The sequence below is a fragment of the Pseudomonas crudilactis genome (assembly GCF_013433315.1).
In the GTDB taxonomy this organism is placed as follows: Bacteria; Pseudomonadota; Gammaproteobacteria; order Pseudomonadales; family Pseudomonadaceae; genus Aquipseudomonas; species Aquipseudomonas crudilactis.
Map to the genome: position 1 here is coordinate 398854 of NZ_WXVV01000002.1, position 55238 is coordinate 454091.

Sequence of the window (55238 nt, forward strand, 5' to 3'; positions counted from 1 at the left end):
AAGCGCAAGACTGATCGTGGCCTCGACTGGATGCTGGAGGAGGGCAACGAGTTGCTCTCGCACCTGAGCGATGAACCGCGCGCGTTGCTGCAAAAGGCGCTGGATGAAATCACCGAGCGCAAAGAGAAGATTCTCGCGCTGCCTCGGGCCAACATTCATGCCGACCTGTTTCGCGATAACGCGATGTTCGAAGGTACGCACCTGACCGGGCTGATCGACTTCTACAACGCCTGCTCGGGGCCGATGCTGTATGACGTGGCGATTGCGTTGAACGACTGGTGTTCGGACGAGGACGGTCTGATCGATGGGCCGCGAGCCCGCGCATTCCTTGGTGCCTATGCGGCGCTGCGACCGTTTACGGCGGCGGAGGCCGAGTTGTGGCCGACCATGCTGCGCGTGGCCTGCGTGCGGTTCTGGCTGTCGCGGTTGATCGCGGCGGAGCAGTTCGCCGGGCAGGACGTGTTGATTCACGATCCGAAAGAGTTTGAGCAGCGTTTGGCGCAGCGGCAGCAGGTACACGCACCGCTACCTTTCGCCCTTTAAGATCAAAAGATCGCAGCCTTCGGCAGCTCCTACAGGGTGTACATCAATCCCATGTAGGAGCTGCCGAAGGCTGCGATCTTTTTCTATGGGGCTACAGAGATTCCAGGCATCCCGCCAAATCATTGCCCAACTTTTCCAGCACCTGCTCATACCCCTGAGCCGTCGCCGGGGTGTACCCGCCCAGCGCATCCAGCTCCGCCAGTTTCACTGGCAAACCCGCCACCAGCGTCTCCGCCAGACGCGGACGCAATGGCGGCTCACTGAACACACACGTCTTGCCCACTTCCTGCAAACGCTTGCGCATCGCCGCGACATGTTGCGCGCCCGGCTGCACTTCGGCGGCCACGCTGAACACCCCGGTATGCTTCAGGCCATAAGCCTCTTCAAAGTAATCAAAGGCCTCATGAAAGACAAAGTAGGGCTTGCCTTCAACGCTGGTCAAACGCTTCTTCAAACGCTGATCCAGTGCATCGAGACGCTCGTCGAATGCTTTGGCATTGCTCTGATAGCGCTCGGCATTCGCCGGGTCAGCGGCGCTGAGGTCAGCCGCCATCTTGTCGGCAATCACCCGCGCGTTGACCGGCGATAGCCACAAATGCGCATCCAGCGTGCCCGGACGATGATCGTGATCATGCTCGTCGGCCTCTTCGGCGTGGGAGTGGCTGTCTTCAGCGAAACGGCGCAGCTTCATCCCCGGCAGATCCTGCACGGCGACGCTCGGCAGCGTACGACCATTCAGCACGCGCGGCAGGAAACCCTCCATGTCCGGACCGATCCAGTACAGCAGATCCACCGATTGCACCTTCCGTACGTCGGATGGTCGCAGCGCGTAATTGTGTGGCGAAGCACCCGGCGGCAGCAGCACTTCGGGAATCGCCACGCCGTCCTGCACGGCCGCGGCAATCAGCTGCAACGGTTTGATGCTGGTGAGGACTTTGACCTCGGCCTGGGCCGAACCGATCAGCAGAAAACTGGCGACAAAAGCCACAAAAACAGAAAAAAGTCGGGACACGATGACCACTCAAGGAGGCGAGAACGGGTAACATAATAACGTCTCTATCAAAACTCGTCGCCGCCCATGCCTATTACACCGATTGCCAGCCGTCCCCACGACCACTCACATTGCGTGCACAGCGCTTTGTCCGAGGCCGATACCTTGTGCGCCCAGAAAGGCTTGCGCCTGACCGCGTTGCGCCGCCGGGTGCTGGAATTGGTGTGGCAGAGCCACAAGCCGCTGGGCGCCTACGACATTCTCGCCGTGCTCAGCGAGCAGGACGGCCGCCGCGCCGCGCCGCCGACCGTGTACCGCGCGCTGGATTTCCTGCTGGAAAACGGCCTGGTGCACCGCATCTCCTCGCTCAACGCCTTCGTTGGCTGCGTACACCCGGAACACGCGCATCAGGGCCAGTTCCTGATCTGCCGCGATTGCCACGCTGCCATCGAACTTGAGCAAAAAGTGATCAGCGACGCGATCATCAACAGCGCCAAAGACGTCGGTTTCATCGTCGAAGCGCAGACCGTCGAAGTCGTCGGCCTGTGCTCAGGTTGCCAGGGGGCTTGATGAGCAATGCGCTGATCCGTCTGGAACAGGTCGCCGTCACGTTTGCCGGGCAGGCTGTGCTGGACAACATCGAGCTGAGCGTCGAGCCGGGGCAGATTGTCACCCTGATCGGTCCTAACGGCGCCGGCAAAACCACGCTGGTGCGCGCCGTGCTCGGGCTGTTGAAACCGGACAGCGGCAGCGTCTGGCGCAAGCCGAAACTGCGCGTCGGCTACATGCCGCAAAAACTCCACGTCGATCCAACCTTGCCGCTTTCAGTGCTGCGCTTTCTGCGTCTGGTGCCGGGCGTTGACCGTCCGCGAGCGTTGGCCGCGTTGAAAGAAGTCGGCGCCGAGCATGTCATCGACAGCCCGGTGCAAAGCGTTTCCGGCGGTGAAATGCAGCGTGTGCTGCTGGCGCGAGCGTTGCTGCGCGAGCCGGAACTGCTGGTGCTCGACGAGCCGGTGCAAGGCGTCGACGTCGCCGGCCAGGCCGAGTTGTACAGCCTGATCACCCGTCTGCGCGACCGCCATGGCTGCGGCGTGTTGATGGTGTCCCACGATTTGCATCTGGTGATGAGCACCACCGACCAAGTGGTCTGCCTCAACCGTCATGTCTGCTGTTCCGGGCATCCCGAGCAGGTCAGCGGCGATCCTGCGTTCGTCGAGCTGTTCGGCAAGAACGCGCAGAGCCTGGCGGTTTATCACCACCATCACGACCACGCTCACGACCTGCACGGTTCGGTGGTCAAAGGGCCGGTTACTGGCCAACCCCACGTTCACGGAGACAACTGCAAGCATGGCTGATTTTCTGTTGTATGCCCTGCTTGCAGGTCTGGCGCTGGCGCTGGTGGCCGGGCCGCTCGGTTCCTTCGTGGTCTGGCGGCGCATGGCCTATTTCGGCGATACCCTGTCCCACGCCGCGCTGCTCGGCGTGGCTTTGGGCTTTTTGCTGGATGTCAGCCCGACCGTCGCAGTCACTGTAGGCTGTCTGTTGCTGGCGGTGCTGCTGGTCACGTTGCAACAGCGCCAACCGCTGGCGTCCGACACGCTTTTGGGAATTCTCGCACCGAGCACGCTCTCTCTCGGCCTGGTGGTACTAAGCTTCATGCATGAAGTGCGGATCGACCTGATGGCCTATCTGTTCGGCGACCTGCTGGCGATCAGCCCGACCGATCTAGCGTGGATTCTCGGCGGAAGCGCGGCGGTGCTGGTGTTGCTGGTGACGCTGTGGCGGCCATTGCTGGCGATCACCGTGCACGAAGAGCTGGCCAAAGTTGAAGGCCTGCCAGTCGCTGGCCTGCGCATGGCGCTGATGTTGTTGATTGCGGTGGTGATCGCGGTGGCGATGAAAATCGTCGGGGTGCTGCTGATTACCTCGCTGTTGATCATCCCGGCGGCTGCGGCACAGCGTCACGCCCGTTCGCCGGAGCAGATGGCACTGGGCGCAAGCCTGCTAGGCATGCTCGCGGTGTGTGGCGGGCTGGCGTTGTCGTGGTTCAAGGACACCCCGGCGGGGCCGTCAATCGTTGTGACGGCGGCCGCACTGTTTCTGCTGAGTTTTGTTCTGCCCCGTCGTGGGGTGTAGACTTGGCCGCTTTTTGCGCAAATAGAGAGTCGCAGGAATGAAGCCGTTCGCCTCCCGTTATCTGCTCCTTGTCGCATTTTCAGTGCTGCTGGGCGCCTGCCAAAGCACGCCGCCGGTGGCCGAAGTCCCCGATGCGCGGGCTACGGCCATCGCACAGCTGGAGCAAAGTCTGGCCAGCAGCGAACTGGCCACTGCCGAAGATCAATTGGCTGCTTTGCAGAAAGACACCCCAAACGATCAGTCCCTTGAGCAATACCAGCGGCAGCTTGCCGAAGCGTATCTGCGCCGCAGCCAGATCGTGCTGCAGAAGGGGGATGTGAATGCAGCGGCTACGGCGTTGAGCCGTGCTCGCGCGTTGATGCCGAAAGCACCGGCGCTGACCGGTGGCGTGAATGGCGCCATCACCGAAGCGCGCAAGGCTGAGCTGGAAAAGGCTGAGGCTGCATTGCTGGCCGCCGAGGCCAAGCCGAAAGCTAAAGTGATTGATCCGACCGCTGAGAGCACTACGGTTGCGCTGAACATCACCGATAGCCGCAAACTTCGTCGTCAACTCGACGCGATCGCCGCTGATGTGGTGAATTACGAGTGTGGGGTGACGATTCAGGCGCCACGGACGAATGATTATCCATGGTTGGCGACGTTGCTGACCAAACGGGTCAAGAAACTGAATCCGGATTTTGAACTGAAAATTGAGAAGCAGATTGTGCGCACCGTACCGGCGCAGATGGTTTTGAGCCCGCGTAAACCCTAAAAGGCTTCGCGAGCAAGCTCGCTCCAACATTGGGATTTTTTGTGAACACAAATCTTGTGATCGACAAAAATCCACTGTGGGAGCGAGCTTGCTCGCGAAAGCGTCCTTTCAGCAAACGAAGATCTTAAGCCGGAATGGCTTTCGCCTTAGGCTCCCGCTCCCAAACCCGATGCTGCCCGATCGCCGCAAAGAATGGTTTGGTCAACGCCGGCACATCCTTGCCCTGCAGCAATCCAGCATCCACCTCCAGCTTCAGCAAATCCTGCAACTGCTTAGCCTCGCCGTGCAACGCAATCGCCTTCAAATGCTTGTACGCCTCCAGCAGGTAATGCAAGGCCACGCCATCGCCGCTCAGTGCTTTGACCGACGCCGCGCCACCCGGCACGAACACCGCATCGAAAATCACTGACGGCATGCCTTCCATCGAGGCATCCACTGGCAACGTTTTGCCGTCAGCGGTCTTCACCGGCGCTGAAGTTGGGCCGAGCAACTTGGCATGCGCACCTTCAGCGGCCAATGCCTTCTTCATTGCATCAATCGCCGCACCATCGACGCCGTTGGCAGCAAGAATCGCCACTTTTCGGGTTTTGATGTTTTCTGGCAGCAAATTAGCCTGACTCAATGACGGCGAGTGATCGAAAGACACCTTGCGCGTATCCACCGTGCCTTTGGTAGGCGCAGGCAGACCCAGATTAGCCGCCACACGCTTGGCCAATTCCAGATCGATGTTGGCCAGAATCTCGTTCACTTCCCGCGCACGGATGAACTCACGCTCAACCTTGCCCAGCTCGAAGCTGTAAGCGGCAATGATGTGCTCCTTCTCGTGATCGCTCATGCTGTTGAAGAACAACGTCGCCTGGGAGAAGTGATCGCTGAACGACTCGCTGCGCTGGCGGATCTTGTTGGCATCGATTCGTTCCGGATAGCTCTCGAAACCACCGTCCTGCGCGGCCGGCGGAGTTTCTTTGGGCCAGCCACCATCAATCGAGTTCGGCTCATACGAGGCGCGGCCCTTGTCGATCACCGTGCGGTGCTGCGCATCGCGCTGGCCATTGTGGAACGGCGCGACCGGGCGGTTGATCGGCAGCTCATGAAAATTCGGCCCGCCGAGTCGGCTGATTTGCGTATCGGTGTAGGAAAACAGCCGGCCTTGCAGCAGCGGGTCATTGGAGAAGTCGATGCCCGGCACGATGTGGCCAGGGCAGAACGCGACCTGCTCGGTCTCGGCAAAGAAGTTGTCCGGGTTGCGGTTCAGGGTCATCTTGCCCAGCGGCGTGATCGGCACGATTTCTTCGGGGATCAGCTTGGTCGGGTCGAGGATATCGAAATCGAAGTCGTGCTCGTTTTCCTCCTCAATAATCTGTACGCCGAGTTCCCATTCCGGGTAATCGCCCATCTCGATCGCTTCCCAGAGGTCGCGACGGTGGTAGTCGGTGTCTTTACCGGCGAGCTTCTGCGCCTCGTCCCAGACCAGCGAGCACGTGCCGGCAGTAGGGCGCCAGTGGAATTTGACGAAGCGCGATTTGCCCTCGGCGTTGATCAGGCGGAAGGTGTGCACGCCGAAGCCCTGCATGCTGCGCAGGCTTTTCGGGATCGCCCGGTCGGACATTGCCCAGATGACCATGTGTGCCGATTCCGGCACCAAGGACACAAAGTCCCAGAACGTATCGTGCGCCGAGCCACCGGTAGGAATTTCATTGTGCGGCTCGGGCTTCACCGCGTGGACGAAGTCGGGAAACTTGATCGCGTCCTGAATGAAAAACACCGGCATGTTGTTGCCGACCAGATCGAAGTTGCCTTCATCGGTGAAGAATTTCACCGCGAAACCGCGTACGTCACGCACGGTGTCGCCGGAACCACGCGGCCCCTGCACCGTGGAAAAGCGCACGAATACCGGCGTCTTTTTCCCCGGATCCTGTAGGAAGCCGGCCTTGGTCAGTGTCGAGTGGTTCTCGTAAGCCTGAAAGAAACCATGCGCGCCGGTTCCGCGTGCGTGAACGATGCGCTCCGGGATCCGCTCATGGTCAAAATGCGTGATCTTTTCCCGCATGATGAAGTCTTCAAGCAGCGACGGCCCGCGCGGGCCGGCCTTGAGGGTGTTCTGGTTGTCGGCGATCTTCACGCCTTGGTTGGTGCGCAGCGCCTGGCCGGTGGCATCGGAGCGGAATTTTTCCAGGCTATCGAGTTTGGCGTTGGTGTTGGCACGATCCGGGGCATCGGTTCCGGCCATCTGGCTTTTATCGGACGTAGGCTTCTTGCTCATCAGTCGTAAACTCCTCGGTTGACCCCGATCCTGGCCGGGGACTCTTGAGTGGTTCCCGGGCACGGCACCCAGGGTTTTCAAGTCGCTTACTTAGTGACTGATGGGCTGCTTTGGACGTTCCTTTTTTATGACCTTTGATCTTGTTATTGCCAAATCGAAGGTTAATTGCGAAATAAATGCTAAGAACCTCTATACGGACAGGCTAAAATGCGCGCCCGGCTAACCGCTGATCCTTTTCTAACGCGCCCCACAAGGTTCGCTACGTGATCGAGTTTCAAAACGTCCATAAGACTTACCGCGTCGCCGGTAAGGATATTCCCGCGCTGCACCCGACCAGTCTCTCTATCGAGAACGGGCAAGTGTTCGGCTTGATCGGTCATTCCGGCGCGGGCAAAAGTACCCTGCTGCGTCTGATCAATCGCCTGGAGAACTCCAGCGGCGGCAAGATCATCGTCGACGGCGAAGAAGTCACCGCGCTGGACGCCAACGGCCTGCGCCGTTTCCGTCAGCAAGTCGGGATGATCTTCCAGCACTTCAACCTGCTCGCCTCCAAGACCGTGGCCGACAACGTTGCGTTGCCGCTGACCCTGGCCGGCGAACTGTCGGGCAGCGAGATCGACAAGCGTGTCGCCGAGTTGCTGGCGCGGGTCGGTCTGTCCGACCACGCCAAGAAGTATCCGGCGCAATTGTCCGGCGGCCAGAAGCAGCGCGTCGGCATCGCCCGCGCCCTGGCAACCAAGCCGAAGATTCTGCTGTGCGACGAGGCCACCAGTGCCCTCGACCCGCAGACCACCGCGTCGGTTCTGCAACTGCTGGCCGAGATCAACCGCGAACTGAAACTGACCATCGTCCTGATCACTCACGAAATGGATGTCATCCGTCGCGTCTGCGATCAAGTGGCGGTGATGGACGCCGGCGTGATCGTCGAGCAAGGTTCGGTGGCCGATGTGTTCCTGCATCCCAAGCACCCGACCACCAAGCGTTTTGTTCAGGAAAGCGAGCAGATCGACGAAAGCGAGCAGCGTGATGACTTCGCTCACGTGCCGGGCCGCATCGTACGTCTGACTTTCCAGGGCGAAGCGACCTATGCGCCGCTGCTCGGTACCGTCGCCCGGGAGACCGGCGTCGACTACAGCATTCTTGCCGGTCGTATCGACCGCATCAAAGACATTCCGTACGGGCAATTGACCCTCGCCGTCACCGGTGGCGACATGGAAGCGGCCTTCGCCCGCTTCACCGCCGCTGACGTTCACATGGAGGTATTGCGCTAATGGAAGACCTGATCAGTTTCTTCACCAACATCGACTGGTACGAAATCTGGCTGGCCACCGGCGACACCATGCTGATGCTCGGCGGTTCGCTGCTGTTCACTGTGTTGCTCGGCCTGCCGCTGGGCGTGTTGCTGTTCCTCTGCAGCCCGCGTCAGTTGCTGGAAAACCGTGGCCTCTATGCGTTCATGTCGCTGGCGGTGAACATCCTGCGTTCGCTGCCGTTCATTATTCTGTTGATCGTGATGATCCCGTTCACCGTGCTGATTACCGGTACGTCGCTGGGCGTGGCCGGTGCGATTCCGCCGTTGGTAGTCGGTGCGACACCGTTCTTCGCGCGTCTGGTGGAAACCGCGCTGCGTGAAGTCGATCGCGGCATCATCGAAGCGACCCAGTCGATGGGCGCGACCACGCGGCAGATCATCATGAACGCCCTGCTGCCGGAGGCCCGTCCGGGCATCTTCGCGGCGATTACGGTGACGGCGATTACACTGGTGTCCTACACGGCGATGGCCGGTGTGGTCGGCGCCGGTGGTCTGGGTGACCTGGCGATCCGTTTCGGTTACCAGCGTTTCCAGACCGACGTGATGATCGTCACCGTGGTGTTGCTGCTGATTCTGGTGCAAGTGCTGCAGATGGTCGGTGATCGACTGGTCGTGCATTTTTCGCGCAAATAACCGGTTTTGTAATCAAGAGATGAGCCGGCCATTCGCTGGCAGGCGCCAGACGGGCGCTTTGAAAAGGAGTTAGCTGAATGAAAAAACTGATCGCTGCTTTTGCTGCCGTTGCAGCATTCTCGGCCCACGCCGAAACCCTGACCGTGGCCGCCACCCCGGTGCCACACGCAGAAATCCTCGAGTTCGTGAAACCAGCCTTGGCCAAAGAAGGCGTGGAGCTGAAGGTCAAGGTCTTCACCGACTACATTCAGCCGAACGTACAGGTCGCGGAAAAGCGTCTGGACGCCAACTTCTTCCAGCACCAGCCGTACCTCGATGAGTTCAACAAGGCCAAGGGCACCAGTCTGGTTGCCGTGACCGGTGTACACCTGGAGCCGCTGGGCGCTTATTCGAGCAAGCTCAAGGATCTGAAGGATCTGCCAAGCGGTGCCAACGTGGTGATCCCGAACGACGCTACCAACGGTGGCCGTGCGCTGTTGCTGCTGGCCAAGGCTGGCGTGATCACGCTGAAGGATCCGACCAACATCCTGTCGACCGTCAAAGACATCGCGCAAAACCCGAAAGACCTGAAGATCCGTGAACTGGAAGCCGCGACCATCCCGCGCGTGCTGACCCAGGTCGATCTGGCGCTGATCAACACCAACTACGCGCTGGAAGCCAAGCTCGATCCGTCCAAGGATGCGCTGGTGATCGAAGGTAACGACTCGCCGTACGTGAACATCCTCGTGTCCCGCGCGGACAACAAGGATAGCGATGCGATGCAGAAACTCGCTGCTGCGCTGCACAGCCCGGAAGTGAAGAAATTCATTACCGAGAAGTACAAAGGCGCGGTATTGCCGGCGTTCTGATTCAGGAATGCTGCAACGAAAAGGGGACGCCATGCGCGTCCCCTTTTTTGTGTCTTGTGTTTGGCTTGCGACCTGCTGTGAAGCTTCCCCTCACCCCAGCCCTCTCCCAGAGGGAGAGGGGGCCGACCGAGGTATCTGGCGTCATACATCGACCTGAAAGATCGAGTCGATTATGGATTCGGCACAGCACATCGACCTGACCGATCTTGGCGATTATGGATTCAAAGCATCACGTTCAATTCGGTGCAGCTCCCCCATATTCCCCAATCAGTCCCCTCTCCCTTTGGGAGAGGGCTAGGGTGAGGGGCTCTTGGCTTTTAAACTGTCACTTACGGTTAAGCATCACCGGCAGCTGCGCCACCAGTTTGGTGTTATTCAGCGGCGCCCGAATAAACCCACGCTGCGTCCCGTCCGGCCCGATCACCGCCAGATTGCCGCTATGGTCAACGGTGTAATTCGGCTTGCTCGTATCCGCCGGAATAAACGGAATACTCACCGCATTCGCCACCTTCTGCAGCTCTTCAATCGAGGTCGGCGTCAGGCCAACAAACTGCGGATCAAAGTAGCCCAGATACTGCTTCAACTGCTTCGGGTTATCGCGGTTCGGGTCAACGCTGACCAGCACGATCTGCAACTTGTCCACAGCGTCCTTCGGCAGTTCACTCTTGATCTGCCGCAGCTGCGCCAGCGTGGTCGGGCAAATGTCCGGGCAGAAGGTGTAGCCGAAGAACAACAGACTCCACTTACCTTTGAGCTCATTGATCGCCACCGGTTTGCCGTCCTGATCGGTCATCGTCACGTCCGGCAAATTACGGCTTTGCGGCAGCAGAATGATGCCGGCGTCGATCAGCGCAGTCGGGTCGCCCTGGCCCTTGCCGCTCAGCACTTTGTTGACGGTAAGTCCCAGGATCAGCGCGATCACGGCGACGAGGATGAAGACGGTTTTCTGGGTTCGAGTCATAGGTTCAACAGTAAGTAGTGGTCTACGAGCAGGGCGATGAACAGTAGAAACAAGTACCAAATAGAGTACTTGAAGGTGTTGATCGCCGCGTGCGGCCGAGTGCCACGGTACAGCACCACGGCCCATTGCAGAAACCTTGCGCCCAGACCGAGGGCGCAAATCAGGTAGAGCACACCGCTCATGTGGATCACGTACGGCAACAGACTCACCGCCAGCAGCGCGAAGGTGTACAGCAGAATGTGCACCTTGGTGTAGTGCTCGCCGTGGGTGACCGGCAGCATCGGGATGTCGGCCTTGGCGTATTCCTCTTTGCGATGGATCGCCAACGCCCAGAAGTGCGGCGGCGTCCAGGCGAAGATGATCAGCACCAGCAACAACGGTTCGGCGCTGACATGGCCGGTGGCGGCGGTCCAGCCCAGCAGCGGCGGTGCGGCGCCGGCGAGGCCACCGATGACGATATTCTGCGGCGTCGCGCGTTTGAGGAAACCGGTGTAGATCACCGCATAACCGAGCAGCGAAGCGAGGGTCAGCCAAGCGGTCAGCGGATTGGTGAAGGTCAGCAACATGGCCTGACCAAGTAGCGCCAGCACCAGCGCAAACGTCAGTGCCGCCGCCGGCGAAACCCGTCCTTCAGCGAGTGGTCGTTTGTGCGTACGCGCCATCACCGCATCGATGCGCCGATCGACCACATGATTGACCGCCGCCGCGCCGCCGGCACACAACGCAATACCCAGATTGCCGAACACCAGCACCGTCCACGGCACCCCGGCGCGGGTCGCGAGGAACATGCCGACCAGCGAGGTGATCAGCATCAGCACCACGACTTTCGGTTTGGTCAGTTCCAGATAATCACGCCAGATCGCCTGATGCGGACGTTCGCCAATCAGAATCGCCACGGCGTTTCTCCTTTTATGGTGATGGGCGCGGCTGCGTGTTTACGCGGGCTCAGGCGCCAACGCGCGAGCACCGGTTGTTTGACCCGGACCAGGCTGGTGCGCGCGTGGTAATTGACCAGCACCATGGTCAGCAACAACGCGGCACCGCCAGCGTTGTGCGCGACAGCGACCGGCAGCGGCAGATGGAACAGCACGTTGCTGATGCCGAGGGTGATTTGTGCGGCGAGGGCGACGAGGACCAATCCGGCCAGCCGCGTCATGCCGACCACTTTCAATTGCCACGCCAGACCGAGCAAAACCAAGGTCACCAACAACGCGCCGATGCGATGAGTCAGGTGAATCGCCGTACGCGCATCGCTGTCGAGTTGTCCGCCCAGGTAATTCGGGCCGATGTGTTGAGTCAGGTGAAAGCCATTGGCGAAATCCGCTGGCGGCAACCATTGCCCGTGGCAGGTCGGAAAATCGATGCACGCCACCGCCGCGTAGTTGGAACTGACCCAGCCACCCAGTGCGATCTGACCAATCACCAGCAACAGTCCCGCCGTCGCCCAATACTGCAAACGCTTGGGCACGGTCAGCGCCGGCAGCACGCCGGACAGTCGCAAGGTCAGCAAAAACAACAGACTCAAGGTCGCAAAACCACCGAGCAAATGCCCGGTGACCACTTGCGGCCAGAGTTTGAGCGTCACCGTCCACATGCCGAACGCCGCTTGTGCGAACACCACCGCGAGCAGAAACAACGGCAGCTTCAACGGCTGCCCCGGATGACGCCGGTTGACCCACGCCCGCCCGGCCAGAATCGAAATCAGCAGGCCGAGGGTGCCGGCGAAGTAGCGGTGGATCATCTCGTTCCAGCCCTTGTGCGCTTCCACTGGCGAATCGGGATAATGCAGTTCGGCATGGGCCAGTTGGGCTTCGCTTTTCGGCACGCTGATAAAACCGTAGCAGCCCGGCCAGTCCGGACAGCCGAGGCCGGCGTGGGTCAGGCGCGTATAGGCGCCGAGCAGCACCACAATCAGTGCCAGCAGGGTGGCAAACAGCGCGAGGCGAAATCCAGGTTTGGCCATGACGATGCCCTTATCCGATGTTCGACAGTTTCAGCAGATGACGCAGGTCGTTGAGCAGATCCTTGCCTTTCACATTCGGCTCGTAGCGCAGCACAAGGTTGCCGTGCGGGTCGATAATCCACAGTTGCGGCGTGGCCTTGTCGCCCGTGGTTTTACTGAACGTTGTAGCGTCCAGCGGATATCGTTGCAGCTGCGGATATTCGCGGGTCAGCTTGGCTTCGTAATCGGCGCTCAGCGGTTGCGCAGCGGCGAGAGCGTGGCTGGCGCGGCCGGCATCGCGACCGAGGCCGATCTGGATCTGCCGCGCCAGATACACCAGTTGCTGGCAATCCACCGCGCAATCCTTCGGCGCGGTGACCAGCATCTGCCAGCGCTCTTCATCCGCCTGCACGCCAAGGTCGGCGCGGGTCTGGCCGTTGCCGATCAGTTCGCCGTGATAGCTGCGACCTTCCGGTACCCAGAACTGCAATTTGTACATGCCGGTGGCGAGCACCATCGGGCCGATCACGCCGAGCAATATCAGCAGCAGCTGAATGCGCCCGCGACGACGGGTGGCGGCAGGCTTCGCCTCAGACATGCTGGGTGGATTCATGGCCGTTCCCATGGTGTTTCTCCTTTGCGTTGTGCAAGCCCAAATAGACGTAGAGGCCGAGCAGGGCGGTGGCCATGGCGAACCACTGCACGGCGTAACCGAGGTGTTTTTCCGGGCCCATCGCAACCACCGGCCAATCGGCCTCGTAGCTGGCCGGGCCGGGTTCGGCGCGTAATTCGTAGGCGAAGCCGTCACGCTCGAGGGTTTTCCACAGCTTGGCCGGCTCGACGGCGGTGATGGTTTGCGGCCAGGTGTTGCTGACCGGATCGGCGTGCAACTGGAAAGTCGCGCCGGGAGCGACGTAGACCCAGGCATCGACATTCAACGCCTCTGTGGGCGTGGTGAATTGCGGTGGCACGCGGCGATCCGGCCACGGTAACCAGCCGCGATTGACCAGCAGCCATTGGCCGGTGCGTTGATCCTGAAACGGTTGCAGCAACTCGACGCCGACCTTGCCGTTACGTTGGCGGTTATCCAGCAACAAACTGTGCGCAGCATCGAACTGACCGTGCAGATGCACGCGGCGATAGGCCGGATCGGCACTGCTCAACAACTCGCTGCTGGCCATCGGTTCGGCCGCGCGGCGTTCGGCGTAACTGGCGAGCAGGGCGCTTTTCTCGGCGCCCCGGCTCAGTTGCCAGAAGCCCAGCGACACCAGCAGCGGCAGCAACAACGCCACCACTACGGTCGGTATCACGCCCGGGCGAAAGCGCTTCATGGCTGTGCCACAAAGTCAGTCGTTGCGATCGCTATACTCAATTGCATCGCCTGTCCCCCGGAGTTCTTCCCATGCTCAAAACAGCGATCGTCCTGATGCTGATTGCCACGGTGATCAGCCTGTTCAGCGGCCTGTTTTTCCTGGTCAAGGACGACAGCAGTTCCAATCGCCTGGTCATCGCCTTGAGTGTTCGGGTGGCATTGGCCGCCGCCACCGTCGGCTTGATCGCCTGGGGCTTTTATAGCGGCCAACTGGTGTCGCATGCGCCTTGGTAGTGGTGATCCTCAGAGTACGTAGACGAAGATAAACAGACCGATCCAGACCACGTCGACGAAGTGCCAATACCAGCTCGCCGCTTCGAAGCCGAACTGGTGCTCGTTGTCGAAGTGGCCCTTCATGATCCGCATCAACATCACAAACAGAATGATCGTGCCGATGGTCACGTGGGCACCGTGGAAACCGGTGAGCATGAAGAACGTCGCGCCATAAATACCCGAACCGAGGGTCAGGCCCAGTTCGTGGTAGGCGTGCATGTATTCCTCAGCCTGGAAGCCGAGAAATGCGCAGCCGAGCAGCACGGTGATCGCCAGCCAGATTTTCAGTGCGCCGCGATGGCCCTTCTTCAAGGCATGGTGGGCGATGGTGATGGTCACGCTGGAGCTGACCAGCAGGATCGTGTTGATCAGCGGCAGGCCCCAAGGGCTGATGACTTCTTTCGGCGGCGGGAACAGTTTCGGATCCGGCGTGTGCAGCAGCGGCCAGGTGAACTGGAAGTTCGGCCAGAGCATGTGCGCGATGCCTTTGGTGCCTTCACCGCCGAGCGCCGGCCCGGAGACGTGGCGTACGTAAAACAGCGCACCGAAGAAGGCGATGAAGAACATCACTTCGGAGAAGATGAACCAACTCATGCCCCAGCGGAACGAGCGATCCAGCTGCGCGCTGTAGAGTCCCGCGCGGCTTTCCTTGATCACCGTACCGAACCAGCCGAACAGCATGTACGCCAGCAACAGGCCACCGACGAAAAAGATGTACGGCCCGTGGGATTCCGGGCGCGCCGCCTTCAGATCGTTGAACCAGACAGCCAGGCCGTAGACAGTAATGGCCATGCCGAAGGTCGCGATGATTGGCCATTTGCTCTGGGCCGGTACGTAATAGTGCTCATGAGTTGCCATTTATTGTTCTCCTTATCGGGCACGCTCAACCGCCAGTGTTTACAGCCACCGGCGGATGTCGGGCGGTGATATCGAACAGCGTGTAGGACAGCGTCAGGTGCTTCACATCCTTGGGCATGTCACGGTCAACAATGAAGCGCACTGGCATCTCGATCTGTTGACCGGGCTGCAGCACCTGCTGGGTAAAGCAAAAGCATTCGGTCTTGTGGAAATACGCCGCCGCATTGCTTGGCGCGATACTCGGCACGGCTTGCGCACTCATCGGTTTGTCGGTGGGATTGCGCGCGATGAAGATCATCTCGTTGACCGCGCCGGGATTGGCGGTGAGCTCATCGTGCTTAGGGTAGAAGTCCCATGGCATATCCGCGGTGTTGGTCGACAGAAACTGCACACGGACCTGACGCGAAGTGTCGACCACCTGCTCACCCTCGTACTGCCCGGCGGTCTTGCCGTTGATGCCGAAGGCTTTGCACATCACGTCGTAGATCGGCACCAGGGCAAAGCCGAAAACAAACATCGCCACCACCACCCCGAGCAGGCGGGTGACGAGTTTTTTCATCGATACCGAGTCAGCCATGATTTTCAGCCTCCACATGAATCTCTGTGGGAGCGAGCTTGCTCGCGAAGCAGGCGCTCCGGTTTCTCAGTGAAACCGAGTTATCGTTCTTCGCGAGCAAGCTCGCTCCCACAGTCATTTCACTTCCGGCGGTGTGGTGAAGGTGTGATACGGCGCCGGTGACGGCACGCTCCACTCCAGACCTTCCGCCCCATCCCACGGTTTGGCCGGTGCTGGCGGGCCGCCGCGAATGGTCTTGATCACAATGAACAGGAAGAAGATCTGCGTGGCACCGAACATGAACGCGCCAATCGACGAAACCATGTTGAAGTCGGCGAACTGCAGGTTGTAGTCCGGAATCCGTCGCGGCATCCCCGCCAGTCCCACGAAGTGCATCGGGAAGAAGGTCAGGTTCATGCCGACAAACGACAGCCAGAAATGCAGTTTGCCGAGGGTTTCGTCGTACATGTGGCCGGTCCATTTCGGCAGCCAGTAGTAGGTCGAGGCGAAGATCCCGAAGATCGCCCCCGGCACCAGCACGTAGTGGAAATGCGCGACCACAAAATAGGTGTCCTGATACTGGAAGTCCGCCGGGGCGATGGCCAGCATCAATCCGGAGAAACCGCCGATGGAGAACAGGATCACGAACGCCACGGCAAACAGCATCGGCGTCTCGAAGGTCAGCGAGCCTTGCCACATGGTGCTGGCCCAGTTGAACACCTTCACCCCGGTCGGCACCGCGATCAGCAGCGTGGCGTACATGAAGAACAGCTCGCCCACCAGCGGAATGCCGACCACGAACATGTGGTGCGCCCAGACAATGAAGGAAAGGAAGGCGATGCTCGCCGTCGCGTAGACCATCGAGGTGTAGCCGAACAGCGGTTTGCGCGAGAAGGTCGGGATGATTGAGCTGACCGCGCCGAAGGCCGGCAGGATCATGATGTATACCTCCGGGTGCCCGAAGAACCAGAACACATGCTGGAACAGCACCGGGTCACCACCACCGGCAGCACTGAAGAAACTGGTGCCGAAGTGGATGTCCATCAGCATCATCGTCACGCACCCGGCCAGTACCGGCATCACCGCGATCAGCAGGAATGCGGTGATCAGCCAGGTCCAGACGAACAGCGGCATTTTCATCAGCGTCATGCCGGGCGCGCGCAGATTGAGAATGGTCGCGATCACGTTGATCGCGCCCATGATCGAACTGATGCCCATCAAGTGGATGGCGAAGATGAAGAAGGTCACGCTTTCCGGCGCGTAGGTCGTCGACAGCGGCGCATAGAACGTCCAGCCGAAGTTCGGCCCGCCACCGGGAGTGAACAGGGTCGACACGAGGATGAGGAACGCCGCCGGCAACAGCCAGAAGCTGAAGTTGTTCATCCGGGGCAGGGCCATGTCCGGCGCGCCGATCATCAACGGGATCATCCAGTTGGCGAGACCGACGAAGGCCGGCATCACCGCACCGAAGACCATCACCAGACCGTGCATGGTGGTCATCTGGTTGAAGAACGCCGGCTCGACGATTTGCAGCCCCGGCTGGAACAGTTCGGCGCGAATCACCATCGCGAACGTACCGCCGAGCAGGAACATGCAGAACGCAAACCACAGGTACAGCGTGCCGATGTCCTTGTGGTTGGTGGTCAGCACCCAGCGCATCAGGCCTTTGGCGGGACCGTGGGCGTGGTCGGCATGACCGTGGTCATCGATGACAGCGCTCATGGCCGGTCTCCTTTACGTGAGTGAGTGGGGCAGGCCGGGGCGCAGTGCCCCGACCGGTTCACGAGGTACGCGATAGACCGGCTCATTTGCTTTCCGCCTGTTTCAGCTCCAGCACTTCTTTTGGCGTGACCATGTCGCCCTTGTTGTTGCCCCAGGCGTTGCGTTCGTAGGTCACGACCGCTGCGATATCGACTTCCGACAACTGTTTGCCGAACGCCGCCATGGCGGTGCCGGGCTTGCCGTGGAAGACAATGCTCAGATGGCCTTCTTTCGGTCCGGTGGCGATTTTCGAGCCCTTGAGCGCCGGGAACATTGGCGGCAGGCCCTGACCTTCGGCCTGGTGACAGGCGACGCAGGTGGTGTGATAGATCTTGTCGCCACGTTCCTTGAGTTCGTCGAGGGTCCATTCCTTGCTGGTCAGCTCTTTAAGCTGCGCGGCTTCGGCTTTGCGATCGGCGAGCCACTTGTCGTAGTCGGCCTTGTCCTTGACCTCGACCACGATCGGCATGAAGCCGTGATCCTTGCCGCACAGTTCGGCGCACTGGCCACGGTAGATGCCGGGCTTGTCGATGCGCGTCCACGCCTCGTTGACGAACCCCGGGATCGCATCGCGTTTCACCGCGAAGGCCGGCACCCACCAGGAGTGGATAACGTCGGCGGACGTTACGAGGAAGCGCACTTTGGCCCCGGTCGGCAGCACCAACGGCTTGTCGACCTCGAGCAAGTAGTGCTCGCCCTTGGTTTCCTTGTTGTGGATCTGCTCGGCGGGGGTGGCCAGGTTGCTGAAGAACTCGACGTCCTGGCCCAGGTATTTGTAGTGCCACTTCCACTGATAACCGGTGATCTGGATATCGATATCCGGCTCACTGGTGTCGTACATCTTGATCAGGGTGGCGGTCGCCGGCACGGCCATTGCCACCAGAATCAGGAACGGTACGACGGTCCAGAGAATTTCGACGGTGGTGCTTTCGTGGAATTTTGCGGCGACCTGCCCGGTAGACCGGCGGTGCACCATCATCGACCAGAACATGGCGCCGAAGACGATGATCCCGATCACCACACAGATCCAGAAAATGGTCATGTGCAGGTCGAATACTGCGTGACTGATTTCAGTCGCTCCAGGCGCCATATTCACAGTCCAGGCGGCGTGCGCCGGACTGAAAATCGACCACAACAGGAGGCCCATCCAGACGTGTGGATGTCGCATCATTGCGGGTTCCCCTTATCGTTCTTGTTATCCCGCCGGCTTTCGCCTGCGGCAAGGGAGCGGCTGCATCAGACTACGAACTTGAATCGCCGGGCCTTGCTGCGGGTGCAGTCGGGCGTCATCAGCTAACTCCATTCACTGGCGAGTATAGACAGCGACGGGAAATTGCAATGTGCACACGTAAATCAAGTGAAACAGCTGCCACTTGCGTTCAAGGGCACGAATGGAGAAGGATGCAGACGAGTGGTGGCAAATCGATATAACGCAGGTGCATCAAGGATGAAATAATTATGACAAATGCGTCTTAGCATTTTTCGTAAGCCAGCTAAGTTATGTCTTCCCTATTTCATTGCCTTGTTTCCTGGAGTTTTCATGAACACCGCCGCATTGCGCGAGCAGATTAAAAAAGCCCGACAACACGAAAACGAAACCGGACGGCTGACCCGTCAGCTGGAAGAACAACTGCCTCATCTACACCCGTCAATCCAATTGCCGGAGACCGATGCCAAGGCTGTATTGACGCGTTTTGTCGAAGCCTACATCGATGAAGTACCTGACCTGCTGGACGCAGCCAATGAAGTTGCCAGGGAAGCGGGAATCGAGTCACAGATCAAACCGGTGCTGAAAATTGCCGAGCAGTATTTCCTCCAGCCTCCGGTTGGCCTGGAACATCTGCTGGACGAGGCCTATCTGGCGCACCGCTTTGTCGAAGAGGTCAACGACCTGTACATCAAGCATTTCGGCCAGCCACTGATCCCCTTGGACATGACGGTCGCCAATCTGATTGCTCACCAGTTGCTCGGTGAGAAATTTGCCAACGAACTGGATGAAGTCGTCCACCACGCGGTGGACAGCATGCTCGACGATGACAGCTTTGCACTGGAATCGGTGGAAGCCTACCGCGAAAAACTCAGCAGCCCGGACACCGGCGCCGCGTGGAAACGCTGGCCGTGCATGGGCCGTCGACTGGGTGTGGGCCTGGAACTGGATCAGCCCGCTGCCTGAGTTCACACGATCCAATGTAGGAGTGAGCCTGCTCGCGATGGCGATAGATCAATCAACATCTTTGTTGACTGACCCACCGCCATCGCGAGCAGGCTCACTCCTACAGGGGTTGAGTTCAACCAGCAGATTTAGCCGGCCGCACCGATACCGGTGGTGGTTCGAATCCGTCCCTCAAGCCTGCGCTTCAACCCGCGCGACTCAATCAACAGCTTCGAGCCCTTCGCCGCATTCGCCCGGCCCCATTCTTCCAGCAACTCCAGACACGAATGGTCGATGTAGCTCAGGTTATTGAGCGGCACATGCACCGTCGTGCCCTGCGGAATACTGCCCAGCACTTGCGTCAGCGCCGGCACCTTGAGGAATGTCGCCGCACCGACCAGACGCAACTCCATTTCGCCGTCCTGCGGCAGATCGATCAGGCTGATCTTCAGGCGCGAAGCCTTGAACGCCAGCTTCAACATCGTCAGACCGAAACCGATCAACACCCCGGTCAGCAGGTCAGTGAAGATGATCGCCAGGGCCGTCGCCGCGTAGGTGAACATCGGCATCCGCCCATAACGACCCAGACCTCGAAATGCCTTGAGATCGACCAGTTTGAACCCGGTGTACACCAGCACCCCCGCCAGACTCGCCACCGGAATGCTTTGCAGCACACTCGACAGCAACAACACGAATGCCAGCAGCCACAGGCCATGGAAGATCGTCGAGTAACGCGTGGTCGCGCCGGCCTGGACGTTGGCCGAACTGCGCACGATCACCCCGGTCATCGGCAGCGCGCCGAGCAGACCGCAGAGCATGTTGCCGACACCTTGCGCCGACAGTTCACGGTCGAAGTCCGATCGCACGCCGCTGTGCATGCGATCCACCGCTGCGGCGGACAGCAAAGTTTCGGCGCTGGCGATAAACGCCACGGCGAACGCGGCGATCAGCAGCGTCGGATCGGCCAGGCTGAGCAAGTCCGCCGGTTTCAGCCAATCGATGGCTTCGGCCAGATTCGCCGGCACTTCAACGCGTTTCACCTGCAACGCCAGCAGCAGACTTGCGCCTGTCGCCAGCCCGACACCGAGCAATGCCCCGGGCACGAAGCGCAACGAATGTGGGCGGAATTTTTCCCACAGCCACATCACCGCAATCGTCGACAGCCCCAACAGCCCGGCCTGCCAGCCAAACGACGGCAAGGCCTGCGCCACAGCCGCCGGGAATGCCGTGAGGTTATCCAGCCCTGAAGGTTTCGGTGACGCATCGAGCATCACGTGTACCTGTGACAGCACGATCAACACGCCAATCCCCGCCAGCATTCCGTACACCACCGCTGGCGCCGTGACCCGAAACCAGCAGCCCAGTTTCAATCGGCCGGCGACCAGTTGCAGAAAACCGGCGAGCAACAGAATCGGCCCGAGCATCTCGATGCCGTGCTGGCGCACCAGTTCAAACACCAACACCGCCAGACCCGCCGCCGGCCCGCTGACCTGCAACGGTGAGCCCGCCAGCCAACCGACCACCAGACCACCGATGATCCCGGTGATCAGGCCTTTGGCCGGTGGCAACCCTGACGCAATTGCGATACCCATGCACAGCGGCAACGCGACCAGAAACACAACCACTGAAGCAAGCAGCTCCCGTGGCAACACCGCTTTCAATTGAGCCGCACGCATGGCGATTCTCCCGAAGTTTTCTTCAGGCATGGCGAGGCCGGGTCGCTGAATCAGCGACCGGCGTCAAACCACACAGATGTTTAGGAGGATTTAGAAGCGCGCTTTAGGCGTCGCCACCGGAATCGGATGGCTGCCGTCGAGCGGCAGGAAACGTCCCTGATCCGCGTCGTAAGCTTTGATTTCGCTGGTTTCGATGTCGTAGACCCAGCCATGGATGAACAAATGACCGTTCGCCATGCGCGAGGCTACCGAAGGATGGGTACGCAAGTGCTGCAATTGGGCAATGACGTTTTCCTCGGTGAGGATCGGCATGCTTTCTTTTTCGTCGGCGCAGTTACAATTTTCATGCACCATGGTTTTCGCGACTTCAGCGTGGCGCAGCCAGGCTTTGACTGTCGGCATTTTTTCCAGGCTGTCCGGATTGAGCACTGCACGCATGGCGCCGCAATCGGAGTGGCCGCAGATGATGATGTGCTGTACGCCGAGCGCCAGTACCGCGTATTCGATTGCGGTGGAAACGCCGCCGTTCATCTGCCCGTAAGGCGGCACGACGTTGCCGACGTTACGGGTCACGAACAGATCGCCGGGCGAGCTGTGAGTAATCAGCTCGGGGACGATGCGCGAGTCGGCGCAAGTGATGAACATCGCTTTGGGCGCCTGGGCCGTGGCGAGTTTCTTGAAGAGTTCTTCCTGCTGTGGGAAGACCTCATGATGAAAATGCAAAAAGCCGTCTACGATCTGTCGCAGCGCTGCATCGGCGGATTCCGCTTCAGGGGTTTGCGCCGACGCAGCCAACGGCTGTTTATCCTTGTCACTCATGATTCATCCTCTTTGGCGGATTAGGGGAGTCATTCCCATGTATTCCGGTATGAAGCCAGTGGCTGTTTAAAACATCCGGGTCATCCCGACCCGTCAGTCACTCGATGAACAAGGTAGCCGCCGAAACTTAACTCAAACTGAATCAAACGCTCTAGAGCGTGTGTTCCAGGTCACAAAAAACGTGACTGGGTGATTTCGGCGGAAGGATTCCAACCCCTCAACCATAGGCCAATTGTCGCTAAATCAAAGACATCTGGCGACCCGGCGGACAGAAGGCGGATTAACAATCCCTGCGTGCGCGTGCGTATGCCCTTCCGTTCGGTGGAGGTATGGCCCGATCTGTTCAAGACGTCAGGCAACAAGCCTCCTTGCGATACATATTTTACGAAACAGATGTCCGATGGTTTTTTGGCAATCGGCTCGTATTATGAGGGCTGCCATGATGGCAAATCAGATAAAAATGGAGTTTTAAATGACAAGTATTGCGCGTGGAAAAAGTATTCGAGGCATCTTCCTCGATCGCACAGTGATTGAGGGTTTACACGCTAACGGTTCAAGATCTGACATTTTGATTACGATGCAATTGGCGACCAAACAAGAGCATCGCGACCCGCTCACTAATGAAGTGACGGAGACGCTGGTAGATTCCAGGATAGTAGGGGCCATCTCACGTAATCGCGGTAGAACGTTTAACGTTGCACCTGTCGCAAGCGACATCGACGGCGACGGCGATATTGATTCTCAAGACACAGCGAAACTGGCAGCCCTGGCCAAGGCGTATAACAGTATTATCAAGCCCTGAGTCATCGCCGAGGTCAGCGTGAACTTTCATGTTGGCCTCGGCTTTCAAGTATTTCATTCGTTCATTTCGATTGGTTGCGTTGACTCAGCGCTTAGCCAGTTGCTCTTAGATCAATGCCATCTGGCGACCCGGCGGACAGAAGGCCGTGCAATCGAGGTTGTAGCCTTCGCGATGATTCATGCCAAGACGCTTTATGGCTTTGGCAAATCGCTGCGCGAGCAGGTCGGCGAATACCCCTTCACCTCGCATCCGCGCACCGAAACGGCTGTCGTACAGCTCGCCGCCACGGCTCTGGCGGATCAGGCTCAGCACATGCGCAGCACGTTGCGGATAGTGCGCTGCCAGCCATTCTTCGAACAGTGGCGCCACTTCCAGCGGCAGACGCAACATCATGTAGGCAGCGCTTTGCGCACCGGCGGCGTGGGCTTCGGTGAGCAGGTTTTCGATTTCGCTGTCGTTGATCATCGGAATCATCGGCGAACACAGCACGCCCACCGGAATGCCGGCCTCGCGCATCACCCGAATGGCTCGCAACCGCGCTTTGGGTGCGGCGGCACGCGGTTCCAGGATGCGTTTGAGCTCGTCATCCAGCGTGGTCAGGCTGATCATCACGGCTACCAGCCGTTGCTCTGCCAACCGAGTGAGCAGGTCGAGGTCGCGCAGGATCAGCGAACCCTTGGTGACGATGGTCACTGGGTGCCGATAGCGCAAGAGCACCTCAAGGGTCTGCCGGGTGATCTTGTATTCGCGTTCGATCGGCTGATACGGGTCGGTATTGGAGCCGAGATTGATCGGCGCGCATTGATAGCCTTTTTTCCCGAGCTGTTCTTCCAGCACTTGGGCGGCGTTGGTCTTGGCGATCAGTTTCGTTTCGAAATCCAGCCCCGGTGACATGTCCCAATAGGCGTGGCTGGGCCGCGCATAGCAATAGATGCAGCCGTGTTCGCAGCCTCGATAGGGATTGATCGAACGATCGAAGGGCAGATCCGGTGAAGTGTTGCGGGTAATGATGGTTTTCGCGGTTTCGATCATCACCTCGGTGCCTTGGGTCAACGGCACTTCCTGATACCAGCCGTCATCCTCCGCCACTGAACGGTTTGGCGCGAAGCGGTTGTGCGGGTTGCTGGCGGTACCGCGACCGCGAGGTGGCAATGGAGTAGACATGAAAACGCCCCGATACTGTATATACACACAGTATCGGGGCGTTGCGCGTCTGGCTAGTGCCGTCGGGCGACTGGTCAGTTGTGTTGCGTCACCTGACCGAGGTCATCGCTGGAGGTGTGTTTCATATCTTCCTTGCGCAGTTCGGCGACATCGGCGGCCTTCACCGGCGCGCCTTTGTTGCCCCAACTGCCACGGATGAAACTCACGACGTCCGCCACTTCCTGATCCGACAGGCGCCAGGCGAAACCCGGCATGGTGAAGGTCGACGGTGCCGTGTGCGTCGCCGGCAACGTACCGCCCTTGAGCACGATGTGGATCAGCGAAGTCGGGTCTTCCGATTGCAATACAGGATTGCCCGCCAGCGCCGGGAACACGCGGGTGTAGCCGTGGCCGTCGGTGCGATGGCACGCCGCGCAGTTGTCGATGTACACGGCCGCTCCGCGCTGGCTGTCGTCGCCATTCCACAGGGCTTTGGCGGCTTTCTCATCGTACTGATGCGGTTGATCGTTCGGATCAGTGGCCGGCAGCGATTTGAGGTAGCGGGCAATCGCTGTCAGGTCGGCATCGGTCAGGTATTGCATGCTGTGGGTGACCACATCGCTCATGCCGCCGAACACCGCGCTGCGGTCGCTGCGCCCGGTCTTGAGGAACTGCACCAGTTGCTCCTCGCTCCAACTGCCCAGACCGTCCTTGTGATCACCGCGCAGGCTTTTGGCGATCCAGCCTTCCAGCGGCGCACTGCCTGCCAGAAAGTTACTGCCATCGGCCGCGCTCAAGGATTTTTCCTGCATGGTCAGCGCACGCGGTGTGTGACAGGCACCGCAATGGCCAAGGCCTTCGACCAGATAGGCGCCACGGTTGATGACGTCATCGTCACCGGTCGCCTTATAGTCCTGGACCTTCGGCGCAAACATCCAGCGCCAGCCCATCAGCGGCCAGCGCATGCTCAACGGCCACGGTATGTCGCTGGCCTTGTTCTCCTGCGCGACCGGTGCGACACCGTGCATGAAGTACGCGTACAGCGCTTGCATGTCGGTTTCGCTGACACGGGCATAGGACGGATACGGCATCGCCGGGTACAAGGTACTACCGTTTTTGGCGACGCCATGGCGCACGGCCTGGTCGAAGTCTTCGAAGCTGTAATCACCGACGCCGGTTTTATCCGGAGTGATGTTAGTCGAGTAGATCGTGCCGATCGGCGTTTCCATTGGCAGGCCACCGGCGAACGGTTTGCCGTTCTTTGCGGTGTGGCAAGCCACGCAGTCACCGGCGCGGGCAAGGTATTCGCCTTGTTTGATCAAAGCTTGATCAACGTCAGCTGCATGGATCGACGCACTGCCGAGCAGCGCCAAAGTCGCGATAACGAGATTTTTCATGGTCGTCGCTCCTTAAGCCTGAACCAGCGGGCCGGGGTTTTTCAGGTATTGCTCGCGGATCGCCTTCGCCGACCAATAGGTCAGCGCAGCAACCAGCCCGGTCGGGTTGTAGCCAAGGCCCTGCGGGAATGCCGAGGCGCCAGGGACGAAGACGTTGTGCACGTCCCAGCTCTGCAAGTAGCGGTTCAGCGCGCTCTTCTTCGGATCGGTGCCCATGATTGCGCCACCGTTAAGGTGGGTGGTCTGGTAAGAGGCGGTGTTGAAGTGATCGCCGACCTTCTTGCCGATCACTGCAATCGCTTTCGGCCCCATTGCTTCAGCGACCTTGCCCATTTTCTCGACCATGAAGCGGTTCATCTTGATGTCGTTTTCCTGCCAGTCGAAGGTCATGCGCAGCAGCGGCAAACCGTAGGCATCGCGGTACACCGGATCGAGATCAAGGTAGTTGCCACGGTAGGACTGATGCGCACCGTGGGCGTCCATCGACACCTGGTGGGTGTAGTAATCGGCGGTCGCGCGTTTCCAAGCGCTGCCCCAGGCCGGAGTGCCCGGCGGGTTCGAGGTGCCGGCAATCGGCCGACTGCCGGCTTGGTTGACCCACATCGGCGAGCCACCGACGAAGCCGTGCGGGCCGTGGTCGAAGTTGTCGGCGTTGAAATCGTCCAGCGCCACGCCGTTGCCGCCGGCGCCGATGAAGTTGTTGGTGTGGGTGTCCTTGTCGAAGAACGCCTTGATGGTCGCCATGTTCTGGTAGGCGAAGTTACGCCCGACCACGCCTTCGCCGCTGATCGGGTCGTACGGTTTGCCGATGCCGGACAGCAGCATCAGACGCACGTTGTGCAACTGGAACGCGCCGAGGATCACCAGATCCGCCGGTTGCTCGATCTCGCGACCCTGACCGTCGATGTAGGTCACGCCGGTGGCTTTGGATTTCGTGCTGTCGAGATTGACCCGTAGTACGTGCGAGTTAGGCCGCAGCTCGAAATTCGGCAGCGGTTTTAGCGCCGGCAGAATATTCACGTTCGGCGAAGCCTTGGAATACATGTAGCACACGTAACCACTGCAGAAACCGCAGAAGTTGCACGGCCCCATCTGCGCGCCGTAGGGATTGGTGTACGGCCCGGAAGTATTCGCGGACGGCAGGTTGTAGGGTTTGTAACCGACTTCTGTCGCCGCTTTGCCGAACAGCTGTGCGGACACCGTATTCTTCTGTGCCTCCAGCGGGAACGGGTTGGAGCGATCCGGCGCGTACGGGTTGCCACCCTTGCCCTGACCGACCAGTTGGCCTTTCACCGTCCAGGCCTGGCCGGAGGTGCCGAAGACTTTTTCAGCAAAGTCGAAGAACGGTTCCAGTTCTTCATAGCTGACGCCGAAGTCCTGGATGGTCATGTCTTTGGGGATAAAGCTTTTGCCGTAGCGCTCTTCGTAGTGGCTGCGCATGCGCAACTCGATCGGATCGACGCGGAAGTGCACGCCCGACCAATGCAGGCCGGCGCCGCCAACACCATTGCCCGGCAGAAACGCGCCCAACTGGCGGTTCGGCAGGGCGATGTCGTTGACGCTGTGGCGAATGGTGACGGTTTCTTTCGAGATGTCCTGAAAGAGTTTTTTGCGCACGCTGTAGGTGAGTTCGTCGATCACCTGGGGATAGTTGCCGTCGGGGTAGGTGTCCTGCATCGGCCCGCGCTCCAGCGCCAGCACGTTGAGACCCGCTTCGGTCAGTTCCTTGGCCATGATCGCGCCGGTCCAGCCGAAACCGACGATGACTGCGTCAACCTTCTTCATTACCGTTGCCATGCTTACGCCCTCTCGCCGCGAATCGAAACTGCCGGGAAGGGGTATTGCTCGTTGCGTTCCACCCAATCCATGAAATCGGCGCGGGCGCCGGGAAAGCCGATCATGGTCCAGCCGACCATGCCTTTATTGCCGCCGTGGATCGGGTCGCAGAAGAACCCTTCTTTGGTGTTTTGCAGCAGCAGGTTGAAGAAAATCTTTGCTGGAACCGCATCGAATTGCGGCTTGCCGGCTTCGAGTTGTTTGAGCAAATCGTCTCGGGTAGCGCTGTCTTGCTCGGCAAATACTTTACCGTTGAGGGATTTTGCCCACTGATCCGAGGCGGCGATGCCGAGGCGATAGATCTCTTTGGGCACCAGTTTGCTCTGCCAGCCCATTTCCGGCGCGGCGTCGGCATTGAACGGGCCCTGCATGTACCAAAGGGCGCCGGCGGCGTACGGCGTGTTCATCTGACGGTCGATGTACTCCGGCACACCGGCTTCGAGCGCGCCCGGGCCTTGGGCATCGCTGGGGATCAATTGCGCGACGGCGGCATTGATAAACGCCCATTCCTCAGCGGTGAAATAGCTCGGTTGGTAAGCGCTGGCATCAGTGCGAGCCGATTGCGGTGCGGGCGCAGCAGGTGCCACTTCAGGTGCCGCTTGCAGGACGCTGCTGCCCAGACCGGTACCGGCCAAAGTGACCACCGGAATCAGGGTCAGGGATTTGCGCAAAAACTCGCGCCGCGGGTTGTCTCGATCTTCATCAGACATGGGGGGTGCACCTCATCAGGCATTAGAGGACAGCCGCTTCTGCGAGCGGCTTGAGGAATTTTCGTCGAGACGGATCCGGTCTGACCCGGAGAAAGGGGACGCGTCTGCAACATGATGTGACAAATGGTAGCAGGCTAAGCTTCCGGATAAACCGATTCAGCGGAAAAAACACCGGTTTTCTTTACGGCAGTGCTGGAAAGCGTGCGGATTCACGTTTCTTTGACAGGCGCCTCACAGGGCTTTGACCGCCCGACGCCGAAGCTGTGTTTCTCCTCATCGATGAATCCCGACACGGTCACCCCAGCATGTCCCGAGTGCGTTTTCTCCCTGCTTTGTGTTTATCATTTTTAGCGCTGTTGCCCTCGATAGCGGTCCAGGCGCAGACGGCATCGACGGTTCGCCCGACTGAGTGGGCACAACCGGTCGAAGTGCAATACAACCTGTTCCAGATGTCGCCGACGCTCTATCGCAGCGCATTGCCGGATGACGGCGCGGTGCCGTTGCTGAAAAATCTCAAGGTCGCCACGGTGATCAACTTTCTACCGGAAGCAGACAGCAACTGGTTGTCCGACTCCGGCATCAATCAAGTGCAGTTGCCCTACCGCACCAATCACGTTGACGATGCCGATGTACTCAAGACCCTGCGTGCGATTCAGACTGCAGAGGCCAGCGGCCCGGTGCTGATGCATTGCAAGCACGGTTCTGACCGCACCGGGTTGATGGCGGCGATGTATCGCGTTGTGGTGCAGGGCTGGAGCAAAGAAGACGCCTTGAGCGAGATGACCCAGGGCGGCTTTGGTGAAAGCGGGCATTTTCGCGAGAGCGTGCGTTATATGATGCAGGTCGATGTCGACAAATTGCGCACCGCGCTGGCTAATGGCGATTGCAGCACCAGCGCGTTCGCGACCTGCTCGATGAAGAGCTGGTTTCAGACGGTCAATCTGAAGTAAGTGCAGGTGTCGCGGCTGCAAACAGTTGAGCATTGACCGGCTCGCCAAGAAACGCATGTGCCGAGTTCAGCAATGAGCGGGAATCGCCGGGGGAGAAGAACGCCTCGCGAAAATCCCGTCCCGTCTGGGGGGCGAACAGGCCTTCGCGTCGAAACCGTTTGAACACTTCGCTAGCCAGTACGCCTGACCATTTGTAGGCATAGACCGATGCCTCGTAGCCGGTCGCCAGGTAGTCAAATCCATAGGCGAAGCGGTAATAGCCCGACATTTGCAGGTGTGGGTTCTCGCGTTGCACGTCCTCGAATATTTGCTCAATGCTGCGACCATCGCCATGGCTGCGATGTAACTGCAGATCAAATAATGCCGACATCAACAGCATGGCGGTTGTCCGGCTGGTGTGAGCACCAATGGCCGTCAGGGCTGTGTTGACTCGCGCCAACGTCAACCGCTCGCCGCTCTGATAATGAGCTCCCAGCCACACCAGAAACTCGGGTGACAGACACCAGTGTTCGAACAGCTGCCCGGCGAACTCGGCCGTATCGCGGCCCAACTGGGATATGCCCGACAGGTTGCGATGGGGCGAGCGCGTCAGAACATGTTGTAAGCAGTGACCGAACTCGTGGAACAGCACCCGCAGATTTTCGTGGGAGAGCAGGCACGGATGCTCGTCTGTGGCGGCAGGAAAGTTGCTGTAAAGGCGGGCAATCGGCAGTGATGGACGCCCTTCGGCATTGACCCGGCGGATGCGCAAGGCGCTGGTGAATGCGTAGTCGGCGGCATCTTCGCGGTGATAAGGGTCGATGTAGATATACCCGATCACTTGCCCGTGTTCGCGCACCTCCAATAGCCGAATGCTTTCATGCCAGTGCTCGGCAGACGTCTGTTCGATGATATCAACACCGAACATACGCTCGCTGAACCGACAGAGCCGGCGCAACGTACCCTCGAGCGGAAAATACTGACGCAGGCCCTTGAGTGCACCGTTCAATTGCTGGAGGCGTAACTGCTCGGCGAGAAAGTCTTCATCCCATGCCTGTACCGGCGCAATCCCCTGTGTCAGCGCGAATGCGTTCAGGGCCTGGGCGTCGCGCAGCAAGGCCGGCGTATTCAATGCGGCTTGCTGTCGGACAAAGGTGCCGACTTGCTCGGGCGAGGTGGCCATGCGGTTTTCAAGGCGAAACTGGACGAAATTCTCGTACCCCAGCAATCTGGCTTTCTCGTGACGCAAGGCGACCAGCAACGTCAGCACCGGATCATTGTCGGCTTTGTCCGGCTGCCGGCCGCGATCGGATGCCCGGGTGAACCACGCAGTGAAATACTCTTCCCGCAGTGCCCTGTTTTGCCCATGAGTCATGATCTGCCGATAGGTGTTCTGATCCAGCGTGAGTAGCCAGCCGTCGTGTCCTGCCTCTTTGGCATTGAGCGCCAGCCGCGCTTTCACCGCAGCAGACAAACCGTCGAGCTGCGTGACGTCGTCGATGCGTTTGTGCCATGCGGCGCTGGCCTGCTCCAGATTGCTCAGGAACAGTTGTTCCAGACGCCGGATATCGCGGTTCAGGCGGGCAAGGTTTTGCTGTTGCGCAGTTGGCAGTTCAATCCCGGACAAGCGGAACTTGCGCAGAATCTTCGCCAGCGAGGCTTGGCGCTGACCATCGAAACTTGCTGCAATCGAGCTGGTGGCCAGCCGTTGGTAAGTACGATACAACGCCAGATTGGCGGTCTTTTCGGCCTTGTATCGGGCCGCGGTGAGGCTGCACAAGGCGCTTTCCCTGAGCCAATCGATGTCGTCGACTTTGACCGTCGAGAGTATCTCGATGACGCCCATGGCTTCATCCAGACGAGCATCGGCTTCATCGACGGCCACCACCAGATCGTCCCAGCCCGGATGTTCGGTCTGGCTGGCGATCACTTGGGCAATGATCCGGCGGTTATCGGCAGCGATCACGTTGATTGCCGGCGCCAGATGCTCGGCGCGTATCGCCGACCACGGAGGCAGGGTCCAGTGTTGTAACAGCGGATTGGTGTCAGGCATGGCGTCTTCCTTGAGGCGTGACTGAAAGTGCCAGCCTAGGGAGAAAACGCAGGGGAAGGGCGGTACATAGTTACCACCTTCCACCAGCAAGTGGTGGAAGGTGGCAGTGACTCAGTGTTGTTCGTCAGGCTTTTTTTTCAATTTCGGATTGGGGAAGAACTGCACCGCCTGGACGGTCTTGTCCGCCGTCGGCTTGAGCGCGCTGGTGTTAACTCGCGTGCCCAACTCTTTGGGAACCGACAGGCCTTGTTCGTTCAGCGTATCCGAATATCCGCAGGCCACACATTCACGGTGCGGCACGCTGTCTTCGTTCCACATCATCAACTTGTCCGGCTCGCTGCACGCCGGGCAGACTGCCCCGGCGATAAAGCGTTTCTTGGTAATCACAGGTCCCTCACTCATGCTGCCGCGTCCTCACTCAGGCCGCTGTGGCGCAACAGTGCGTCAATCGACGGCTCACGGCCACGGAAGTCGACGAACAGCACCATCGGTGCCTGCGAACCGCCGCGCGCCAGAATCGCTTCACGGAAGGCGCGACCTGTTTCTGCGTTGAGCACGCCGTCTTCTTCAAACTTCGAGAAGGCATCCGCCGACAGCACTTCCGCCCACTTGTAGCTGTAGTAACCCGCCGCGTAACCACCGGCGAAGATGTGCGCGAAGCTGTTCGGGAAGCGGTTGTAGGCTGGCGGACGCATCACCGACACCTCGTCACGCACGCCCTCGAGCACTTGCAGCGGACTGCGGCCGTCACCGTGGGTGGCGTGCAATTCGAAGTCGAACAGCGAGAACTCCAGCTGACGGACCATCATCAGGCCGGACTGGAAATTTTTCGCCGCAAGCATTTTTTCCAGCAGGTCCTGTGGCAGCGGCTCGCCGCTTTCGTAATGACCGGAAATCAGCGCGAGGCCTTCCGGCTCCCAGCACCAGTTTTCCATGAACTGGCTCGGCAGCTCGACCGCGTCCCACGCCACGCCGTTGATCCCGGAAACGCCGGCATGATCAACGCGGGTCAGCAGGTGATGCAGGCCATGACCGAATTCGTGGAACAGCGTGGTCACTTCATCGTGGGTCAGCAGCGCAGGTTTGCCGCTGTCGGCCGGGGTGAAGTTGCACACCAGATTGGCCACCGGGCTTTGCAGGACACCGTCGACGGTGCGGCGTCGGTCACGGGCGCCGTCCATCCAGGCACCGCCACGCTTGTTGGCGCGGGCATAGAGGTCGAAGAAGAATCGGCCGACGTGCTGGCCGTTTTCCTTGATTTCGAACAGGCGCACGTCCGGGTGCCAGGTGTCGAAGCCTTTCTGCTCGGCGATTTCGATGCCGTATAGACGCTGAACGATGGCAAACAGACCGCCCAGCACTTTGTCGATCGGGAAGTAGGCGCGCAGGGTTTCCTGAGCAACGCTGTAGCGTTGTTCACGCAGCTTTTCGCCGTAGAAACCGCTGTCCCAGCTTTGCAGATCGGCGCAGCCCTGTTCGGCGGCGTAGGCGCGCAGCTGTTGCAGATCCTGTGCGGCGAACGGTTTGCTGCGCTTGGCCAGATCGCGCAGGAAGCTCAGCACCTGATCGCTGGACTCGGCCATTTTCGTCGCCAGGCTCAGTTCGGAGAAACTGGCGAAACCCAACAGCTTGGCCAGTTCCTGACGCAGGTCGAGGATCTCTTTCATCACCGGGCCGTTATCGTTCTGGCCGGCGTTCGGGCCTTGATCCGAAGCGCGGGTGCAGTAGGCGGCGTAGACTTCTTCACGCAGCGCGCGGTCTTGCGCGTAGGTCATCACCGCGTAATAGCTCGGGAATTCCAGGGTGATCAGCCAGCCGTCGAGGCCTTTGGCCTGAGCAGCGGCAGCCATTTGCGCCTTGGCCGAGTCGGTCAGGCCGGCGAGGGCGGCTTCGTCGGTGACGTGCTTGGTCCATGCCTGAGTGGCGTCGAGCAGTTGATTGGAGAAGCGGCTGCCCAGTTCGGACAGTTTGCTCTGCACTTCGGCGTAGCGTTTCTGTTCGGCTTCCGGCAGGTCAATACCCGACAGACGGAAGTCACGCAGGGCGTGTTCCAGAATAGTCTTCTGCGCCACGTCGAAACTGGCGGCTTCCGGGCTGTTGGCCAGTGCTTCATAAGCCTGGAACAGCTCGCGGTTCTGGCCCATCTCGGTGGAGTAGGCGCTAAGGGCTGGCAGGCACGACTCGTAGGCTTCACGCAATTCGGCGCTGTTGCACACGGCGTTGAGGTGGCTGACCGGGCTCCAGGCAGCGCCGAGGCGGTCATTGAGTTCATCCATCGCCAGGACCAGGCCGGCCCAGGTCGGGTTCTGAACCTGAGTCTTGAGAATTTCGGCAATGGCGGCGCGGTTGTCGGCCAGGATCGTTTCAATGGCTGGCAAGACGTGTTCGGCACGGATCGTGGAGAACGGTGGCAGGTCGTAGGACTGCAGCAGAGGGTTGTTCACGCTCACGGTTGGCACCTTGGCTGGGGAAACATGCAACCATCTTAATTACAATCGGCATTCACCGCAGCTATCGGCGACAGAGAGAGAAATTATCGTGTCCGTTCGCAAGTACCAGAATCACACCCCGCGCTTGAGCAAAGGCGCGTTTGTCGACGCCTCGGCGGTGGTCATCGGCGACGTCGAAATCGGTGAAGACAGCTCGGTCTGGCCGCTGACCGTGATCCGTGGCGACATGCACTGCATCCGCATCGGGGCGCGCACCAGCGTCCAGGACGGCTGCGTGCTGCACATCACCCACGCCGGCCCGTTCAACCCGGACGGCTTCCCGCTGCTGATCGGCGATGACGTGACCATCGCCCATAAAGTCATGTTGCATGGCTGCACCGTCGGCAGTCGCGTGTTGATCGGCATGGGCAGCATCGTCATGGACGGTGCGGTAGTTGAAGACGACGTGATCATCGGCGCTGGCAGCCTGGTGCCGCCGGGCAAGCATCTGCAAAGTGGCTTCCTTTATGTCGGCAGCCCGGTGAAACAGGTGCGGGCGCTCACCGACAAGGAAAAAGCCTTCTTCACTTACAGCGCTGGCAACTACGTGAAGCTCAAGGACCTGCATTTGGCCGAAGGCTACGACAAGCTCTGAATCGCCCTACACCTGCTCAGGATTTCTCATGCATTACCAAACCGTACTGTTCGACCTTGATGGCACCCTGACCGACCCGCGTGAGGGCATCACCCGCTCCATCCAGTTCGCCCTCGCCAAGCTCGGTATCGATGAGCCGGATCTGAGCAAACTGGAACACTTCATCGGCCCGCCGCTGTTGCAGGCGTTTATGCAGTTCTATGACTTTGATGAGGCCAAGGCGTGGGAGGCGGTGAATTTCTATCGCGAGCGCTTCAAGGTCACTGGTCTGTATGAAAACCGTGTGTTCGAGGGTGTGACGCCGTTGTTGGAAACCCTCAGTGGCCAAGGGCGGCAGCTGTATATCGCGACTTCGAAGCCATGGGAATTCGCCCGCGAGATTGCCCGGCACTTTGATTTCGCCCGGCATTTCAAAGTGATTTACGGCAGCGAACTGGATGGCACGCGCACGAACAAGGTCGAGCTGATTGCGCACCTGATGAAGGAAGAGGGGCTGGATCCGGCGAATACGCTGATGATCGGTGATCGTAAGCATGACCTGATCGGGGCGCGCAGCAACGGGCTGGATGCGGCGGCGGTCGGTTATGGGTTTGGCAGTTTTGAAGAGTTGAGCGCGGAGGCGCCGGCCTATCACTTTGAAACGCTGGACGAGTTGCATCGGGCATTTCTGCGGCGCTGATTAGATTGCAATCGCGAGCAGGCTCACTCCTACATTTGGAACGCATTCCCCTAATGAAGGAGTGAGCCTGCTCACGATGACTTACTCCCAATCAACTCAACTGTTTGGATCTGCCAACATTTTCAAAGCCGCCTTACGCTCAGTCGCCGGCAACCCACCCAACCGCTCAACCTCTGCATAAAATCTCACCCAATTCTCCCCAACCTGTTTGAACAACGCCGAAAACGCCGGCACCCACTGGTCATACAGCCCAAACGGCAACAACCGCGCATTGTTCAGCGGCGCATTCACCCAGGCGTCATAACGTTTGTCTCCGGCCCACTGACTGTCCCTCATCAGCCGATAATCGCGGCGAAACCGTTCGAACTCGGCCGCTTTGCGTTCGCGCATCTGATCGATTGACAGAGCCTGGGCATACAATTTTTCAAGCCGTGAGCGCACATCAAGCACCAACTCGATGAACTGATCGCGTTGTTTCAGCCGTGAATCGGTATCCGCCGGCAACCCACGAAACGCCCGCCACTGCCGCGTACCTTCCTGTTCGACGAACGTGGCAAACGACTCATTGAACTCGGTGTCGTCCTTCACATAAAAGCGCTGATGCGCCAGCTCATGAAAGATCAGCGTGGCCAGGCGCTCATCGCCCCAGCCCATCATCGAGTTAAGGATCGGATCGTTGAACCAGCCCAGCGTCGAGTAAGCCTCAACGCCGCCAATCGAAACATCCATGCCCTGCAGGCGCTGAATCGCCGCTTCACCGCGCGCAGCGCTCTGGCTGTAATAACCGCGATAAGCCACACAGCCAGCAATCGGGAAGCAATGGTTCTGCGGCGTCAGGGAGAACTCCTGAGTGGCGAACACATTCCACACCACATACGGTCGATGGATGTCGGCGTACAGGCGATAGCTCTGGTTATCCGGCAAGTGCAGATGCTCGCTGGCAAAGGCGCGGGCCTTCTGCGATTGAGCCAAGTGCGCGCGCAGTGTCGCGTCGCGGTTCGGGTCGTTGATCACCTTTTCCACAGGCTCGCGCGCCTGCAGCAATTGCAACTGACCGCTGGCCAACTGAGCGTAATAGCTGACGCTGGCGCAACCGTTGAGCAACAAAAACAACACACCCGGAAACAAAACCCGAAAAACGCGATCAAGTAACCCAAGGCTTGGAAACGGCCTGATCAAAATAAGAAATCCCCCGGAGAGTCTGCCCGCAAGACTATCCCGCCTTAAGGAGCACTGCTATGCGCATGTTGATGCTGTCAGGAGGCCTGCTGACGCTGGCCGGTTGTGCCCATTTCGGAATACCCGATCCCGACCCTTCGCAAGCCTGGATCGATCTTGATGCACGACAGCAGGACACGGCGTTGCAAGCGCTGCAAGTCGATGCCCAACAAACTGTCGACAAACGTTACTTCGAAGTACAGCCCGGCAGCCATGAATTGAAAGTGCGTTATCAATTCCCGGTTGAGGCGACCAACATCGGTCCGGACGCCGAACCGTTGTGGCGCGATTGCCAGTTGAACGTGAAATTCAAGGATTTCAATGCCGGCCAGCGCTATCAGTTGCAGGCGGGCAGCATCGGTTTCCGGCCTTGGGCCAAGCTTTATGATGAGCAGCGCAAAGTCGTTGGGCAGGGCACGCCGGCGGGCTGCCAGAAGACCTGATCGGCGGTATGCTGGATGTCCACATCAAAGGACATTGATCATGCGCAGGTTGACGTTGTTGCTGATAGGAAGTGTGCTTGCCGGCTGTCAGAGCCCGCTTCCAGCGGTCGATCCGCAAATGGCCTGGGTCGACTTTTCGATGCCGACACCCGGCGGCAAGGTGTTGATGGCTGAACGCCTGGATAATCAGCGTCTGCGCGACGGGCGTTTTTTCCAGGTCACCCCGGGCAGCCATGAACTGACGGTGCGCTTCGATTTCGAGATTTTCGGCGGCGGTCAGGGAATGGATTCCGATCCGCAGGAGCGCCTGTGCTACATGACCGTGCCTTATGACCACTTCGAAGCCGGGCAACGTTACCGGCTCGAAGCACGCTCGCTGGCCTTCACGCCAAGCGCCCGGTTGATCAATCGTCAGGGGCGGATCGTTGCCGAAGAACGGCAGATCAACTGCGTGCCTTAAGCGTTATCAGGAGTCGTTCTTCTGATAGATGATCGCTTTGGTGCCGTTCTCGCATGAACCGACCACCATGGCGATGTCATGTTTTGCGGCTTCTTCCTTGCTTACGATTTCCAGTGTGTAGGAGGGCACGGCGTTGGCCTGAATCTTCACTTCGATTTCGTTTTTCAGTTCTTCGCAACTTTTGGGTGCCGCAATAACAGAAGTGGCCAGTGCACTGCAGAGGATCGCCAAGCCAATACGTTTCATGAGTGAAGCTCCCTGAGGCAGCGCGCACGGGCGTGCGCTAAAGCTGCTGTCACTTATTCGACCATATTTTTACAGCGAGGGTTCTGACTTCGCTCACAACTTGTGTCTTCGGTTTCAAGCTCCGGGTTGATTGTGAAATTGCCTTCGCGAGCAAGCTCGCTCCCACATTGGACCTGTGTGCCACATGAATCCCTGTGGGAGCGAGCCTGCTCGCGAAGGCGTCAGATCAGCCAGCGACAAATTAGCTGACCAGCGAAGCGTCTAAAGTAATCTTCGCATTAAGTACCTTGGACACCGGGCACCCTTCCTTGGCCTTGTTGCTCAGTTCTTCAAACTGCGCCTGGGTCGCCCCAGGAATTTTCGCCTTCAGGATCAGCTTCACCGCTGTGATCGCGAAGCCACCATCAACCTGATCGAGGGTCACTTCAGCCTGGGTGTCGATGCTGTCAGCCTTGAGGCCGGCATCGCCCAGAATCATCGAAAACGCCATGGAGAAGCAGCCGGCATGCGCCGCGCCGATCAGTTCTTCCGGGTTGGTGCCCTTGCCACCCTCGAAGCGCGCCTTGAAACCGTACGGTGCTTCTCTGAGGACACCGGTTTCAGTGGAGATCGAGCCGATGCCGGTTTTCAGATCGCCAGCCCAATGTGCGGATGCTTTCTTCACGATAGCCATGTCTGCCTCCTCAAGATCTGACGCGGAAACGCCGCGTCGTCGTGGTTTTTACTTGCAAGGCTTCTGAGGATAGACGCCGGAACAAAGTTCAGCCCGGCTGAATCGTTGACTTTTTTAGTAGGAAATTTCGTCACTGCTATTGAAACTCGGGTATATGCCCTTATTGCACTAAGCACGCTTATGGATTTGGCAGGTTTTCGTTCGCAAGAAAAACCTGCCTCCTCACTCGGAGACGCAGGTTTATGAAGCAATTGTCCGACGTAAAATTTTCCACCCTCGACCTGGTACCGGTGCGCGAGAACGGTAGCCCGGCGCAGTCACTACGCAACTCACTGGATCTGGCACAGCACGTCGAAAAATTCGGCTACACCCGGTTTTGGGTAGCTGAACACCACAACATGGATGGCATTGCCAGTTCCGCCACCTCGGTGCTGCTGGGTTATCTGGCGGGCGGGACGTCGACCATCCGCGTCGGCTCCGGCGGCGTGATGCTGCCCAACCATGCGCCGCTGGTGATCGCTGAGCAGTTCGGCACCCTGGAAAGCCTGTATCCGGGGCGGATCGATCTCGGTCTGGGCCGTGCACCCGGTTCCGATCAGATGACGGCTCGGGCTTTGCGCCGTGAACGCTCCGGCAGCGCCGATGATTTCCCCGAAGATGTCGCCGAACTGGTGCGCTACCTCGGCCCGCGCACGCCGGATCAGCGCGTGATAGCCATGCCGGGCACCGGCACCAACGTGCCGATCTGGTTGCTTGGTTCCAGCCTGTTCAGTGCGCAACTGGCCGGTGAGCGCGGTTTGCCTTACGCCTTCGCCTCGCATTTCGCCCCGCGGTTCATGCACGAGGCGATTCGCGTTTATCGCAATCACTTCAAGCCTTCGGCAGTGCTCGACAAGCCGTACGTGATGCTCGGCGTACCGCTGGTGGCAGCCGATACCGATGAGCAGGCGGATTATCTGGCGACGTCGGTGTACCAGCGCATTCTGGCGTTGATGCGTGGGCAGAGCCTGGTGCAGCGTCCGCCGGTGAAAACCATGGACGGGCTGTGGCTACCGCATGAGCGTGAGGCGGTGGGGGATTTCCTTGGGCTGGCGATGGTGGGGAGTCCGCAGAAGATCCGCGCCAAGCTGGAAGTGCTGATTGAGCAGACCCAGGCGGATGAGCTGATTTTTACCAGTGATTTGTATGAGCATGCTGATCGGGTACATTCGTACGAGTTGTTGGCGCAGGTGATGAAGGGCTGAAAAGCCCCTCACCCTAGCCCTCTCCCTCCGGGAGAGGGGACTGACCGAGTTGGATGTTCCAGCTACGCCGACCTGAAATATCCAGTTGAACTCAGGTTCTGAACAGCCCCCGATCTGCTCCCTTTCCCCTCTACCCCTTGGGGGAGAGGGCTGGGGTGAGGGGGTTCGATTTCAAAACCACTAAAAATCCCAAATCCTGAACACGAAAAAGCCGACGCTTTCACGTCGGCTTTTGCATTTCAGTCACGATCAACCGCGCTTGTAGACAATTTCCTTGGTGCCGCCTTCGCATTTGCCAACGACCTTGCCGTCAGCGGCCGCACCCTTATCAACAATCTCCAGCGAATACCCGGAAACGCCCTTGGCATCCAGCTTCGCCGCAATATCGCTTTTCAGCTCTTCACATGGCTTACCGGCAGCAAACGCACCACCCGCAAGGCTCAACAAACCTACTGCCAACACGAACTTCTTCATCGGTCGCACTCCCTGGTCGGATTAAAAGAGGCGGGCATCGAGCGTTGACCCGATGCACTCACCCTGTAGCGCTTTGCCATTCCTATGGCACTCGGCCAGCGCGCAAGTTCAGAAGACTAGACCAAACTCAGCTGCTGGCAATCTTGAAGCCGACTTTCAATGTCACCTGAAAGTGCGCGGCCTTGCCGTCCTTGATGTGACCACGGGTTTCGGTCACTTCAAACCATTCCAGGTTGCGAATGGTCTTGTTTGCTTCAGCAATTGCGTTGTTGATGGCGTCTTCGATGCTGCTGGTGGACGAACCGACCAGCTCGACTTTCTTGTACGTGTGATGGTCACTCATAACGATCTCCTTGGCGTGTGGAATTGAGACTAGCAGTGAATCTGCACTGTTGATTTCGGCGGCTTTGCGCAGGCGAAGTTCAGATTTTCTGCACTTTCTCAAACCGCTGAAGTCCCAACCAACACACGCCACTCATCACCAATGCAGGAGAGCCACCATGGCCAACACCTCTTTACGTAAAGCCTCGTTGCAAAGCATGGAAGCCGAGATCGAGAGTCTGCTCAAATCGTTGGAAAGCTTGAAGGACGACGCTTCGGACGAGTCGCGCAAGACCCTCAAGGCGCTGAAAAGCAATGCCGAAAGTGCGCTGAAACATTCGCGTCACCTGCTCAGCGATGCCTATGAAGAAGTCAAGGTTAAAACCCGTGAAACCGGGATCGCCACCCGTGATTACGCGCAGGAACATCCGTGGACGACGGCCGGTGTGGCGGTCGGTGCAATCGGTCTGCTCGCGGCTTACTTGCTGTTCAAGCGCGGCGAGTGATCGCTCTGGCGCAGCTCGTTCTTTAGCCATTGCGCCAGTTGCCGGGCGCGTCCGTCTGCGGCGCGCTTGGGTAGCCACAACGCCAGTTGCGCCGGGGTTTCACAGAAGCCCCATGGCGCAACCAGGCGACCGGCCTTCAAGTCTTCCGCCACCAGCGGCTCCGGCGCGATGGCCACGCCGAGTCCGGCGACGGCGGCTTCCAGCAAGTAATACAAATGCTCGAAACCTTGCCCCAACTTCAACGCTTTCGCGTCGAGTGCGTTCTGCTGCGCCCAACTCGGCCAGGCTTGCGGACGCGAAGTGGTGTGCAGCAGCGGTTCATTGAGCAGCGCCGAGGCTGGTGCGGTTTGCAGGCGCTGATAACCGCTAAACAGCGGACTCATGACCGCACCGATGCGTTCTGCGGCCAATTCGTAAACCTGCATGTCTGCCGGCCATGGCGGCTCGGCGAACAGCAGCAAAGCATCCAGCCCCGGACGTCTTGGATCGAGATCGCCTTCACCCGCCGATAGATGCAAACGCAAATCCGGCAGATCGGCGTTCAATCGCCCCAAACGCGGGATAAACCAGCGAGCCAATAGGCTTCCGGAACAGCCGAGTACAAATGGCGCGTCGGCGGTGCTTTGCGTCAATTCGGCGCAAACACTGCGAAGCCGATCAAAAGCCTCGCCGCTGGCATCACGCAGACGCATGCCGGCATCTGTGAGTTTCAAGCCGCGCCCGTCTTTAACAAACAAGCTGACGCCCAAGTGTTCTTCGAGCACTTTCAGCTGACGGCTGACCGCACCATGGGTAACGTGCAGCTGCTCGGCAGCCTGACTGACACTGTTAAGTCGGGCCGTGGCTTCGAACGCACGCAAGGCGTTCAGCGGGGGAAGGTCATGGCTCATGATATCTGTGAGTTTTCCTGACAGGTTGTCGCGATCTTATCGGTTTTCAGCGTAGTAGGTCAGGGGTAGAGTAGTCGTCATTGTCTTCTGACCCGAATTCACCTGGAGCGACTCATGACCCAGACTTCGAATACCTCTGATCTGCGCAACGGCCCGGACGATAACGGCCTGTTTGGCTCGTTCGGTGGCCGCTACGTAGCGGAAACCCTGATGCCGTTGATCCTCGACCTGGCCCGCGAATACGAAGCGGCCAAGGAAGATCCGGCCTTCAAAGAAGAATTGGCCTACTTCCAGCGTGACTATGTCGGACGGCCGAGCCCGCTGTATTTCGCTGAACGCCTGACCGAATTCTGCGGCGGCGCGAAGATTTATCTCAAGCGCGAAGAGCTGAACCACACTGGCGCGCACAAGATCAACAACTGCATCGGCCAGATCCTGCTGGCGCGACGCATGGGCAAAAAACGCATCATCGCCGAGACCGGCGCCGGCATGCACGGCGTGGCCACGGCCACCGTCGCCGCCCGTTTCGGTCTGGATTGCGTGATCTACATGGGCACCACTGACATCGAACGTCAGCAGGCCAACGTCTTCCGCATGAAATTACTGGGCGCTGAAGTGATTCCAGTGGTTGCTGGCACCGGCACTCTGAAAGACGCGATGAACGAAGCCCTGCGTGACTGGGTGACCAACGTCGACAACACCTTCTACCTGATCGGCACCGTGGCCGGCCCACATCCATACCCAGCGATGGTTCGCGACTTCCAGGCCGTGATCGGCAAGGAAACCCGCGATCAGTTGCAAGCACAGGAAGGTCGTCTGCCGGACAGCCTGGTGGCGTGCATCGGTGGCGGTTCCAACGCGATGGGCCTGTTCCACCCGTTCCTCGACGACAAGAGCGTTGAGATCATCGGTGTGGAAGCGGCGGGTTACGGCATCGAAACCGGCAAGCACGCGGCGAGCCTGAACGGCGGCGTTCCGGGTGTACTGCACGGTAACCGCACCTTCCTGCTGCAGGACGACGATGGCCAGATCATCGACGCCCACTCGATTTCCGCCGGCCTCGACTACCCAGGCATCGGCCCGGAACACGCGTGGTTGCATGACATCGGCCGTGTTCAATACACCTCGGTGACCGACGACGAAGCCCTCGACGCGTTCCACAAATGCTGCCGTCTGGAAGGGATTATTCCTGCACTGGAAAGCGCCCACGCCTTGGCTGAAGTGTTCAAACGCGCACCGAAGCTGCCGAAGGATCACCTGATGGTGGTTAACCTCTCCGGTCGTGGCGACAAAGACATGCAGACCGTCATGCACCATATGGAACAGTCTAAGCAGGAGAAACACTGATGAGCCGCCTGCAAACCCGTTTTGCCGACCTCAAGGAACAGAACCGCGCCGCGCTGGTGACCTTTGTCACCGCCGGTGATCCGGACTACGACACCTCGCTGGCGATCCTCAAAGGTTTGCCGGTGGCGGGCGCCGACGTGATCGAGTTGGGCATGCCGTTTACCGACCCGATGGCCGATGGCCCGGCGATTCAACTGGCGAATATTCGTGCGCTGGGCGCCAAGCAGAACCTGGCGAAAACCCTGCAAATGGTTCGCGAGTTCCGTGAAGGCAACAGCGATACGCCGCTGGTGCTGATGGGCTACTTCAACCCGATTCACATGTACGGTGTGTCGCGCTTCATCGCCGATGCGAAAGAGGCCGGCGTCGATGGCCTGATCGTGGTCGACATGCCGCCTGAGCATAACGCCGAGCTGTGCGACCCGGCACAGGCTGCCGGTCTGGACTTCATCCGTCTGACCACGCCGACCACTGACGACGCGCGTCTGCCGAAGGTGCTCAATGGCAGCTCCGGTTTCGTTTACTACGTGTCGGTGGCCGGTGTGACCGGTGCCGGTGCAGCAACGCTGGAGCACGTCGAAGAGGCGGTGACCCGTCTGCGTCGTCATACTGACCTGCCGATCAGTATCGGTTTTGGTATTCGCACGCCGGAGCAGGCAGCGGCCATCGCGCGTCTGGCCGACGGTGTTGTGGTGGGTTCGGCGTTGATCGATCACATTGCCAACGCGATCACGCCAGCTCAAGCCGTCGACGGTGTGCTGAGCCTGTGTTCGGCGCTGTCCGAAGGCGTGCGTAAGGCCCGCGTCAGCTGAAGGTAAAGTTCCTGATACAGAGGAATTAGCGCTTCGCGGCACAGACTAAATGAGCAAGACCGAGGGCTTCAGAACATCGTTCTGCAGCCCTTTTTGCTGTTTGTGCCGTGAGGAAAGACCCGATGAAAATGCCGAAACGTCTGATTGCCGGATTGGGCGTGCTGATGATCAGCGCCACACCGCTGCTGGCCAGCGCCGACCCGCGCGATGATCACGACCACGGCGGCCCGCAGCAGGGCCATTACGATAACCGTGGCGACAATCACGGTGACGATCACCGTGGTCCGCAAAATGATCATCGAGGTGGCCCGCCACCGCGCGACTTTGGTCCAGTGCGCCAGACCATCCGCGACAATCATGGCTACTTCGTGCGCGGTGCACCGCCGCCTCCGGGGATTCATCTGGAGCGTGGCCGGCCGTTGCCGCACGGCTATTACGGCGAGCGTCTGGATAATCGTGCGCTAGGGCGTTTGCCGGTGTATCCGGGCTACGAATGGCGTCGGGCGGGAGGCGATATCGTGCTGATCGCGGTGGGCAGCGGGATCGTCTACGAAATTCTCGATGGCGTTTTGTATTGATCCGCAGGCAATAAAAAAGACCGCAGCCAATGGCTGCGGTCTTTTTTTCAGGGCAGCTCCAATCCGCCGGAGGCCTTGTGCAGTTTGCGCAGATGCGCGCCGATCTGCTTCACGTTCTCCTCACTGGCGGCAATCTCCGCAGCCCGCTTGGGTTCCAGCAACTTGCGTACTTCTGCGTCCAGATCGCCGGAAAGCACCAACAGCTTTTTCTGTCGTTGGCTGCTTTCGTCTTCCAGTCGCTTGAACTCGCTCGGTTGCGGCAATCCATAACCACGGCTATCGAGCAGTTCCGCCGGGCGGCTGAGGAACCCGCTGTTGGCGAGAATTTCCTGCAAGGTCGCGTTGGCCTTGTCCATGCCGCCGTTTTCCAGCTCGCGGGCGCCGAGGTAACGCTGCTTGACCTCGTCCTGCGCCAGCAACAGCTGACGGCGATAACTGGCTTGCTCCAGCAACAGCAGCGCGGCGCTGGTGCGCAAGTCGGCACGCTCGAACCACTCACGGCGCTCTTCGGCCGACAGCGAAAGCCATTCTTCAACGGTGGTCTGTTTGATCGGCAACTGCTTCTTCAATACATCGAACATTGCCTGATAGCGATCGCGGAACGAGTCGAAGCGATAACCCAGACGCAGCGCTTCTTTCGGATCATCCAGCACACTGGTGTCCGCCAGACCACGGCCCTTCATCACTTCCAGCAAACCGTTGGGCATGATGCTGTCCAGGCCAACAAACTGAGTGTTGTTGCTGCCGCTGCGCAACAGCTTCAAGCCTTCCACCGCGCAGTTGTTGGAGAGGAAGAAGTAGTTGCCGTCGTAGCTCCAGTGCATTTCGGCGGCGTGTTCAACCACGCCTTCGATCTCGTCGCGTGACAGGTTCAGTGGCACGGAGGCGAGGCTGCGCAGTTCGGTCTTGGTGTATTCGTCGATGACCTGCGCGAGCGGCAATACGAACAATCGCGACGGGTATTTGCCGACCAGTCCGTCCCAGCTCGACAGCTGCACATCGCCGACAAAGGCGCGGTATGACAACACCAGATGCTGGTCCAGATCGAGTCGACAATCCGGGCCACGCGGGCGGCCCGGTGCGCAGATCACCAGACGCAACATGCTGTGGCCCCAACGGCTGACCCAGTTCTGATTGGCTTCGGCCAGCAAGTAATCAACGGCATAAACCCGCTCTGGATCGACTTGCCCCAAAGGCTGCTTGGCGAAGTCGTTACCGGCGTTCAAAAACGCGAAGGTCTTGCTGCAGGTGTCCTTGGCCGCCGGCGCCCAGCCGAAGTGTTCCTTGTAATAGCGATACAGTGCGGGGCGGCGGCAGGCGTAGCTCGTGTCGAGCAGGAAATACTCCATGTTGACCGCGACGAACTCTTTAGGACTGGAAATTTCGTACAGGTCCGGGCTGCGGGCGATCTGCCGATTGTGTTGTTCGCGCTCACCGCGACGACCGACGTATTGCTGCCAACCAGCTAGGTCGAGCAGACGCGGATCATCGCTGAGGGTGAAGCGACGGCCGTTCTGGCCGCGACACTCGTCGGGAATGCCGATCAGCCCGGCGCTGTTGAAACGACGCGTGCAGCGCTGGATCAGTGTGCGTTCAGCATCTGGCCACAGGCGCGCACGATCATAGATATGGGTGATTTCATGCAGCACCGTGGCGAGCAGTTCCTGGCGCACAGTGCCGTGGGGCCGATTGGTTTTTTCTCTGGCGGCACTGCCATCGGTCAGGCCCGCAAGCAGTTTGCGATTCAGATCGAGTTCGGAAACCAGCGTGGCCTGGCCATAGGCATTGCCGGGCATGTCATCGGTCCAGCCGACATCAATGCGCCGATCCAGCCGTGCGATAAAACTCGGCGGCAGCTTTTGCATCGCCTCATCGATCAGCGCCTGGCTGGCCTGTTGTTGGGCGGGGCTCAGACCGTCGGTCTTGAGCCGCAATTGCAGGCCGGCGTGGGCACTGTTGCCAAGTAGCAACAACGCCCCGGCCAGCAGCCAGGCGCCGATTGACTTCACAGTGCGAGGATGGCTTCGGCGAGAACCTGATCGCTGGCGTCACGCGCTTCCGGCACACGAGTGCGCAGGGTGTTCAGCGCTGCTTCCAGATGCGCGCCGCGGATATCGCCGTTGGTGGCGACAAAACTGGCTGCGTCATCGTGCGCTTCGCGGATGATTTTCGAATCGCGAATCGACGTGGTGGTGTCGGAAGTGAAATCGATGGTGCGCTGGGAGGCACGAACGATGATGTTACTGGTGGCTACCAGGGTGTGTGCCTGGGCCACATCGGCCAACAAAAACAGGCCAAGGGCGGCAGCAATCAGCGGGCTACGCATGGAACGACTCCGGAGGGGCAAGGATAACGGGGGAACAGAATAACTATTGGACGAGAATTGCCTCTGCCAGTTCAAGGTCACTGACATGAAGTTTCGGCCGGGTTTTGCGCAAGTAATGCAGCGCGGATTCCAGACGAGCACCTCGCCATTCACCGTCACTGGCAACAAATGCGGCCGCGTCATCATGGGCGGCGAGCAGCAGTTTACGGTCGAAAGGCGCGGAAGACACCATGCTGGTGGCGTAACCACTGACGACGGTGCCTTGTGTCGACGCATTGAAGGCATCAAAGGCATTGACCGGCGTCGCCCAGCAGGTGCTGAACAACACAGAGGGGATCAGTAGATTTGAAAGAAAGCGCATCGGACTCGGTAATTTTTGGTGAGCCCAAAGGCTAGCGCAATGCCCGGGCCAGAGCCAGCGCCGAAACATCGGGACACGTTGCGCGTGTCCCGCAATGCCTGAAGTCGCTTAGATCGTCAGGATGGCTTGGGCAAGCTGTGCATCGGTCGCATTCAGTTGTGGCGCCTGGTGACGGATATGATCCAGCGCGCTTTCCAGTTTCACCCCACGGATCTCGCCTTCGCTGGCGACGAAGCTGGCGGCGTCGTCACGGGCAGCCAGAACGATTTTGTCGTCACGGAAGGACGAGGTGACGTCGGAAGTTGCGTCGGACGAGGACTTCAGTGCACCGACAACGGCGTCGGTGGTGACGATAAAGCTGGTGGCGCTGGCGTTGGCAGCCACGGCCAGCAGGGCGGCAGCGCTGAGCAGACGAAGTCGGGACATGGTGTAACTCCTGTGGATAAACCGTATTGAGAGGTGGCTCGGTATCTGAGGAGTCAGACGCCAGTGACACAGCATTCGCCACGTTCTGCGTGGATATTAGGCCGACGGGCGACTTTCGCACAGAGGGCAGAGTGCTAGCGCCAGAACGGTTTATCCAGTTCATTCACGCGGTCCGCGTGGCTGAGGCCAAGATCGGCGAGATCACGATTATCGAGTTGAGATAGCAGGCGCCGCGTTCTGGCGCGTTCCAGGCTGCCCCAGAGACCGCGAAACAAGCGTTGCAGAGGGTTGGGGCGATAAGCCGGTAAGCTTAAAATCTCTGAAACATCCTGTAAGTCATTCATGGCGTATTCCGTTTACCGGTGAAGGCGGAAGGTCATGTTGAGCCTGTCGCAGACAAAGATGCAGATACACTAGAGTTAAATTGTACTGGTTCAGATGTTGATTATTTAAAACTGTACCTGTGAGCAACATCAGCAGGTGTACCGGGATTTTTTCAGCCCGAAAACGACAAAACCCGTCGTGGTTTCTCACGACGGGTTTTGCTTGTTCAATTCGGGTTGCTGGCGGTGGGTCTAACGACCAGAGCCAGCGACGCTACTTAGCGCCAGAACGGCTTGCTCAGCTCTTCGTAGCGTTGTGCTTCGCTGATACCGGCGTCAGCCAGCAGACGCGAATCCAGACGAGCCAGTTGATGGCGGCTGGAGATGCGGCGCTGCCACAACATCAGGTTGGCGATAACGCGCAGAGGCAGGGAAGCCTGGGTGTTTACAGCTTTGTCTTCGAAGAACAGTTCGGAACTGAGTGTACGTTCCATGGTTGACATCCTTCCGCTTGTGGCGGGATCAGGTAGTGGTTTGACTGGTGCCCATGATCCTCTCGTTTGCCAAGTCTCTCTAGATACAGTTCAGTTGTATTGTGAGTGACCAGTTAACTGTTTATAGCGGGTGTACGGGTCAAAATTGAGCAAACTGTACTTGTCCGCACTCAAGTGGTGCATTTTTGCTCGATTCACTTGTAAAGGTAGGCAAAGCCTGTAGGAAATGACCGGTACAGCAGTACAGTTTTTGTCAGGCAGGACGCTTGCGAAAGTCCGCCAACGCAATCTGTGTTTGCATCAGCGGATTATCTGTGTGAATTACACCGCCAGCATGCGCCCGGTTTCTTCCAGGTTCATGTGCCAGCTCAAGGCTTCGCGCAGGATGTGCGGGGTGTGGCCACCGATTGCACAGGCCGCCGTGAAGTAATCGTTCAGTGCCTGCCGGAAGTCCGGGTGTACACAGTTATCAATAATGACCCGCGCACGCTCCCGTGGCGCCAGGCCGCGCAAGTCGGCCAGCCCGACTTCGGTCACCAGAATGTCAACGTCATGCTCGGTGTGATCAACGTGGCTGACCATTGGCACCACGCTGGAAATGGCCCCACCCTTGGCGATCGACTTGGTTACGAACACCGCCAGGTGCGCGTTTCGCGCGAAATCACCAGAACCACCAATGCCGTTCATCATCCGAGTGCCACAGACGTGGGTGGAATTGACGTTGCCGTAGATGTCGAATTCCAGCGCTGTGTTGATGCCGATGATGCCCAAGCGACGAACCACTTCCGGGTGGTTGGAGATCTCTTGCGGACGCAGCACCAACTTGTCCTTGTACTTCTCCAGGTTACCGAACACGTCGCTGTTGCGGCGCTCCGACAGGGTGATCGAGCTGCCCGAAGCGAAGCTCAGCTTGCCGGCATCGATCAGGTCGAAGGTCGAATCCTGCAGCACTTCGGAGTACATGGTCAGGTCTTCGAACGGCGAGTCGATCAGGCCACACATCACCGCGTTGGCGATGTTGCCGATGCCCGCCTGCAACGGGCCGAGCTTGTTGGTCATGCGCCCGGCGTCGACTTCCTGTTTGAAGAAGGTGATCAGATGCTCGGCGATGGCGTTGGTATCCACGTCCGGCGTTGACACGGTGGACGGCGAATCCGACTGCTGGGTAATAACGATGGCGACAATCTTCTCCGGCGGAATCGGAATCGCCGTGCTGCCAATACGGTCGTCGACTTTTACCAGCGGGATCGGCGTGCGCGTCGGGCGGTAAGTCGGGATATAGATGTCGTGCAGGCCTTCGAGGTTGGCGTTGTGCGCCAGGTTGATCTCGACGATCACCTGTTTGGCGAAAATCGCGAAGCTCGCCGAGTTGCCCACCGACGTGGTCGGCACGATGTGGCCCTGTTCTGTGATGGCCACGGCTTCGATGACTGCGATGTCCGGCAGCTTCAGTTGCTGGTTGCGCAGTTGCTCGACGGTTTCCGACAGATGCTGATCGATGAACATCACCTGCCCGGCGTTGATCGCTTTGCGCAAGGTGCTATCGACCTGGAATGGCATGCGTCGCGACAGTACGCCGGCCTCGGTCAATTGCTTGTCGAGGTCGTTGCCCAGGCTGGCGCCGGTCATCAGGCTGATCTTCAGCGGCGTGACCTTGGCCCGCTCGGCCAGTGCGTGAGGGACGGCTTTGGCTTCGCCAGCGCGGGTGAAACCGCTCATGCCGACGGTCATGCCGTCCTCAATCAGAGCGGCTGCGTCGGCGGCGCTCATCACTCTATCCAACAACGAAGGCAGGCGAATACGGTCACGGTACATGGATTATTATCTCGGGAAGCGAGTAGCAGGATGCGCAGTCTAGTGAATTTGACGGGCGCCTGTCCCGCTACCAAGGTCGCAAACGAGGCGTCTATTTAGCGGGTTTGAAGTAAAACACCGTTACTGGATCTGCAACAACGCGGCATATTGTCCGACTGTTTGCGCAAACAAAAACGCCCCGACAGGTCGGGGCGTTTGGTCTTGCAGCGGGGAATTACTCGACCGCTTTGACCATGTCTTCGATGACTTTCTTCGCGTCGCCGAAGACCATCATGGTCTTGTCCAGATAGAACAGTTCGTTGTCCAGACCGGCATAGCCGCTGGCCATCGAGCGCTTGTTGACGATGATGGTCTTGGCCTTGAACGCTTCGAGAATCGGCATGCCGGCAATCGGCGACTTCGGATCGTTCTTCGCGGCCGGGTTGACCACGTCGTTCGCGCCGAGCACCAGCACCACGTCGGCCTGGCCGAACTCGGAGTTGATGTCCTCCATCTCGAACACCTGGTCGTAAGGCACTTCGGCCTCGGCGAGCAGAACGTTCATGTGCCCCGGCATACGACCGGCCACCGGGTGAATCGCGTACTTCACGGTCACGCCACGGTGTGTCAGCTTCTCGGTCAATTCCTTCAGTGCGTGCTGTGCACGTGCAACCGCCAAGCCGTAGCCCGGCACGATGATCACGGTGTCGGCGTTGGTCAGCAGGAAGGTTGCGTCGTCAGCCGAACCGGATTTCACCGGACGTGCTTCTTTCGCGCCGGCCGGGCCTGCATCGGCCGTGTTGCCGAAACCGCCGAGCAGTACATTAAAGAAGGAACGGTTCATCGCCTTGCACATGATGTACGAGAGGATCGCACCGCTCGAACCCACCAGCGAACCGGCAATGATCAGCATCGAGTTGTTCAGCGAGAAGCCGATACCCGCCGCCGCCCAGCCCGAGTAGCTGTTGAGCATGGATACCACCACCGGCATGTCTGCACCGCCAATCGGGATGATGATCAGCACGCCCATCACGAACGCCAGTGCCAGCATCAGTGCAAACGCGGTGAGGTTGCCGGTGAACATGAAGGTCAAGCCAAGCGCCAGTGTGGCCAGGCCCAGCACTGCGTTGAGTTTGTGCTGGCCAGCGAACTGTACCGGTGCGCCCTGGAACAGACGGAACTTGTACTTGCCCGACAGCTTGCCGAAGGCGATTACCGAACCAGAGAAGGTGATTGCACCGATAGCGGCACCAAGGAACAGCTCCAGGCGGTTGCCCGTTGGTATCGAATCGCCCAGCTGTTTAACAATGCCCAGCGACTGCGGCTCAACCACCGCAGCGATGGCGATGAACACCGCTGCCAGACCGATCATGCTGTGCATGAAGGCGACCAGTTCCGGCATCTTGGTCATTTCAACGCGCTTGGCCATGATCGAACCGGCAGTACCGCCGACCAGCAGACCGACGATGACGTAACCGATGCCGGCGGTGGCCAGCTCAGCACCCAACTTATAGATGAGGCCGACGGTAGTCAGAATGGCCAAGGCCATGCCGAGCATGCCGAACAGATTGCCGCGCCGCGAAGTAGTCGGGTGCGACAGGCCTTTGAGGGCCTGGATAAAACAGATCGACGCGATCAGGTAGAGCGTCGTGACGAGATTCATGCTCATTACTTCGGCGCCTCTTCTTTTACTTTCGGGGCTTTCTTCTTGAACATCTCAAGCATGCGGCGGGTGACCAGGAAGCCACCGAACACATTCACCGCAGCCAGTGCCACGGCGAGGGTGCCCATGGTTTTGCCCAGCGGCGTGACGGTCAGTGCGGCCGCGAGCATGGCGCCGACGATGACGATCGCCGAGATGGCGTTGGTCACCGCCATCAACGGCGTGTGCAGCGCAGGTGTAACGTTCCAGACCACGTGGTAACCGACATAAATCGCCAGCACGAAGATGATCAGGTTGTAGATACCGGGGGAGATAAGCTCTTCCATCGTCTGAATCCCTGCTTAGGCGTTTTTGCGGATGACTTGGCCGTCGCGGCACATCAGGCACGCGGCGACGATGTCGTCTTCGAGGTTGACGTCGAACTGGCCTTCTTGGGTGAACACCAGCTTGAGGAAGTCCAGCAGGTTGCGTGCGTACAGTGCCGAAGCGTCTGCAGCGACTTCACCGGCCAGGTTGGTCGGGCCGCAAATGGTCACGCCATTCTCGACGACGACTTGGTCTGCCACGGTCAGTGGGCAGTTGCCACCCTGAGCCGCTGCGAGGTCGATGACCACCGAACCCGGTTTCATCTGCGCCACAGTCTCCGCGCTCAACAGCGTCGGTGCCTTGCGGCCCGGAATCAGCGCGGTGGTGATGACGATGTCAGCCTGCTTGGCGCGCTCGTGCACGGCCTGCGCCTGACGCTGCATCCAGCTCGCCGGCATTGGTCGCGCGTAACCACCAACACCGACGGCGCATTCACGCTCTTCATCAGTCTCGTAAGGTACGTCGACGAATTTGGCGCCGAGGGATTCGATCTGCTCTTTTACCGCCGGACGCACGTCGGACGCTTCGATCACCGCACCCAGACGTTTCGCCGTAGCAATCGCCTGCAACCCGGCCACACCCGCGCCGAGAATCAGCACGCGCGCCGCTTTCACGGTGCCCGCAGCGGTCATCAGCATCGGCATGAAGCGCGGATAGTGGTGAGCGGCCAGCAACACAGCCTTGTAGCCGGCAATGTTCGCCTGCGACGACAACACATCGAGACTCTGCGCGCGCGAGGTGCGCGGCGCCGCTTCGAGGGCGAACGCGGTAATGCCGCACTCGGCCATCTTCGCGATGGTTTCGTTGTTGAACGGGTTGAGCATGCCGACCAACACCGTACCGCGCTTGATCAGCGTCAGTTCGGCATCGCTTGGGGCGACCACTTTGAGAATCAGCTCGGCGCCAAACGCGTCATTGGCACTGCCAATGGTTGCGCCTGCCGCTTCATAAGCACTGTCGACCACACTGGCTTTTACGCCGGCGCCGGTTTGCACAGTGACCTTATGACCTTGGCTGATCAGCTTTTTAATGGTTTCCGGGGTTGCAGCAACCCGTGTTTCACCGGTCTGGGTTTCGAGAGGAACACCAATGTGCACGTCAAATCTCCTGCGTGATCTTATTGAGTAAACCCATGCACTACGGATGGTGCGACTGGGGCGGCCGATCAGCACGATCCCGCCAAATCAGGGCGGGGCGCGGCATTTTGCAGGCGAACTTTATGCCCTTCAAGGGATTATGACGCGTGACGGAAAATTAACTACAAGTCATGCCGTGACCGAATGTCGCAGATGGCCAGCTGAATCCCTTGCAGGCCGTGCCTTGCAAGGATTCTGGCCGATTATGGAAAAATTTCTCATCGGTGACGTGAATAGGCACTAATGCGTCGCTCGTGAAGGCTCAAAGCCACGTCGTCAGGCGCTTGTGGGACGTCTGTACGACTTTCGGATACAGTCTGTGCAATTGCGACAAATAGTTATATCTGTAGGGCTTTGATTTTCCTGACTACGGGGTTAGTTATCGCTGTGAACCTTTACCCTTCTAGGCTGTAGCTCTGTGCTTGGGTTACCAGCCAGTCACGAAATGCTTTTAATGACGCTGATTCGACTTTTCGTTCGGGAATCATCAGGTAATAGGCCTTGATGCTTGAGAGTGCCTGGGGGTTGGCAATCACCAGGCGCTTCTCGGCCAGTTCACGCTGAATCAGGAACGGTGGAATCAGCGCAATGCCCATGTCGTGCATGGCCGCTTGGGCGAGCATGGAGAATAGCTCGTAGCGCGGGCCTGTCATGTCGCGGGGGATATTCAGGTGTTGCGAATTGAACCACTGCCGCCAGGCATAAGGGCGAGTGGTCTGTTGTAACAGCGGCAGATCGGCAATCTCATCGGCTGTCAGATGCGTCTTGTTGCCGAGTAGGGTGGGGCTGCACACCGGCATCGGATTTTCACCCATTAGCCTGTGGGATTCGGTACCCGACCAGTCGGCGTCGCCGAAGTAAATCGCCGCATCGAATTCGGTATCGGCAAACAGAAAGGGCCGCGTGCGGTTTGTCAGGTTGACCGTGACTTCCGGGTGCTTGAGCTGGAAATCCTTGAGCCGCGGCAGTAGCCATTGGGTGCCGAAGGTCGGTACTACCGCCAGTTCGATCACATTGGTGCCTTGCTGGCCCATGACTGAAAGGGTGTCGCGTTCTACCGCATCGAGTTGCGTCGCCACCCGACGACTGTAGGAAAGCCCCGCTTCGGTCAGTTTCACTCCGCGTCGTGAGCGTCGGAACAGCTCTACGCTGAGGAACTCTTCAAGGCTGGCGATCTGTCGGCAAATCGCGCCCTGGGTGAGGGAAAGTTCTTCGGCGGCCCGGGTAAAGCTCTCATGGCGTGCAGCGGCTTCGAAGCTGATCAGGGCGGTGGTGCTGGGAATCTTCCTGCGCATGTACATCAACCTCACTAATGCGCCGCATAAAAGGCATTTCGCGACGTTTCGGAGTGAGAAATTAGCACAACAGGATGCGAAATCCTCGTTTGCCGCGATGGCTAACCACGCCTAGGATCAATGCCACGTTAATTCAGTCGATTTGCGAGGACACACTCATGGGCGGTAAAGCTAGCTTCAACTGGATCGATCCACTGCTGCTGGATCAACAGCTCACCGAAGAAGAGCGCATGATCCGCGACACCGCCGAGCAGTTCGCTCAGCAAAAGCTCGCGCCGCGTGTTCTCGAAGCTTTCCGCCATGAGAAGACTGATCCGGCAATCTTCCGCGAGATGGGCGAAGTCGGCTTGCTGGGCGCAACCATCCCTGAGCAGTACGGTGGCAGTGGCCTGAACTATGTCAGCTACGGTCTCATTGCTCGCGAAGTGGAGCGTGTCGACTCCGGCTACCGCTCGATGATGAGCGTGCAGTCGTCGCTGGTGATGGTGCCGATCAACGAATTCGGCACTGAAGCGCAGAAACAGAAGTACCTGCCGAAGTTGGCCTCGGGCGAGTGGATCGGTTGCTTCGGTCTTACCGAGCCAGACCATGGTTCCGATCCGGGCGCGATGATTACCCGCGCACGTAAAGTCGACGGCGGCTACAGCCTGACCGGCGCGAAGATGTGGATTACCAACAGCCCGATCGCTGATGTGTTCGTGGTCTGGGCCAAGGACGATGCCGGTGACATCCGCGGCTTTGTATTGGAGAAAGGCTGGAAAGGCCTGAGTGCTCCGGCGATTCACGGCAAGGTCGGCCTGCGTGCGTCGATCACCGGCGAGATTGTCATGGACAACGTGTTCGTGCCGGAAGAGAACATCTTCCCGGACGTGCGTGGTCTGAAAGGCCCATTCACCTGCCTCAACTCTGCGCGCTATGGCATCTCCTGGGGTGCGCTGGGCGCTGCCGAGTTTTGCTGGCACACCGCTCGCCAGTACACGCTGGATCGTCAGCAGTTCGGTCGCCCATTGGCCGCTACACAGTTGATCCAGAAGAAACTGGCCGACATGCAGACCGAAATCACTTTGGCGCTGCAAGGTTGCCTGCGTCTGGGTCGTATGAAGGATGAAGGCACGGCCGCAGTGGAAATCACTTCGATCATGAAACGCAACTCGTGCGGCAAGTCGTTGGATATCGCTCGTATGGCGCGCGACATGCTCGGCGGCAACGGCATCTCCGATGAGTTCGGTGTTGCCCGCCATCTGGTCAACCTTGAAGTGGTGAATACCTATGAAGGCACTCACGACGTCCACGCGCTGATCCTCGGGCGTGCGCAAACCGGTCTGCAGGCGTTCTATTAATAGGAGAGCGACCATGGGCGCG

At 59.2% G+C, this 55238-nt stretch carries 60 protein-coding genes (2 of these 60 only partly in view); 23 read left to right on the forward strand and 37 right to left on the reverse strand.

All coding sequences use genetic code 11. The features are described from left to right. Positions 1 to 543 carry the 3' portion of a homoserine kinase gene (locus GTU76_RS04225; RefSeq protein ID WP_180698123.1) on the forward strand. It extends 411 nt beyond the left edge of the window, so the window shows 543 of its 954 coding nt (coding positions 412–954); its start codon lies beyond the left edge, outside the window; its stop codon occupies positions 541 to 543. 91 nt (positions 544 to 634) lie between these two features. Here the strand turns inward: GTU76_RS04225 and GTU76_RS04230 are convergent, their stop codons facing one another. Next, on the reverse strand, positions 635 to 1555 hold the full coding sequence (locus tag GTU76_RS04230) for a metal ABC transporter solute-binding protein, Zn/Mn family (protein ID WP_180698124.1): 921 nt from the start codon (positions 1553 to 1555) through the stop codon (positions 635 to 637). A 66-nt stretch (positions 1556 to 1621) separates the two neighbouring features. Between GTU76_RS04230 and GTU76_RS04235 the strand changes: the two genes are divergently transcribed. The 4 genes from GTU76_RS04235 to GTU76_RS04250 are packed head-to-tail and all read left to right on the forward strand — an operon-like array spanning position 1622 to position 4421. Next, complete coding sequence (locus GTU76_RS04235; protein WP_007911760.1) at positions 1622 to 2104, forward strand: Fur family transcriptional regulator; 483 nt, start codon at positions 1622 to 1624, stop codon at positions 2102 to 2104. Further along, positions 2104 to 2889 carry a zinc ABC transporter ATP-binding protein ZnuC gene (znuC, locus tag GTU76_RS04240; RefSeq protein ID WP_016986449.1) on the forward strand — a complete coding sequence of 262 codons (786 nt, stop codon included), beginning with the start codon at positions 2104 to 2106 and terminating at the stop codon, positions 2887 to 2889. Before GTU76_RS04235 ends, znuC begins: the two co-directional genes overlap by 1 nt. Continuing rightward, complete coding sequence (gene znuB, locus GTU76_RS04245) at positions 2882 to 3670, forward strand: zinc ABC transporter permease subunit ZnuB (RefSeq protein WP_016986450.1); 789 nt, start codon at positions 2882 to 2884, stop codon at positions 3668 to 3670. Before znuC ends, znuB begins: the two co-directional genes overlap by 8 nt. Positions 3671 to 3707: 37 nt before the next feature. Next, a complete protein-coding gene (locus GTU76_RS04250) occupies positions 3708 to 4421 on the forward strand; it encodes a PA5502 family lipoprotein (RefSeq protein ID WP_016986451.1) in 714 nt (237 codons plus the stop codon). 124 nt (positions 4422 to 4545) lie between these two features. Here the strand turns inward: GTU76_RS04250 and katE are convergent, their stop codons facing one another. After that, complete coding sequence (katE, locus tag GTU76_RS04255) at positions 4546 to 6687, reverse strand: catalase HPII (protein WP_026000698.1); 2142 nt, start codon at positions 6685 to 6687, stop codon at positions 4546 to 4548. A gap of 260 nt (positions 6688 to 6947) precedes the next feature. Between katE and GTU76_RS04260 the strand changes: the two genes are divergently transcribed. The 3 genes from GTU76_RS04260 (at position 6948) to GTU76_RS04270 (ending at position 9477) form a co-directional block, all read left to right on the forward strand. After that, positions 6948 to 7955 carry a methionine ABC transporter ATP-binding protein gene (locus GTU76_RS04260; protein WP_016986453.1) on the forward strand — a complete coding sequence of 336 codons (1008 nt, stop codon included), beginning with the start codon at positions 6948 to 6950 and terminating at the stop codon, positions 7953 to 7955. Then, positions 7955 to 8629 carry a methionine ABC transporter permease gene (locus GTU76_RS04265; RefSeq protein ID WP_016986455.1) on the forward strand — a complete coding sequence of 225 codons (675 nt, stop codon included), beginning with the start codon at positions 7955 to 7957 and terminating at the stop codon, positions 8627 to 8629. Before GTU76_RS04260 ends, GTU76_RS04265 begins: the two co-directional genes overlap by 1 nt. 77 nt (positions 8630 to 8706) lie before the next feature. After that, complete coding sequence (locus GTU76_RS04270) at positions 8707 to 9477, forward strand: MetQ/NlpA family ABC transporter substrate-binding protein (RefSeq protein ID WP_180698125.1); 771 nt, start codon at positions 8707 to 8709, stop codon at positions 9475 to 9477. 325 nt (positions 9478 to 9802) lie between these two features. Here the strand turns inward: GTU76_RS04270 and GTU76_RS04275 are convergent, their stop codons facing one another. From GTU76_RS04275 to GTU76_RS04295, 5 genes are read right to left on the reverse strand one after another with little or no spacing between them, the layout of a single operon-like run. Further along, complete coding sequence (locus tag GTU76_RS04275) at positions 9803 to 10438, reverse strand: SCO family protein (RefSeq protein ID WP_016986457.1); 636 nt, start codon at positions 10436 to 10438, stop codon at positions 9803 to 9805. Beyond that, entirely contained in the window at positions 10435 to 11334 is a 900-nt protein-coding gene (gene cyoE, locus GTU76_RS04280; protein WP_016986458.1) for a heme o synthase, read from the reverse strand. The genes GTU76_RS04275 and cyoE overlap by 4 nt, the downstream gene beginning before the upstream one ends. Further along, the gene (locus tag GTU76_RS04285) at positions 11322 to 12401 is read right to left on the reverse strand and encodes a COX15/CtaA family protein (protein ID WP_160037667.1); all 1080 of its coding nucleotides are present in this window, start codon (positions 12399 to 12401) and stop codon (positions 11322 to 11324) included. The genes cyoE and GTU76_RS04285 overlap by 13 nt, the downstream gene beginning before the upstream one ends. 10 nt (positions 12402 to 12411) lie before the next feature. Next, complete coding sequence (locus GTU76_RS04290; protein WP_026000699.1) at positions 12412 to 13005, reverse strand: hypothetical protein; 594 nt, start codon at positions 13003 to 13005, stop codon at positions 12412 to 12414. Beyond that, a complete protein-coding gene (locus tag GTU76_RS04295; RefSeq protein ID WP_175552784.1) occupies positions 12971 to 13711 on the reverse strand; it encodes an SURF1 family protein in 741 nt (246 codons plus the stop codon). The genes GTU76_RS04290 and GTU76_RS04295 overlap by 35 nt, the downstream gene beginning before the upstream one ends. 71 nt (positions 13712 to 13782) lie before the next feature. Here GTU76_RS04295 and GTU76_RS04300 point away from each other — a divergent pair, with 71 nt between their 5' ends. Next, the gene (locus GTU76_RS04300; protein ID WP_007911731.1) at positions 13783 to 13986 is read left to right on the forward strand and encodes a twin transmembrane helix small protein; all 204 of its coding nucleotides are present in this window, start codon (positions 13783 to 13785) and stop codon (positions 13984 to 13986) included. Between the two features lie 9 nt (positions 13987 to 13995). Here GTU76_RS04300 and GTU76_RS04305 read toward each other — a convergent pair whose 3' ends face one another. From GTU76_RS04305 to coxB, 4 genes are all read right to left on the reverse strand, one after another. Beyond that, positions 13996 to 14883: a cytochrome c oxidase subunit 3 gene (locus GTU76_RS04305; RefSeq protein WP_016986463.1), complete on the reverse strand. Its 888-nt coding sequence runs from the start codon at positions 14881 to 14883 to the stop codon at positions 13996 to 13998. A 25-nt stretch (positions 14884 to 14908) separates the two neighbouring features. Beyond that, a complete protein-coding gene (locus GTU76_RS04310) occupies positions 14909 to 15460 on the reverse strand; it encodes a cytochrome c oxidase assembly protein (protein ID WP_180698126.1) in 552 nt (183 codons plus the stop codon). Between the two features lie 114 nt (positions 15461 to 15574). Next, positions 15575 to 17161 (reverse strand): cytochrome c oxidase subunit I, encoded by a 1587-nt coding sequence (ctaD, locus tag GTU76_RS04315; RefSeq protein ID WP_016986466.1) that lies wholly within the window; start codon positions 17159 to 17161, stop codon positions 15575 to 15577. A gap of 82 nt (positions 17162 to 17243) precedes the next feature. After that, entirely contained in the window at positions 17244 to 18371 is a 1128-nt protein-coding gene (gene coxB / locus GTU76_RS04320) for a cytochrome c oxidase subunit II (protein ID WP_180698127.1), read from the reverse strand. Positions 18372 to 18740: 369 nt separating this feature from the next. Here coxB and GTU76_RS04325 point away from each other — a divergent pair, with 369 nt between their 5' ends. Next, a complete protein-coding gene (locus tag GTU76_RS04325; protein WP_016986468.1) occupies positions 18741 to 19373 on the forward strand; it encodes a hypothetical protein in 633 nt (210 codons plus the stop codon). A gap of 128 nt (positions 19374 to 19501) precedes the next feature. Here GTU76_RS04325 and GTU76_RS04330 read toward each other — a convergent pair whose 3' ends face one another. Both GTU76_RS04330 and GTU76_RS04335 read right to left on the reverse strand, forming a co-directional pair. After that, positions 19502 to 21028 (reverse strand): SulP family inorganic anion transporter, encoded by a 1527-nt coding sequence (locus GTU76_RS04330; protein WP_016983437.1) that lies wholly within the window; start codon positions 21026 to 21028, stop codon positions 19502 to 19504. A gap of 90 nt (positions 21029 to 21118) precedes the next feature. Continuing rightward, entirely contained in the window at positions 21119 to 21847 is a 729-nt protein-coding gene (locus tag GTU76_RS04335) for a carbonic anhydrase (protein WP_007911720.1), read from the reverse strand. 472 nt (positions 21848 to 22319) lie between these two features. Between GTU76_RS04335 and GTU76_RS04340 the strand changes: the two genes are divergently transcribed. Further along, positions 22320 to 22649, forward strand: a complete 330-nt coding sequence (locus GTU76_RS04340; RefSeq protein ID WP_016983438.1) for a hypothetical protein — start codon at positions 22320 to 22322, stop codon at positions 22647 to 22649. 105 nt (positions 22650 to 22754) lie between these two features. Here the strand turns inward: GTU76_RS04340 and GTU76_RS04345 are convergent, their stop codons facing one another. From GTU76_RS04345 to GTU76_RS04360, 4 genes are all read right to left on the reverse strand, one after another. Then, positions 22755 to 23813 carry a PA0069 family radical SAM protein gene (locus GTU76_RS04345; protein WP_016983439.1) on the reverse strand — a complete coding sequence of 353 codons (1059 nt, stop codon included), beginning with the start codon at positions 23811 to 23813 and terminating at the stop codon, positions 22755 to 22757. A 74-nt stretch (positions 23814 to 23887) separates the two neighbouring features. Further along, a complete protein-coding gene (locus GTU76_RS04350; RefSeq protein WP_016983440.1) occupies positions 23888 to 25189 on the reverse strand; it encodes a c-type cytochrome in 1302 nt (433 codons plus the stop codon). 12 nt (positions 25190 to 25201) lie between these two features. After that, entirely contained in the window at positions 25202 to 26986 is a 1785-nt protein-coding gene (locus GTU76_RS04355) for a GMC family oxidoreductase (protein WP_016983441.1), read from the reverse strand. A 2-nt stretch (positions 26987 to 26988) separates the two neighbouring features. After that, complete coding sequence (locus tag GTU76_RS04360) at positions 26989 to 27735, reverse strand: gluconate 2-dehydrogenase subunit 3 family protein (RefSeq protein WP_180698128.1); 747 nt, start codon at positions 27733 to 27735, stop codon at positions 26989 to 26991. Positions 27736 to 28040: 305 nt separating this feature from the next. On the opposite strand from GTU76_RS04360, the gene GTU76_RS04365 reads away from it, so the two are divergent. Then, complete coding sequence (locus GTU76_RS04365) at positions 28041 to 28685, forward strand: dual specificity protein phosphatase family protein (protein ID WP_180698129.1); 645 nt, start codon at positions 28041 to 28043, stop codon at positions 28683 to 28685. Here the strand turns inward: GTU76_RS04365 and GTU76_RS04370 are convergent. From GTU76_RS04370 to prlC, 3 genes are all read right to left on the reverse strand, one after another. Then, on the reverse strand, positions 28672 to 30717 hold the full coding sequence (locus GTU76_RS04370) for a M3 family metallopeptidase (protein ID WP_180698130.1): 2046 nt from the start codon (positions 30715 to 30717) through the stop codon (positions 28672 to 28674). The two genes, GTU76_RS04365 and GTU76_RS04370, sit on opposite strands and share 14 nt — an antisense overlap. Positions 30718 to 30828: 111 nt before the next feature. Further along, a complete protein-coding gene (locus GTU76_RS04375; protein WP_016983445.1) occupies positions 30829 to 31119 on the reverse strand; it encodes a YheV family putative zinc ribbon protein in 291 nt (96 codons plus the stop codon). Beyond that, the gene (prlC, locus tag GTU76_RS04380; protein WP_180698131.1) at positions 31116 to 33167 is read right to left on the reverse strand and encodes an oligopeptidase A; all 2052 of its coding nucleotides are present in this window, start codon (positions 33165 to 33167) and stop codon (positions 31116 to 31118) included. Before prlC ends, GTU76_RS04375 begins: the two co-directional genes overlap by 4 nt. 88 nt (positions 33168 to 33255) lie before the next feature. Between prlC and GTU76_RS04385 the strand changes: the two genes are divergently transcribed. Both GTU76_RS04385 and GTU76_RS04390 read left to right on the forward strand, forming a co-directional pair. Further along, the gene (locus tag GTU76_RS04385) at positions 33256 to 33801 is read left to right on the forward strand and encodes a gamma carbonic anhydrase family protein (protein ID WP_016983447.1); all 546 of its coding nucleotides are present in this window, start codon (positions 33256 to 33258) and stop codon (positions 33799 to 33801) included. Between the two features lie 28 nt (positions 33802 to 33829). Then, positions 33830 to 34480, forward strand: coding sequence for an HAD family hydrolase (locus GTU76_RS04390; protein ID WP_016983448.1), 651 nt, complete (start codon positions 33830 to 33832; stop codon positions 34478 to 34480). 96 nt (positions 34481 to 34576) lie between these two features. On the opposite strand, the gene GTU76_RS04395 is transcribed toward GTU76_RS04390, so the two are convergent. Further along, positions 34577 to 35659, reverse strand: a complete 1083-nt coding sequence (locus GTU76_RS04395; protein WP_180698132.1) for an aminopeptidase — start codon at positions 35657 to 35659, stop codon at positions 34577 to 34579. A gap of 59 nt (positions 35660 to 35718) precedes the next feature. On the opposite strand from GTU76_RS04395, the gene GTU76_RS04400 reads away from it, so the two are divergent. Both GTU76_RS04400 and GTU76_RS04405 read left to right on the forward strand, forming a co-directional pair. Then, positions 35719 to 36141, forward strand: coding sequence for a PA0061/PA0062 family lipoprotein (locus GTU76_RS04400; RefSeq protein WP_016983450.1), 423 nt, complete (start codon positions 35719 to 35721; stop codon positions 36139 to 36141). A gap of 40 nt (positions 36142 to 36181) precedes the next feature. Further along, positions 36182 to 36601 (forward strand): PA0061/PA0062 family lipoprotein, encoded by a 420-nt coding sequence (locus tag GTU76_RS04405; RefSeq protein ID WP_180698133.1) that lies wholly within the window; start codon positions 36182 to 36184, stop codon positions 36599 to 36601. Positions 36602 to 36607: 6 nt separating this feature from the next. On the opposite strand, the gene GTU76_RS04410 is transcribed toward GTU76_RS04405, so the two are convergent. After that, positions 36608 to 36847 carry a DUF1161 domain-containing protein gene (locus tag GTU76_RS04410; protein ID WP_016983452.1) on the reverse strand — a complete coding sequence of 80 codons (240 nt, stop codon included), beginning with the start codon at positions 36845 to 36847 and terminating at the stop codon, positions 36608 to 36610. A gap of 241 nt (positions 36848 to 37088) precedes the next feature. Next, positions 37089 to 37520: an OsmC family protein gene (locus tag GTU76_RS04415; RefSeq protein WP_016983453.1), complete on the reverse strand. Its 432-nt coding sequence runs from the start codon at positions 37518 to 37520 to the stop codon at positions 37089 to 37091. Positions 37521 to 37762: 242 nt separating this feature from the next. On the opposite strand from GTU76_RS04415, the gene GTU76_RS04420 reads away from it, so the two are divergent. Further along, positions 37763 to 38764 (forward strand): LLM class flavin-dependent oxidoreductase, encoded by a 1002-nt coding sequence (locus GTU76_RS04420; protein ID WP_095113090.1) that lies wholly within the window; start codon positions 37763 to 37765, stop codon positions 38762 to 38764. Between the two features lie 249 nt (positions 38765 to 39013). Here GTU76_RS04420 and GTU76_RS04425 read toward each other — a convergent pair whose 3' ends face one another. Both GTU76_RS04425 and GTU76_RS04430 read right to left on the reverse strand, forming a co-directional pair. Next, positions 39014 to 39238, reverse strand: a complete 225-nt coding sequence (locus tag GTU76_RS04425) for a DUF1161 domain-containing protein (protein WP_016985552.1) — start codon at positions 39236 to 39238, stop codon at positions 39014 to 39016. Between the two features lie 127 nt (positions 39239 to 39365). Beyond that, the gene (locus GTU76_RS04430) at positions 39366 to 39581 is read right to left on the reverse strand and encodes a dodecin (RefSeq protein WP_016985551.1); all 216 of its coding nucleotides are present in this window, start codon (positions 39579 to 39581) and stop codon (positions 39366 to 39368) included. 157 nt (positions 39582 to 39738) lie between these two features. On the opposite strand from GTU76_RS04430, the gene GTU76_RS04435 reads away from it, so the two are divergent. Further along, positions 39739 to 40065, forward strand: a complete 327-nt coding sequence (locus tag GTU76_RS04435; protein WP_007911686.1) for an ElaB/YgaM/YqjD family protein — start codon at positions 39739 to 39741, stop codon at positions 40063 to 40065. Here the strand turns inward: GTU76_RS04435 and GTU76_RS04440 are convergent. Continuing rightward, positions 40038 to 40955 (reverse strand): LysR family transcriptional regulator, encoded by a 918-nt coding sequence (locus tag GTU76_RS04440; protein ID WP_016985550.1) that lies wholly within the window; start codon positions 40953 to 40955, stop codon positions 40038 to 40040. The genes GTU76_RS04435 and GTU76_RS04440 overlap by 28 nt on opposite strands. A gap of 114 nt (positions 40956 to 41069) precedes the next feature. On the opposite strand from GTU76_RS04440, the gene trpB reads away from it, so the two are divergent. The 3 genes from trpB to GTU76_RS04455 all read left to right on the forward strand — a co-directional run bounded on the left by trpB (position 41070) and on the right by GTU76_RS04455 (position 43692). Next, the gene (trpB, locus tag GTU76_RS04445; RefSeq protein WP_038365117.1) at positions 41070 to 42302 is read left to right on the forward strand and encodes a tryptophan synthase subunit beta; all 1233 of its coding nucleotides are present in this window, start codon (positions 41070 to 41072) and stop codon (positions 42300 to 42302) included. Then, positions 42302 to 43114: a tryptophan synthase subunit alpha gene (gene trpA / locus GTU76_RS04450; RefSeq protein WP_180698134.1), complete on the forward strand. Its 813-nt coding sequence runs from the start codon at positions 42302 to 42304 to the stop codon at positions 43112 to 43114. Before trpB ends, trpA begins: the two co-directional genes overlap by 1 nt. A gap of 122 nt (positions 43115 to 43236) precedes the next feature. Next, positions 43237 to 43692 carry an anti-virulence regulator CigR family protein gene (locus tag GTU76_RS04455; protein ID WP_180698135.1) on the forward strand — a complete coding sequence of 152 codons (456 nt, stop codon included), beginning with the start codon at positions 43237 to 43239 and terminating at the stop codon, positions 43690 to 43692. Between the two features lie 47 nt (positions 43693 to 43739). On the opposite strand, the gene GTU76_RS04460 is transcribed toward GTU76_RS04455, so the two are convergent. The 11 genes from GTU76_RS04460 to GTU76_RS04510 all read right to left on the reverse strand — a co-directional run bounded on the left by GTU76_RS04460 (position 43740) and on the right by GTU76_RS04510 (position 53876). Then, positions 43740 to 45701: a DUF7844 domain-containing protein gene (locus GTU76_RS04460; RefSeq protein ID WP_180698136.1), complete on the reverse strand. Its 1962-nt coding sequence runs from the start codon at positions 45699 to 45701 to the stop codon at positions 43740 to 43742. Continuing rightward, entirely contained in the window at positions 45698 to 46018 is a 321-nt protein-coding gene (locus GTU76_RS04465) for a DUF2388 domain-containing protein (RefSeq protein ID WP_007911662.1), read from the reverse strand. Before GTU76_RS04465 ends, GTU76_RS04460 begins: the two co-directional genes overlap by 4 nt. 43 nt (positions 46019 to 46061) lie before the next feature. Continuing rightward, entirely contained in the window at positions 46062 to 46379 is a 318-nt protein-coding gene (locus GTU76_RS04470; protein ID WP_016985545.1) for a DUF2388 domain-containing protein, read from the reverse strand. 108 nt (positions 46380 to 46487) lie between these two features. Beyond that, on the reverse strand, positions 46488 to 46805 hold the full coding sequence (locus GTU76_RS04475; protein ID WP_007953908.1) for a DUF2388 domain-containing protein: 318 nt from the start codon (positions 46803 to 46805) through the stop codon (positions 46488 to 46490). 134 nt (positions 46806 to 46939) lie between these two features. Next, positions 46940 to 47149 carry a DUF1127 domain-containing protein gene (locus GTU76_RS04480; RefSeq protein WP_016985544.1) on the reverse strand — a complete coding sequence of 70 codons (210 nt, stop codon included), beginning with the start codon at positions 47147 to 47149 and terminating at the stop codon, positions 46940 to 46942. 257 nt (positions 47150 to 47406) lie between these two features. After that, a complete protein-coding gene (locus tag GTU76_RS04485; RefSeq protein WP_007911656.1) occupies positions 47407 to 47622 on the reverse strand; it encodes a DUF1127 domain-containing protein in 216 nt (71 codons plus the stop codon). A 321-nt stretch (positions 47623 to 47943) separates the two neighbouring features. Further along, positions 47944 to 49437, reverse strand: coding sequence for a succinyl-CoA:acetate CoA-transferase ScpC (scpC, locus tag GTU76_RS04490; protein ID WP_016985543.1), 1494 nt, complete (start codon positions 49435 to 49437; stop codon positions 47944 to 47946). A 214-nt stretch (positions 49438 to 49651) separates the two neighbouring features. Then, positions 49652 to 51085 (reverse strand): NAD(P)(+) transhydrogenase (Re/Si-specific) subunit beta, encoded by a 1434-nt coding sequence (locus GTU76_RS04495; RefSeq protein ID WP_016985542.1) that lies wholly within the window; start codon positions 51083 to 51085, stop codon positions 49652 to 49654. Beyond that, the gene (locus GTU76_RS04500; protein WP_003187417.1) at positions 51085 to 51405 is read right to left on the reverse strand and encodes an NAD(P) transhydrogenase subunit alpha part 2; all 321 of its coding nucleotides are present in this window, start codon (positions 51403 to 51405) and stop codon (positions 51085 to 51087) included. Before GTU76_RS04500 ends, GTU76_RS04495 begins: the two co-directional genes overlap by 1 nt. A gap of 15 nt (positions 51406 to 51420) precedes the next feature. Then, positions 51421 to 52542 carry a Re/Si-specific NAD(P)(+) transhydrogenase subunit alpha gene (locus GTU76_RS04505; RefSeq protein WP_016985541.1) on the reverse strand — a complete coding sequence of 374 codons (1122 nt, stop codon included), beginning with the start codon at positions 52540 to 52542 and terminating at the stop codon, positions 51421 to 51423. A 434-nt stretch (positions 52543 to 52976) separates the two neighbouring features. Then, positions 52977 to 53876 carry a LysR family transcriptional regulator gene (locus GTU76_RS04510; RefSeq protein WP_180698137.1) on the reverse strand — a complete coding sequence of 300 codons (900 nt, stop codon included), beginning with the start codon at positions 53874 to 53876 and terminating at the stop codon, positions 52977 to 52979. Between the two features lie 158 nt (positions 53877 to 54034). Here GTU76_RS04510 and GTU76_RS04515 point away from each other — a divergent pair, with 158 nt between their 5' ends. After that, positions 54035 to 55216, forward strand: a complete 1182-nt coding sequence (locus GTU76_RS04515) for an acyl-CoA dehydrogenase (RefSeq protein ID WP_016985539.1) — start codon at positions 54035 to 54037, stop codon at positions 55214 to 55216. A 13-nt stretch (positions 55217 to 55229) separates the two neighbouring features. After that, positions 55230 to 55238 carry the 5' end (the start) of a CaiB/BaiF CoA transferase family protein gene (locus GTU76_RS04520; protein WP_016985538.1) on the forward strand. Its footprint extends 1212 nt past the window's final position, so the window shows 9 of its 1221 coding nt (coding positions 1–9); its start codon is at positions 55230 to 55232; its stop codon lies off the right edge, out of view.

Bases quoted from the DNA above. Each gene is read 5' to 3' on its own strand.
- GTU76_RS04350 (WP_016983440.1), bottom strand. From the start codon at position 25,189: ATGAAAAATCTCGTTATCGCGACTTTGGCGCTGCTCGGCAGTGCGTCG.
- GTU76_RS04325 (WP_016986468.1), top strand. From the start codon at position 18,741: ATGAACACCGCCGCATTGCGCGAGCAGATTAAAAAAGCCCGACAACAC.
- GTU76_RS04305 (WP_016986463.1), bottom strand. From the start codon at position 14,883: ATGGCAACTCATGAGCACTATTACGTACCGGCCCAGAGCAAATGGCCA.
- GTU76_RS04295 (WP_175552784.1), bottom strand. From the start codon at position 13,711: ATGAAGCGCTTTCGCCCGGGCGTGATACCGACCGTAGTGGTGGCGTTG.
- GTU76_RS04420 (WP_095113090.1), top strand. From the start codon at position 37,763: ATGAAGCAATTGTCCGACGTAAAATTTTCCACCCTCGACCTGGTACCG.
- GTU76_RS04355 (WP_016983441.1), bottom strand. From the start codon at position 26,986: ATGGCAACGGTAATGAAGAAGGTTGACGCAGTCATCGTCGGTTTCGGC.
- GTU76_RS04370 (WP_180698130.1), bottom strand. From the start codon at position 30,717: ATGCCTGACACCAATCCGCTGTTACAACACTGGACCCTGCCTCCGTGG.
- GTU76_RS04475 (WP_007953908.1), bottom strand. From the start codon at position 46,805: ATGTCCCGACTTCGTCTGCTCAGCGCTGCCGCCCTGCTGGCCGTGGCT.
- scpC (WP_016985543.1), bottom strand. From the start codon at position 49,437: ATGTACCGTGACCGTATTCGCCTGCCTTCGTTGTTGGATAGAGTGATG.
- GTU76_RS04345 (WP_016983439.1), bottom strand. From the start codon at position 23,813: ATGTCTACTCCATTGCCACCTCGCGGTCGCGGTACCGCCAGCAACCCG.
- GTU76_RS04340 (WP_016983438.1), top strand. From the start codon at position 22,320: ATGACAAGTATTGCGCGTGGAAAAAGTATTCGAGGCATCTTCCTCGAT.
- GTU76_RS04335 (WP_007911720.1), bottom strand. From the start codon at position 21,847: ATGAGTGACAAGGATAAACAGCCGTTGGCTGCGTCGGCGCAAACCCCT.
- GTU76_RS04375 (WP_016983445.1), bottom strand. From the start codon at position 31,119: ATGAGTGAGGGACCTGTGATTACCAAGAAACGCTTTATCGCCGGGGCA.
- GTU76_RS04300 (WP_007911731.1), top strand. From the start codon at position 13,783: ATGCTCAAAACAGCGATCGTCCTGATGCTGATTGCCACGGTGATCAGC.
- GTU76_RS04330 (WP_016983437.1), bottom strand. From the start codon at position 21,028: ATGCGTGCGGCTCAATTGAAAGCGGTGTTGCCACGGGAGCTGCTTGCT.
- GTU76_RS04265 (WP_016986455.1), top strand. From the start codon at position 7,955: ATGGAAGACCTGATCAGTTTCTTCACCAACATCGACTGGTACGAAATC.
- GTU76_RS04485 (WP_007911656.1), bottom strand. From the start codon at position 47,622: ATGGAACGTACACTCAGTTCCGAACTGTTCTTCGAAGACAAAGCTGTA.
- GTU76_RS04415 (WP_016983453.1), bottom strand. From the start codon at position 37,520: ATGGCTATCGTGAAGAAAGCATCCGCACATTGGGCTGGCGATCTGAAA.
- GTU76_RS04495 (WP_016985542.1), bottom strand. From the start codon at position 51,085: ATGAGCATGAATCTCGTCACGACGCTCTACCTGATCGCGTCGATCTGT.
- GTU76_RS04275 (WP_016986457.1), bottom strand. From the start codon at position 10,438: ATGACTCGAACCCAGAAAACCGTCTTCATCCTCGTCGCCGTGATCGCG.
- GTU76_RS04270 (WP_180698125.1), top strand. From the start codon at position 8,707: ATGAAAAAACTGATCGCTGCTTTTGCTGCCGTTGCAGCATTCTCGGCC.
- GTU76_RS04390 (WP_016983448.1), top strand. From the start codon at position 33,830: ATGCATTACCAAACCGTACTGTTCGACCTTGATGGCACCCTGACCGAC.
- GTU76_RS04360 (WP_180698128.1), bottom strand. From the start codon at position 27,735: ATGTCTGATGAAGATCGAGACAACCCGCGGCGCGAGTTTTTGCGCAAA.
- znuC (WP_016986449.1), top strand. From the start codon at position 2,104: ATGAGCAATGCGCTGATCCGTCTGGAACAGGTCGCCGTCACGTTTGCC.
- GTU76_RS04410 (WP_016983452.1), bottom strand. From the start codon at position 36,847: ATGAAACGTATTGGCTTGGCGATCCTCTGCAGTGCACTGGCCACTTCT.
- GTU76_RS04515 (WP_016985539.1), top strand. From the start codon at position 54,035: ATGGGCGGTAAAGCTAGCTTCAACTGGATCGATCCACTGCTGCTGGAT.
- GTU76_RS04285 (WP_160037667.1), bottom strand. From the start codon at position 12,401: ATGGCCAAACCTGGATTTCGCCTCGCGCTGTTTGCCACCCTGCTGGCA.
- GTU76_RS04365 (WP_180698129.1), top strand. From the start codon at position 28,041: ATGTCCCGAGTGCGTTTTCTCCCTGCTTTGTGTTTATCATTTTTAGCG.
- znuB (WP_016986450.1), top strand. From the start codon at position 2,882: ATGGCTGATTTTCTGTTGTATGCCCTGCTTGCAGGTCTGGCGCTGGCG.
- GTU76_RS04480 (WP_016985544.1), bottom strand. From the start codon at position 47,149: ATGAATGACTTACAGGATGTTTCAGAGATTTTAAGCTTACCGGCTTAT.
- GTU76_RS04425 (WP_016985552.1), bottom strand. From the start codon at position 39,238: ATGAAGAAGTTCGTGTTGGCAGTAGGTTTGTTGAGCCTTGCGGGTGGT.
- GTU76_RS04440 (WP_016985550.1), bottom strand. From the start codon at position 40,955: ATGAGCCATGACCTTCCCCCGCTGAACGCCTTGCGTGCGTTCGAAGCC.
- GTU76_RS04250 (WP_016986451.1), top strand. From the start codon at position 3,708: ATGAAGCCGTTCGCCTCCCGTTATCTGCTCCTTGTCGCATTTTCAGTG.
- GTU76_RS04435 (WP_007911686.1), top strand. From the start codon at position 39,739: ATGGCCAACACCTCTTTACGTAAAGCCTCGTTGCAAAGCATGGAAGCC.
- GTU76_RS04470 (WP_016985545.1), bottom strand. From the start codon at position 46,379: ATGCGCTTTCTTTCAAATCTACTGATCCCCTCTGTGTTGTTCAGCACC.
- trpB (WP_038365117.1), top strand. From the start codon at position 41,070: ATGACCCAGACTTCGAATACCTCTGATCTGCGCAACGGCCCGGACGAT.
- GTU76_RS04465 (WP_007911662.1), bottom strand. From the start codon at position 46,018: ATGCGTAGCCCGCTGATTGCTGCCGCCCTTGGCCTGTTTTTGTTGGCC.
- GTU76_RS04405 (WP_180698133.1), top strand. From the start codon at position 36,182: ATGCGCAGGTTGACGTTGTTGCTGATAGGAAGTGTGCTTGCCGGCTGT.
- GTU76_RS04500 (WP_003187417.1), bottom strand. From the start codon at position 51,405: ATGGAAGAGCTTATCTCCCCCGGTATCTACAACCTGATCATCTTCGTG.
- trpA (WP_180698134.1), top strand. From the start codon at position 42,302: ATGAGCCGCCTGCAAACCCGTTTTGCCGACCTCAAGGAACAGAACCGC.
- GTU76_RS04510 (WP_180698137.1), bottom strand. From the start codon at position 53,876: ATGCGCAGGAAGATTCCCAGCACCACCGCCCTGATCAGCTTCGAAGCC.
- GTU76_RS04455 (WP_180698135.1), top strand. From the start codon at position 43,237: ATGAAAATGCCGAAACGTCTGATTGCCGGATTGGGCGTGCTGATGATC.
- ctaD (WP_016986466.1), bottom strand. From the start codon at position 17,161: ATGAGCGCTGTCATCGATGACCACGGTCATGCCGACCACGCCCACGGT.
- GTU76_RS04430 (WP_016985551.1), bottom strand. From the start codon at position 39,581: ATGAGTGACCATCACACGTACAAGAAAGTCGAGCTGGTCGGTTCGTCC.
- GTU76_RS04310 (WP_180698126.1), bottom strand. From the start codon at position 15,460: ATGGCTGACTCGGTATCGATGAAAAAACTCGTCACCCGCCTGCTCGGG.
- GTU76_RS04235 (WP_007911760.1), top strand. From the start codon at position 1,622: ATGCCTATTACACCGATTGCCAGCCGTCCCCACGACCACTCACATTGC.
- GTU76_RS04290 (WP_026000699.1), bottom strand. From the start codon at position 13,005: ATGGGAACGGCCATGAATCCACCCAGCATGTCTGAGGCGAAGCCTGCC.
- coxB (WP_180698127.1), bottom strand. From the start codon at position 18,371: ATGATGCGACATCCACACGTCTGGATGGGCCTCCTGTTGTGGTCGATT.
- GTU76_RS04400 (WP_016983450.1), top strand. From the start codon at position 35,719: ATGCGCATGTTGATGCTGTCAGGAGGCCTGCTGACGCTGGCCGGTTGT.